The 57,671-nt window shown below is 54.8% G+C and carries 38 protein-coding genes (2 of these 38 only partly in view); 27 read left to right on the top strand and 11 right to left on the bottom strand.

Annotated features, from left to right (window positions below):
* On the bottom strand, nucleotides 1-1,479 hold the 5' portion of the coding sequence (locus BLR08_RS18215; RefSeq protein WP_072335154.1) for a sensor histidine kinase. It extends 327 nt beyond the left edge of the window; only the first 1,479 of its 1,806 coding nucleotides appear in the window; it begins with the start codon at nucleotides 1,477-1,479; its stop codon lies beyond the left edge, outside the window.
* Nucleotides 1,480-1,675: 196 nt separating this feature from the next.
* Here BLR08_RS18215 and BLR08_RS18210 point away from each other — a divergent pair, with 196 nt between their 5' ends.
* Nucleotides 1,676-4,813 (top strand): polysaccharide lyase family 8 super-sandwich domain-containing protein, encoded by a 3,138-nt coding sequence (locus BLR08_RS18210; protein WP_072335157.1) that lies wholly within the window; start codon nucleotides 1,676-1,678, stop codon nucleotides 4,811-4,813.
* Between the two features lie 164 nt (nucleotides 4,814-4,977).
* Here the strand turns inward: BLR08_RS18210 and BLR08_RS18205 are convergent, their stop codons facing one another.
* Both BLR08_RS18205 and BLR08_RS18200 read right to left on the bottom strand, forming a co-directional pair.
* On the bottom strand, nucleotides 4,978-6,009 hold the full coding sequence (locus BLR08_RS18205; RefSeq protein ID WP_072335161.1) for a DJ-1/PfpI family protein: 1,032 nt from the start codon (nucleotides 6,007-6,009) through the stop codon (nucleotides 4,978-4,980).
* 107 nt (nucleotides 6,010-6,116) lie between these two features.
* Nucleotides 6,117-6,746 (bottom strand): DUF2306 domain-containing protein, encoded by a 630-nt coding sequence (locus BLR08_RS18200; protein WP_256257749.1) that lies wholly within the window; start codon nucleotides 6,744-6,746, stop codon nucleotides 6,117-6,119.
* Between the two features lie 186 nt (nucleotides 6,747-6,932).
* On the opposite strand from BLR08_RS18200, the gene BLR08_RS18195 reads away from it, so the two are divergent.
* The 3 genes from BLR08_RS18195 to BLR08_RS18185 all read left to right on the top strand — a co-directional run bounded on the left by BLR08_RS18195 (nucleotide 6,933) and on the right by BLR08_RS18185 (nucleotide 9,803).
* A complete protein-coding gene (locus BLR08_RS18195; protein WP_072335165.1) occupies nucleotides 6,933-7,526 on the top strand; it encodes a TetR/AcrR family transcriptional regulator in 594 nt (197 codons plus the stop codon).
* A 182-nt stretch (nucleotides 7,527-7,708) separates the two neighbouring features.
* Complete coding sequence (locus tag BLR08_RS18190) at nucleotides 7,709-8,047, top strand: antibiotic biosynthesis monooxygenase family protein (protein ID WP_072335168.1); 339 nt, start codon at nucleotides 7,709-7,711, stop codon at nucleotides 8,045-8,047.
* 241 nt (nucleotides 8,048-8,288) lie between these two features.
* Nucleotides 8,289-9,803 (top strand): M23 family metallopeptidase, encoded by a 1,515-nt coding sequence (locus BLR08_RS18185; protein WP_072335171.1) that lies wholly within the window; start codon nucleotides 8,289-8,291, stop codon nucleotides 9,801-9,803.
* Nucleotides 9,804-9,859: 56 nt separating this feature from the next.
* On the opposite strand, the gene BLR08_RS18180 is transcribed toward BLR08_RS18185, so the two are convergent.
* Together BLR08_RS18180 and BLR08_RS31775 are read right to left on the bottom strand one after the other, a co-directional pair.
* Entirely contained in the window at nucleotides 9,860-11,758 is a 1,899-nt protein-coding gene (locus tag BLR08_RS18180) for an S-layer homology domain-containing protein (RefSeq protein ID WP_072335174.1), read from the bottom strand.
* 185 nt (nucleotides 11,759-11,943) lie between these two features.
* A complete protein-coding gene (locus BLR08_RS31775) occupies nucleotides 11,944-12,564 on the bottom strand; it encodes a GNAT family N-acetyltransferase (protein ID WP_256257750.1) in 621 nt (206 codons plus the stop codon).
* Nucleotides 12,565-12,756: 192 nt separating this feature from the next.
* Here BLR08_RS31775 and BLR08_RS18170 point away from each other — a divergent pair, with 192 nt between their 5' ends.
* The 9 genes from BLR08_RS18170 to BLR08_RS18130 all read left to right on the top strand — a co-directional run bounded on the left by BLR08_RS18170 (nucleotide 12,757) and on the right by BLR08_RS18130 (nucleotide 29,668).
* Complete coding sequence (locus BLR08_RS18170; protein ID WP_072335178.1) at nucleotides 12,757-13,707, top strand: ABC transporter permease; 951 nt, start codon at nucleotides 12,757-12,759, stop codon at nucleotides 13,705-13,707.
* Nucleotides 13,708-13,720: 13 nt separating this feature from the next.
* Nucleotides 13,721-14,602, top strand: a complete 882-nt coding sequence (locus BLR08_RS18165; protein ID WP_072335181.1) for a carbohydrate ABC transporter permease — start codon at nucleotides 13,721-13,723, stop codon at nucleotides 14,600-14,602.
* A gap of 18 nt (nucleotides 14,603-14,620) precedes the next feature.
* Entirely contained in the window at nucleotides 14,621-16,171 is a 1,551-nt protein-coding gene (locus tag BLR08_RS18160) for an extracellular solute-binding protein (RefSeq protein WP_072335184.1), read from the top strand.
* Nucleotides 16,172-16,290: 119 nt separating this feature from the next.
* On the top strand, nucleotides 16,291-18,102 hold the full coding sequence (locus BLR08_RS18155) for a sensor histidine kinase (RefSeq protein ID WP_072335187.1): 1,812 nt from the start codon (nucleotides 16,291-16,293) through the stop codon (nucleotides 18,100-18,102).
* 6 nt (nucleotides 18,103-18,108) lie between these two features.
* On the top strand, nucleotides 18,109-19,203 hold the full coding sequence (locus tag BLR08_RS18150) for a response regulator transcription factor (RefSeq protein ID WP_072335190.1): 1,095 nt from the start codon (nucleotides 18,109-18,111) through the stop codon (nucleotides 19,201-19,203).
* Nucleotides 19,204-19,683: 480 nt separating this feature from the next.
* Nucleotides 19,684-21,663 (top strand): S-layer homology domain-containing protein, encoded by a 1,980-nt coding sequence (locus BLR08_RS18145; protein WP_072335193.1) that lies wholly within the window; start codon nucleotides 19,684-19,686, stop codon nucleotides 21,661-21,663.
* Between the two features lie 19 nt (nucleotides 21,664-21,682).
* Entirely contained in the window at nucleotides 21,683-24,817 is a 3,135-nt protein-coding gene (locus BLR08_RS18140; protein ID WP_176835550.1) for a cohesin domain-containing protein, read from the top strand.
* Between the two features lie 63 nt (nucleotides 24,818-24,880).
* Nucleotides 24,881-27,595, top strand: a complete 2,715-nt coding sequence (locus BLR08_RS18135) for a dockerin type I domain-containing protein (protein WP_072335199.1) — start codon at nucleotides 24,881-24,883, stop codon at nucleotides 27,593-27,595.
* A 15-nt stretch (nucleotides 27,596-27,610) separates the two neighbouring features.
* On the top strand, nucleotides 27,611-29,668 hold the full coding sequence (locus tag BLR08_RS18130; RefSeq protein ID WP_072335202.1) for a ligand-binding sensor domain-containing protein: 2,058 nt from the start codon (nucleotides 27,611-27,613) through the stop codon (nucleotides 29,666-29,668).
* Nucleotides 29,669-29,838: 170 nt separating this feature from the next.
* Here the strand turns inward: BLR08_RS18130 and BLR08_RS18125 are convergent, their stop codons facing one another.
* Entirely contained in the window at nucleotides 29,839-32,097 is a 2,259-nt protein-coding gene (locus BLR08_RS18125; protein WP_072335205.1) for an FAD-dependent oxidoreductase, read from the bottom strand.
* 128 nt (nucleotides 32,098-32,225) lie between these two features.
* Between BLR08_RS18125 and BLR08_RS18120 the strand changes: the two genes are divergently transcribed.
* The 6 genes from BLR08_RS18120 to BLR08_RS18095 all read left to right on the top strand — a co-directional run bounded on the left by BLR08_RS18120 (nucleotide 32,226) and on the right by BLR08_RS18095 (nucleotide 41,095).
* Entirely contained in the window at nucleotides 32,226-33,017 is a 792-nt protein-coding gene (locus BLR08_RS18120; RefSeq protein WP_072335208.1) for an AraC family transcriptional regulator, read from the top strand.
* 242 nt (nucleotides 33,018-33,259) lie between these two features.
* Complete coding sequence (locus BLR08_RS18115; RefSeq protein ID WP_256257751.1) at nucleotides 33,260-34,270, top strand: ABC transporter substrate-binding protein; 1,011 nt, start codon at nucleotides 33,260-33,262, stop codon at nucleotides 34,268-34,270.
* Nucleotides 34,267-36,333, top strand: coding sequence for an iron ABC transporter permease (locus BLR08_RS18110; protein WP_083537420.1), 2,067 nt, complete (start codon nucleotides 34,267-34,269; stop codon nucleotides 36,331-36,333). Before BLR08_RS18115 ends, BLR08_RS18110 begins: the two co-directional genes overlap by 4 nt.
* A gap of 589 nt (nucleotides 36,334-36,922) precedes the next feature.
* Complete coding sequence (locus tag BLR08_RS18105) at nucleotides 36,923-37,921, top strand: Gfo/Idh/MocA family protein (protein ID WP_072335210.1); 999 nt, start codon at nucleotides 36,923-36,925, stop codon at nucleotides 37,919-37,921.
* Nucleotides 37,922-38,345: 424 nt separating this feature from the next.
* Nucleotides 38,346-39,785: an RtcB family protein gene (locus tag BLR08_RS18100; RefSeq protein WP_072335351.1), complete on the top strand. Its 1,440-nt coding sequence runs from the start codon at nucleotides 38,346-38,348 to the stop codon at nucleotides 39,783-39,785.
* A gap of 2 nt (nucleotides 39,786-39,787) precedes the next feature.
* On the top strand, nucleotides 39,788-41,095 hold the full coding sequence (locus BLR08_RS18095) for an AAA family ATPase (RefSeq protein WP_083537421.1): 1,308 nt from the start codon (nucleotides 39,788-39,790) through the stop codon (nucleotides 41,093-41,095).
* A 158-nt stretch (nucleotides 41,096-41,253) separates the two neighbouring features.
* Here BLR08_RS18095 and trxB read toward each other — a convergent pair whose 3' ends face one another.
* On the bottom strand, nucleotides 41,254-42,201 hold the full coding sequence (gene trxB / locus BLR08_RS18090) for a thioredoxin-disulfide reductase (protein WP_072335214.1): 948 nt from the start codon (nucleotides 42,199-42,201) through the stop codon (nucleotides 41,254-41,256).
* A 205-nt stretch (nucleotides 42,202-42,406) separates the two neighbouring features.
* On the opposite strand from trxB, the gene BLR08_RS18085 reads away from it, so the two are divergent.
* Nucleotides 42,407-42,802 (top strand): VOC family protein, encoded by a 396-nt coding sequence (locus BLR08_RS18085; protein WP_072335216.1) that lies wholly within the window; start codon nucleotides 42,407-42,409, stop codon nucleotides 42,800-42,802.
* A gap of 161 nt (nucleotides 42,803-42,963) precedes the next feature.
* Here the strand turns inward: BLR08_RS18085 and BLR08_RS18080 are convergent, their stop codons facing one another.
* Entirely contained in the window at nucleotides 42,964-43,593 is a 630-nt protein-coding gene (locus BLR08_RS18080; RefSeq protein WP_072335218.1) for a stalk domain-containing protein, read from the bottom strand.
* A 261-nt stretch (nucleotides 43,594-43,854) separates the two neighbouring features.
* On the opposite strand from BLR08_RS18080, the gene BLR08_RS18075 reads away from it, so the two are divergent.
* The 3 genes from BLR08_RS18075 (at nucleotide 43,855) to BLR08_RS18065 (ending at nucleotide 46,881) form a co-directional block, all read left to right on the top strand.
* A complete protein-coding gene (locus tag BLR08_RS18075; RefSeq protein ID WP_072335220.1) occupies nucleotides 43,855-44,715 on the top strand; it encodes a sugar phosphate isomerase/epimerase family protein in 861 nt (286 codons plus the stop codon).
* Nucleotides 44,716-44,810: 95 nt separating this feature from the next.
* On the top strand, nucleotides 44,811-45,695 hold the full coding sequence (locus tag BLR08_RS18070; protein ID WP_072335222.1) for an AraC family transcriptional regulator: 885 nt from the start codon (nucleotides 44,811-44,813) through the stop codon (nucleotides 45,693-45,695).
* Between the two features lie 103 nt (nucleotides 45,696-45,798).
* Complete coding sequence (locus tag BLR08_RS18065) at nucleotides 45,799-46,881, top strand: Gfo/Idh/MocA family protein (RefSeq protein ID WP_072335224.1); 1,083 nt, start codon at nucleotides 45,799-45,801, stop codon at nucleotides 46,879-46,881.
* A gap of 292 nt (nucleotides 46,882-47,173) precedes the next feature.
* Here the strand turns inward: BLR08_RS18065 and BLR08_RS18060 are convergent, their stop codons facing one another.
* The 3 genes from BLR08_RS18060 to BLR08_RS18050 form a co-directional block, all read right to left on the bottom strand.
* The gene (locus BLR08_RS18060) at nucleotides 47,174-47,758 is read right to left on the bottom strand and encodes a GNAT family N-acetyltransferase (protein WP_072335227.1); all 585 of its coding nucleotides are present in this window, start codon (nucleotides 47,756-47,758) and stop codon (nucleotides 47,174-47,176) included.
* Nucleotides 47,759-47,849: 91 nt separating this feature from the next.
* Nucleotides 47,850-49,235, bottom strand: a complete 1,386-nt coding sequence (locus tag BLR08_RS18055) for a hypothetical protein (protein ID WP_256257752.1) — start codon at nucleotides 49,233-49,235, stop codon at nucleotides 47,850-47,852.
* Between the two features lie 500 nt (nucleotides 49,236-49,735).
* Nucleotides 49,736-50,566 (bottom strand): undecaprenyl-diphosphate phosphatase, encoded by an 831-nt coding sequence (locus BLR08_RS18050; protein ID WP_072335233.1) that lies wholly within the window; start codon nucleotides 50,564-50,566, stop codon nucleotides 49,736-49,738.
* A gap of 296 nt (nucleotides 50,567-50,862) precedes the next feature.
* Between BLR08_RS18050 and BLR08_RS18045 the strand changes: the two genes are divergently transcribed.
* The 4 genes from BLR08_RS18045 to BLR08_RS18030 form a co-directional block, all read left to right on the top strand.
* Complete coding sequence (locus BLR08_RS18045; protein ID WP_072335235.1) at nucleotides 50,863-51,390, top strand: hypothetical protein; 528 nt, start codon at nucleotides 50,863-50,865, stop codon at nucleotides 51,388-51,390.
* A 152-nt stretch (nucleotides 51,391-51,542) separates the two neighbouring features.
* Nucleotides 51,543-54,539, top strand: a complete 2,997-nt coding sequence (locus tag BLR08_RS18040; RefSeq protein WP_176835549.1) for a non-contractile tail sheath protein — start codon at nucleotides 51,543-51,545, stop codon at nucleotides 54,537-54,539.
* A gap of 94 nt (nucleotides 54,540-54,633) precedes the next feature.
* A complete protein-coding gene (locus tag BLR08_RS18035; RefSeq protein WP_072335241.1) occupies nucleotides 54,634-55,098 on the top strand; it encodes a hypothetical protein in 465 nt (154 codons plus the stop codon).
* A 103-nt stretch (nucleotides 55,099-55,201) separates the two neighbouring features.
* Nucleotides 55,202-57,671, top strand: partial view of an RHS repeat-associated core domain-containing protein gene (locus BLR08_RS18030; protein ID WP_176835548.1) — the 5' portion only. It continues 2,306 nt past the right edge of the window; only the first 2,470 of its 4,776 coding nucleotides appear in the window; its start codon is at nucleotides 55,202-55,204; its stop codon lies beyond the right edge, outside the window.

Below are 57,671 nucleotides of genomic sequence, written 5' to 3'. Positions count from 1 at the left end.
TTCGATCAGGGGCTGCAGCGAGAACTTGAGCACATACAGCTCCTGCAGACCGGGCGGCACATGGACGTCGATGCGGATTTGATCCGGATAGCGGATTTTCTGCAGGGACATGTACAGCTCCAGGTATTCGACCTCCTGACCGAGCGTCACGAAGCGCTGATTCATCTTCATCGAAAATTCCAGCAGCTTGCCGAGCACCGTAATCATATCGCTGACGTTGCGGTTGGTTTGGGACAGCATCGCCATCAGCTTGATGGAATTCAGCGTGTTAAACAGAAAGTGCGGGTTGATCTGCGCCTGCAGCGCCTGGAAATGAGCTTCCTCCTTCTGCTTCTGCTCGGTCTCCAGCCGGTGCAGCAGCTCGCGCAGCCGGACTACCATGCGGTTGAAATTATTGCCGAGCAGCGCAATCTCGTCATTGCCCTTGACCGGCACGGATGCCTGGAAATCGCCCGTCCCGACCTGCTTCATCGAGCGGAGCATCGAATAGATCGGCTTGGTAAAGCGGATCAGCAGCAGGACAAAGACGAGGATGCTGAACAGAAACACGGCGAGAATGGACAAGATCGACTCATTTTGCTTTGTATTCAGCTGCGTCAGGAAGTCCTCCTGCGGAATCAGGCTCACCACGGCGACGCCGATCTCCGTAACGGACGATACGTTGGCCATATAGGTCCGGCCGTCGTAGCTCAGCTGCTTGACGGCTTCGACTCCCTGACGCAGCTCGGCGACCTCGGGCTCGGTCAATGTCCGGACCGGCTCTCCTTGCAGGTCAGTCAGAGCGTGCTGCTGATCCCAGAGCAGCAGGGGATAGGCATCCTTGCCCGGGTTGTTCACATTCGCGAACACGGATTGGACGGGAACGCCGATAAGGGCCGCGCCGAAGTCCGATTTGTCGCGAAGCGAGCGGGACATGGCGAAGTACCCGCCTTCGCTGCCCACGCCGGTGCTGCCGATGCGCGGGTCGAGATGAAACGGGAGGATCCATTGCGGGAAGCCGCCGCTTTGCTTGCCCCGGGCATACCAATCCTCCCCAATCAGCAGCGGGTAGTTTTGTTTCATATCGAAGGAGTAGAGGGTAGAGACGGCAAGCCCCTGATAGTCCGCATAAATCAAAAAAGCGCTGCTGTCGAGCAGCAGATCCCGGATCGTCGTCATTCGCCGCTGCAGCAGATGCACCTTGGCGTAGTCGGCGTAGTCCTCTGTCCAGTCCGACAGGCCGCTTCCGTAGTATTCCTGAAAATCGGTTTCCAGCAGGAACAGCGCCTTGCTCATCCGCATCGCTACATCGTTGACCGATTTGGCGGAGCGGTCGGCAAGCTCCTGATTCGCCTGATTCACTTCCCGCACGATCACTTCCTTGGAGGTATAGGCGAAATTCCAGAAAATCAGCAGGGTGGGGATAATGACAAACAACAGTAGCGAAATTACCAGCTTGCCGCGAATCGAATGAAGAGGGTTCGATAACCGCCTCAACATGATCTCCCCTCCCTTGTGCGTTCGTAACGAGTATAGTGCCCCGTTCGGGAGAAAATCAAGCCAGGATGCCAACAGCACAGAACTTCACGGTTTTTGCTGAGATAATCCCCTTTCGGAGGCGGCCGCTTTTTCCTTATAATCGCAACAGACAAGCAGCAGGATCTCCAGCAAATCAAGCCAAGGGAGTGATCATGAATTGTCGATCAAAAAAATTGTAAGCGCTGCACTGATGCTGACCATGCTGCTGATGCTGTTCGGGACGGTGTCGCCCAAGCCGGCTTATGCCGCGGATGAATTCGACAGCCTGCGGGAGAAATGGAAGGCGCTGCTGACCGGCGGAAGCGGCTACAACGCGTCCGATCCGGATATTGCCGCCCAGCTAACGGCGATCGCGGACAAAGCGCAAGCCAATTGGGACGCGATGGATAAAACGCCGGGCAGCTACTTGTGGAGCGATCTTGCCAGCGCGACGAGCTCCGCCCAGATTACGAGCGGGTACACCCGGCTGAGAGAGATGGCGCTTGGCTATGCCTCCAAGGGCTCGGCGCTTTATCAGAACAACGCTCTGAAAAACGATATCCTGATCGGGCTGGACTGGATGTACGCCAACCGGTATAACGAGAACAAAACGACCTACGGCAACTGGTGGGATTGGGAGATCGGCGCGCCGATGGCGCTGAACGACACGGCTGTCCTGATGTATGATCAGCTGACGCCGGCCCGCATCGCGAATTATATGAACGCGGTCGGACATTTTCAGCCCACGGTGACCATGACCGGAGCCAACAGGGTATGGGAGTGTACCGTTATCGCGCTGCGCGGCATTCTCATCAAAAACAGCGCCGAGATTACTAAGGCCCGCAACGGAATTGGCCCCGTGTTTAACTATGCGACTTCCGGGGACGGCTTTTATCGCGACGGCTCGTTTATCCAGCATAACTTCTACTCGTATAACGGCGGATACGGGAGAGCGCTGCTGTCGGATTTGTCCAAGGTGATGTACGTGCTTGAAGGCTCGGAGTGGGCGGTTACCGATCCGGACAAGAAGAACATGTACAGCTGGGTGTACGATTCGTTCGAGCCGCTGATCTATAAGGGCGCCATGATGGATATGACCAGAGGGAGAGAAATTTCGAGGCATTACCAGGAAAGTCATCAGGCGGGCCATGGCGTCATCCAGGCCATCCTGAGAATCGCTCAATTTGCTCCGGCCGAGGAAGCGGACAGAATGAAGCGGATGGTGAAGAGCTGGGTGCAGCAGGATACGTTCAGAAACTTTTTTGCCGCCGCCCCGATTCATTCGATTGTGCTGGGCAAAAGCGTCCTGAACGATGCCTCTGTCATCCCGCGCGAAGAGCTGACCGGATACCGGTTGTTTCCCGCCATGGATCGCGCCGTGCAGCTTCGCCCGGGGTTCGGCTTCGCCATCAGCGCGCATTCAAGCCGGATCGCCAATTACGAGTCGTTCAGCAACGAAAATCTGAAGGGATGGTATACGGGAGAAGGGATGACATACCTGTACAACGGGGATTTGGGACAGTTCAGCGACGGATTTTGGCCCACTGTCAATGCGTACCGCCTCCCCGGCACAACCGTTCAGCAAAACACAACCGTAGGCCCGGCCTTCAAAAGCACGAAAAACTGGGTGGGCGGCACGGAAATTGCGGGAACATTCGGCAGCATGGGGATGGAATTGGTAAGGTCAAGCTCGCTTTCGATGAAAAAATCGTGGTTTATGTTTGATGATGAGATTGTGGCGCTGGGAGCGGGAATCTCGGGCACGAACGGGAAAACGATCGAGACGATCGTCGACAACCGCAAGCTGCAGAGCAGCGGCGGCAATACGCTGACGGTCAACGGCAGCGCCAAGCCGGCGACGCTCGGCTGGACGGAGAATATGACCGGCGTCCAATGGGCCCATCTGACGGGGAACGTATCCGGAAGCGATATCGGCTACTACTTCCCGGGCGCCGCGAATGTCAGAGGGCTGCGCGAGGCCAGAACGGGGGCGTGGAGCGACATCGACGCCAGGGCCACCACGCCGACAACGCCGATGACGCGCAACTATATGACGTTATGGTTCAACCACGGGGTCAACCCGGCCAATGCCGCTTATTCCTACGTCTTGTTGCCAGGCAAGACGGCGGCGCAAGTGGGCGCGTATGCGGGCAATCCGGACATCACGGTGCTGGAGAATACACCCGATGCGCAGGCGGTTCGGGAAAACACGCAGCAAGTCACAGGCATCCACTATTGGAATGATACGGTTAAGACGGCGGCGGGCGTGACCAGCAATAAAAAAGCCGCCGTCATGCTCAAGGAGACGTCGGGAGGGCTGGAGGTTGCCGTATCCGATCCGACACAGGCGAACACGGGAAGCATTCAGCTTGAGCTGAACCGCAGCATGGGCGCCGTCGTCCGCGCGGATTCGGGTATCACGGTGACGCAGCTGTCCCCAACGATCAAGCTCAGCGTGAACGTGAACGGGGCCAAAGGAAAAACGTTCAAGGTTGAATTTAGCTCTGATGATCCCGGGGAATTTATCGTTGACAATACGGCGGCGGAATTAACGGGAACATGGGTTTCGTCGACGGGGCTGCCTAACTACTATGGCTCGGATTACTTGTACAAGCATACGGGTACGGGAGCAGGAAAGGCGATCTGGCGGCCAACCTTGTCCTCCGCGGGCAACTATGCGGTCTACTACCGGCTGCCGGACGGCAACTCGGGGCGAGCGACGAACGCGCCGTTCCGTATTCAGTACAACGGCGGCTCGAAGCTATATACGGTGAATCAGCAAACGGTTCCGGGCGGATCCTGGATCTTGCTGGGCACACATCCGTTCTCTGCGGGGACGTCAGGCTATGTGGAGCTTACGGACAATGCCAACGGCACCTATGTCATTGCCGACGCCGTCAAGTTTGTGAAGCAGCCGGAGATCGTGATCGACAATACGGAGGCGGAATTAACGGGAACATGGGTTTCATCGACAGGGCTGCCTAATTACTATGGCTCGGATTACTTGTACAAGCATACGGGTACGGGAGCAGGAAAGGCGATCTGGCGGCCGTCCTTGTCGTCTGCAGGCAGCTACTCGGTGTATTACCGGCTGCCGGACGGCAACTCGGGCCGAGCGACGAACGCGCCGTTCCGCATCCACTATAACGGCGGCTCGCAGCTCTACACGGTGAACCAGCAGACGATTCCGGGCGGCTCGTGGATCTTGCTGGGCACGCATCCGTTCTCTGCGGGGACGACGGGCTATGTAGAGCTTACGGACAATGCCAACGGCACCTACGTCAATGCCGATGCCGTCAAGTTTGTGAGAAATTAGCGGCAAATTATCGCCTCATCGCCTCATGGGGCGATAGAATAGCCATCCGGCCACAATGCGATTAATCCACGCGTTGTGGCTTTTTTTCTGCCCCTTTCACCATCCGCCGCGATGAACGCGGCTGAAGCCGGCATTTAAGCCAAGCCTGCTTGCTTCCCTGTCGGCTACTCCTTCCTGCGCGTTCCCTGCACCCTGGAAGAAGGCAGCATGCCCGCCTTGGCCGTTCCGGTTAACTGCTCTTCTTGAACGGTGGCGGTAAATTTCAAGTTCAGGCGCATTGGTTTTCTGATGCTTAATGACCAGGCCATTCGACCGTTTTCGATGCGCGGGTCGATCAGGTCGGCGATCTCGTCCCCTTGACGGCATGTGCCGCGAATTTTGCCGTTTGCCGCTGTGGCGACGGTCATCTCGACGGAAAGTTGGCCGAGAGGCGTAGCGATGGCGAGGTCCCATATACCGTCGAAGGCATGAGGGGAGGAGGCTTGGGGGAGAGGAAACGATGCATCGGATAAGGCTTCGTCAGGAGCGGCTTGCGCTTGTTGAGCGGCAATCGGCGCCATTCCGGACGCATGCCAGACTGTGCCTCTTCGCTCATATTCGAACAGCTTCTCGACAGCGTGCGAGATTTGCGGCCCAAGCTCGCGTTCCACTAAATACAAGGCGACGTCGAGTCCCGAGGTCACACCGCCTCCGGTTACAAGCCGGCCGTCCACGACGACCCTGGCGGGGACGGGCCTGGCTCCGGTTGCCTCCAGCGCCTCCATCCCCAGGTAATGGGTCACCGCATACCGATTCTCCAGCAGTCCGTCCATGGCCAGCAGCATGGTGCCTCCGCAAACGGTCGCGACGGTCACGTCATTCCGAGTCATGGCTTCCCTGAGAAAGGGCATCAATGCGGTGTCTGTCGCTTGCCGCAGTCGGGTAATGACGGCATCCGGACCGGAATCGCCGAGGCCAACCGTGCCCATCGCGCCGGGAACTACCAGAAATCCCCCTTTGCCGAGCGTGATTTTTCCGTCGGCGAGAAGACCTGGGCCGTTCATTCCGCTGGGCACTGTTCTTGAGCCTTCAGCGCTTACGAAGCTTACGTTCATCCCGGCGCCGCTCAGCATCCCGGCTGCTTTAAATACTTCATATGGACCGATGACATCCATATAATCGAACCCGTCGAATAATACGATTTGAACGTTAAGCATGCTCGCTCTCTCCTTTGGATAATTAGGACCGGACCGTCCGGTTCGATTTGGAGTAAAAAATGAGTCCGAACCTCTCGTGGAATTGCCTCTAAGTCAACCACTGGCCTTTAGATCAACCACTTCTTGCGTATCGCTATTTCTGCCAATCCTCCGTTAAGCAGCATGCTTCCCCAGACGGCAAGCGCATAGGCACTGACATAGGATAGCCCGAGAGCGTGCTGGCCGATCGGCAGCAAGAGATGGATGGTCAAATTGGCGAAGGTCAGAAAGAAGCTCCGCAAAATCCATTGCGAATGCCTGACGACATCCTTGCGGCGAATGTACACATACCCGAGCCAGGTCGTCCCGAGCCAGAGGATGTTCAGCACGAGGAACCCTGCGACCGTCAAGCCTCCCGCTGCGAACCAGGAAACGTAAAGTCCGGGGATGAAGTTCAGCAGGATGGAGACGATGTAAATCCGTCCGTTCCATCGGTGCAAAGCAGGGGACTGTTGGCGAATTTTGCGGATAGCGCCGATCGGGCCTGTAACAAGCGAGACGATAGCCAGCAAAATATGCGCCCGCAGCATGAAGAGCCACAAGGAACGGTCGGCCGTGAAGGACTCCTTGAGAGCGATCAGCTTGGCGAAAGCAGGATCGGATACAAAGTTTTTGGTCAGCGTATGCGTGATCCACATCAACGCGATGACGGACAGCCAGATAACGGCTGTATGTTTCTTCTCCGTTCGATTTTTCAAATTGGTACACTCTCCTTATGCTGTTGATGTATAATAGAAAGAAAACGGACCGGACCGTTCGGTCTGAATAATTCCATTATAGGATGAGGTCTGCTAAATTTAAATAGACAATGCGAAGTGATTCTTGACAATATTAAGAATAAGCGGAACGCGAGCAGACGAAAGCCGGGCAGGAGGATGAATTTCATGAGGAAGCCGGATATGATCCGAGATCACATTATAAATCACGCGGTGCATTTATTTAATACGAGGGGCTTCGCGCAAACGTCGGTTCAGGATATTATGCAGGCGACCGGGCTGCCGAAGGGAGCCATTTACCGCAGGTTTGAAACAAAAGAAGGGATTGTGCTGGCCGCCTTTGAAAGATCAGGACAGATTCTGCAGCAGTTCTTTATCCAGGCACAAGCGGAAGGGACGAGCGCGCTCGATAAGCTGATGAAAATCTCGGCGATTTACCAGGATGCCGTTGATAACCCGCCGATTCCGGGCGGTTGTCCGCTGCTGAATACGGCGGTGGAAAGCGACGGCACTTTCCCCGAATTGCGGGAGAAGGCTGCGGAAGCGTATGGCGGCATGGTGATGTTTGTTCGGTCGATCATTGAACAAGGCATCGCTAATAAGGAGTTCAGCGCCGAGCTCGACGCTGCCGAGATGGCTTCTTTTCTGATCGATTCGATGGAGGGGGCTATTATGGCAAGCCGGCTTACGGGCAGCAACGCCCCTGTCGAACGCAATATGAAGTACACGGAAAAGCTGCTCAGGAGCTATATGATTATGTAACCGACTATTTTCGTAATATCGTACCGGGCAGCAGGCTTCATCCCCTGCCGGATTGCTCCACATTTAATCGCTCAAGGGACTTTCGAGTCCATTATCATGGAACCCTGACAAGGAATGGAATGCCGAGAGCCCCGCATGGTATAGTAAACGGATAGCATGAAAACGAAGGGAGAAGGATGAGGATGTTCATTGAGACAAAGCGGTTCATCGTCAAGGAAGGCACCTCGGATCTGGTCGTGCAGCGGTTTAGCGGCCCGGGACATATCGAGCAGTCTGAAGGCTTTATCGACTTGAGCGTTCTGGTGAAGCGGGTGCGCCGGGGCGACGAAGAGGTCACCGTGATGATTCGCTGGGAGTCGGAAGCCGCTTGGAAGAAGTGGGAAACGAGCGAAGTGCATATCCAGGGACACCGGGACAGCAGGGGCAAGCCGAAGCCGGAGCATATCATCTCGGTGGAGCATGCGCTGTATGATGTAAAGTCATCCAAAGGGGCTGCGCCAGCCGTCCCTGTGAGCGAGTAAACGGAAACAGCGGGGCAGAAGCAAAGTGAAAGCCGCCTCCTGCGGTCGCCGGTCTGGTGCAGGCCGGCACAAGCTTCGCGAAACGCGGCAAGAGGCTAAGGCGGCTCTAATCTGGAAAAACAACCGTATCCGGCGTTACAGATACGGTTGTTTGCTGTGGCCAATCGTTGTACGATGGTAGTAAGAGAAGACCGGATATTCGGCAGAGCCTGGATGGCCCGGCATAGGAGGAGAGGGTAGAATGAGCGGACAACGGGAGGGCGAGAGCCTCGGGGCAGACATGCCTCAGAAAGGAAGAACCGGCCGTGCCCGCAAACGGAAGAAGGCTAGACCGGCGCTACTGCTTACGGTCTTGTGCGCTGTGATAGGCGGGGCAGGTCTTGGGATTTATCTGGCTCTGGCTGGCGGCGGCACGCCCTCGGACAACGGCGGATTGACGGGGGCGGCAGCTAACCGGCAGCCAGAGCCTCCTTGCTGCCGGGAAGCGGTCGAGTTCCGGATGACGGATCTGGATAACGGATGGATTCGTTATACGGACGGCTTCAAAACGACGGCGGACGGCGGGATGACTTGGACGGAGACGGATCGGCTGCCGGAGGCGCAGGCAGGCGGTCTGCCGGCCGCAGGCAACGCTCCGGCTGCCGGAGGAGCGGCTTCGCCTGAAACCGTCGCGGCCCCGCAGCTGCCTGCCGGCTATGAGTGGCTGCGGCTGAAGGACGAAGCGGCGCAGCCTCCCGCCGCCACGCTGCGCTATCAGGGCGCGGACTACCCGATCAAGCAGCTGCAGCGCATGACGGACCGCATCGGCTGGGCGCTCGTGCAGGACTCGGGCGAGCTGGCCGGCAAGCTGATGGTCACCGCTGATGGCGGAGTCACCTGGCAGGCTGAAGCTGGCGAGGCGGTGCGGACGGCTATCCGCGAAGAAAAGGAGCTGTTGGCCAAGCGGCAGGAGGAAGCGGCCTTATATGCTTCCGCCGAGCAGGCGAAGCAGGCATTCCGCTCGGAGTGGCTGCTGCTGCCGGATACGGCCAGCCCGGGAGACGCCGTGCTCGTACGGCACAGCCGGGCAGGCGACATAGAGTGGCAAGGAAAGACGTACACTCTGCAGCCTTACGGCTCCGGCTACTTCACTTATTTGCCCATCGGGATGGGCGTGAAGCCCGGTAGCTATCCGATCGGCGACCAGAGTCTGAAGATCGTAGCGAAGCGTTTCGAGACCCAGTATTTGAAGGTAACCGAGGAAATGGAGAGCATGCGCCAAGACACGCAGCGGATCAACGCCGATCAGCAGAAGATCGACGCCGCGCGCAGCAAGTCGCAGCCGGAATTTCTGTTCCGCGAGCCGTTTGTCGTGCCGGTGGAAGGCAGGCTGACGACGCCATACGGCTATACGCGGTACGTCAACGGCAAGCTGAGCGGCTCGCATATGGCGATCGATCTGGCGGCCAAAGAAGGCACGCCGATCCGGGCGACCAATGACGGCATCGTTGCGCTGGCGGACAGCCTTTATTTGACCGGCAACTCGATCTATCTCGATCACGGCATGGGGCTGTTCTCCCAATACGCCCATCTCTCCAAGCTGAACGTCAAGACAGGGGACCGGGTGAAGCGAGGCGACATCATCGGCCTCGTCGGCACGACCGGCTTTTCGACCGGGCCGCATCTGCACTTTACGTTCTGGGTGCATAATGTGCAGGCCAACCCGAATCAATTCATGGACAGCTCGCCGTTCCAGTGGGGCCGGAAGACACCATAAAAAAGCGGAGCATCTTCGATAGGGAAGAGGCTCCGCTTTTTGTCGATCGTTGTTAGCTATTTCTGATTTCTATAAACCGTTTCTGTGACCGTTGTTACTTTGCCGTACTTATTGGTGGCCAATACTTGAATAGGATTGGCCCCATCTGCAAGCTGGAGCGTGGTGGAGCTTGTATAGCTCTGCAGCATATCGTTCACATACACCTTGGGGTAGGAATCATTTTTGTCCGTGACCGTCCATGTAATGGAAACCGTTTTATTGGCGGTCGTACTCGGGATATGGCCAAGGATTAATTTGGGGGCGGGCGGATTGAACGTGATGGTTCTCGTCAAGGCGATTTCTTTTCCTCTGGCGTTTGTCGCCTTAAAGATCAGCGTATTTTCCCCCGGCTCGAGCACAATTGACGCGCTCGTTGTATAGGACTGGAGCTGGTCGTTGATATAAACCTTGGGAGAAGAGTCGTTTGTATCCGTTACGCTCCATGAGACATTCACCCGCTCTGATTCGGTGGTGCTTGGGATTGGCCCTACTTTCAAATTGGGCGCGCCGGTGCCGAGCGAGATCGTTTTAGTAACGGTGATGGACTTGCCTAGTTTATTTGTTGCTTTAAAGACGATGGTGTTGACGCCTTCCTCCAGGCTTATCGTCTTACTTGTCGTGTAACCGGATTGAACCTCGTCATTGACATAAACCTTGGGCGATGAATCGTTTTTATCGGACACACTCCACGATACCGTCACCGTCTGCTTGTCCGTTGTCTCCGGAATATCGGACACCTTCAGAACGGGGCCGTCGGTGTTGAACGTGATCTGTTTGGTAACCGTTGTTGTTTTTCCCAAGGAATTGACGGCTTTCACCGTGATCGTATTGGCGCCTTCCTGCAGCTCGACGGTTTTGCCGGAGCTCCAACTGCTTTGAGCTTCGTCGTTAACATAAACAACGGGATCATGATCGCCGCTGACACTCCAGGAAATCGTAACGCTTTGTTTATTCGTTTGCTGCGGGATGTCCTTCACAGTCAGTGTAGGCGCGCCTTTTTCATAACGAATTTCCTTGGTCACCGTTTTGGACTTGCCCCCGGGGATTTTGGAGACGACCACGATCCGGTATACGCCTTCTCCTTCATCGATTCTTACGCCTTCTTTAAATTGTCCTTGATAGACTTCAACTTCTCTTCCGTTGATGGTCACCGTTGCGCCTTTGGTGGTTTCGCCCGAAACATAAAAGGAATTGCTGGTGGTCGTCTCCGGCACGATAACATCAAGCTGTATGCCTGTACGGCTGTCCGTTGACGCATTTTTAATGACCCGGTGCAGCAGCGAGGCCACCTCTGCGCGGGTTACCTGCTTGTCGCCTCTGAACGTGCCGTTGGGATAGCCGTCGAAAAGCTGCTTTTCTACAGCAAGGGCTACATAAGTCCGCAAGTTGGGAGAAATGCTTCCAAGGTCGTAGAATCTTCTTTCCAAAATTTTATTGTCCTGCAATTCATCCGGCTGATAACCCAATGTCTTCACCAGCGCGACCGCGACATCCTCTCTTGTTGCGTCGGTTGTCGGATTAAAGATGGCTTTGCCTGAAGGAGGATAATAGCCGGTCAGAAAATCCTTGGAGGCTTCTATGTAGGGAAACGACCATCGATCGGGAGAAACATCATAGTAGGTCTGCGCGGAATCGGTGCCGGGCAGGTCAAGATAGAACGTTTTCGCGATCAGGGCGGCGAACTCTTCCCGGGTCACGTGTTTTTCCGGTTTGAAGGAGCCGTCTTCATAGCCCGAAATGATCTGGCTCTTGGCCAAATCTGTGATTGCGCTATTGGCCCAATGCGATTCATTCATATCCACAAAGGTAATTTGCGTCACATACCTATCGCCGGAAGCATGTACCGCCGGAGCGGCAATAGCAATAAACAGAAATGCCGAAAGCATGACTTTCAAAAAGCGGAACCTCGTTGACATCCGTCTCTCATCTCCTAGTGCCATATATGATATACAGAATCTAACATACTACAATTTGCCTATATAAACCATTACTATTTAGTCGGAAAGAACTATTACTGAGTGGAGGGGGCAAATCAAAGACCGCCCGGCGATCTGCAGGGCGGTCTCTCTCAGGTAGCGGGGCTCTTTCGTTCAAGCAGCCTCTAAGACTGCTTCCACACATCCGCATACTCATCGTGTCGCTTGAACTGAACAGCGGCGTAGGAGCAGGTGGGGATGATTTTTTTGTGCTCCTTCCGGGCTTCCTCCGCCACGCGCCGCAGCAGGCGCTGAGCGATATCGCGGCCGCGGTATTCCGGCGTCACATACGTATGATTCAGCACCCAGGTGAACGAGTCGACAGGCGCATACGTAATTTCTCCGATCATGCCCTGTGCTCCGCGGATAATGAAGCCGTTCCCCGATTTCTCCACGTTCAGCTCTTCGGGCGATTCGAATGCCGCCGGCTGGTCCAGCTCTGGAGATGCTCCGCCGACCGCCGCGAGGGCGTTGGGCGCCATGGCCGAACCGCTGCTCCCCGCCGCTTCCACTTTTTCTGCGGCCGCCTCGCCCGTGCTCTTCAGATCCTCCTTGGCTTGCGCGACCGAAGCCTTCATTTCCTCGACGGAGTCCTTGACCTTGGCGATCTTCTCCTTCATATCTGCAGCGGTATCCTTTGCGACCTCTACCGTGATCTGGGCTTGTCCTTTAATCTGATCGATGGATTGCTTGATGCGGCTGATATTTTCCTTGATGCCCGTTACGTTTTCTTTTATAGTCGCCATAACTGTCTCCTCCTTAGGGTCATTCTTGTTGTTTATTACCCCGAACCGTGGCAATAGATTCAACAGGCGTAGACGGGCCTGCTCGAGTAGCAGCCAAAACCTTAACATTTCACAGTAATTCCAAACATCGTCTCATTGTGGCTGCCGCATCGGGCTTATAAAATAAAAGCAGTACGAACGAAGGTGGTGCCCATGAAATCACAGACTCTAGCGGAAGCGGACCGAAAGCCGCGCACAGCGGCCGATACACGGAAGTGGATGTTCAGGCATCGCGCTTTGTACATCATGCTCATCCCCGGCATGCTGTATTTGGTTGTCTTCAAGTATTTCCCCTTGTTGGGCAGCGTTATCGCGTTTCAGGACTATAATATTTTCAAGGGTTTTATGAACAGCCCCTGGGTGGGGGGAAAGTGGTTCGAGCAATTTATGACATACCCGAACTTGAAGCGGCTGCTTGTCAACACGCTGATGATCAGCCTGTATCAAATTGTGTTTACGTTTCCGGCGCCGATCATTCTCGCGGTGCTGCTGAACGAAGTGAAAAGCATCGTGTTCAAACGGGTCGTGCAAACGGTCGTTTATTTGCCCCACTTTCTGTCCTGGACGATCGTGTTCGGATTTGCGTACATGCTGCTGTCCGTGCAGACGGGCTTCGTGAATCAGGCTATCGTTGCGCTCGGCGGAGAACCGGTACAGTTCCTCCAGAAAGCCGAATATTTCCGGACGATCATTATTGCGAGCGGCATCTGGAAGGAGATGGGCTGGAGCGCCATTATTTTTCTGGCCGCTATAGCGGGAATCAATCCTTCGCTTTATGAAGCTGCGAAGATCGACGGAGCCGGCCGGTTCCAGCAGTTCCGCTACGTGACACTGCCGGGGATGCTGCCCGCCATCATGATATTGCTGCTGCTCAAGATCGGACATATTCTGGATCTTGGCTTTGAACAAATCTACTTATTCCTGAATCCGTTAGTACTCAGTACCGGCGATGTGCTGGATACGTATGCTTACCGGGTCGGCATTCTGGGCGGCAAATACAGCTTGACGACTGCAATCGGCTTATTCAAATCGGTTGTTGGCTTTGCGCTGCTGATGATCGCGAACCGGGCGAGCAAAGCGACTACTGGCGAAGGGCTGTATTAAGGAGGCAAGACGAATGAAAATCAAACGTTCCTTTGCCGGGACCGGCTTTGACAACCTGAACGCCCTACTGCTTGTCTTCGCCTGCCTGCTCGTGCTGGCCCCGCTCGCCCATGTGGTGGCTGGATCGCTGAGCACGACGAATGCACTGATTCACTCCCAGGTCAGCTTATGGCCTGTCGGCTTCAATCTGGATAATTACAGGCTTGTATTCCAGAACGAGACGTTTTGGCGGTCCTTTGGCGTCACGCTGTATGTGGTGTGCATCGGAACGTTCGTGAACATGGTGCTGACGGTGTTTACGGCTTACCCTCTGTCCAAAGGGTATTTAAAGGGACGCAAGCTGCTGATGCTGTTCGTCATTTTCACCATGATCTTTCAGGCGCCGATGATCCCCTCCTACTTGCTGGTGAAATATTTGGGGATGATCGACAGCTTGTGGTCCTTGATCGTCCCGGGAGCATTGAGTGTATTCAATATGATTTTGTGCATTACGTTTTTCCGGTCGCTTCCGGAGGAAATGTTCGAAGCGGCGCGAGTGGACGGGTTATCGGAATACCGCGCGGTGTGGCAGATCGCTCTGCCCCTGTCGATGCCGATCATCGTAACCTTAATCCTGTTTTACGCCGTGGCCCATTGGAACAACTATTACTCGGCCTTGCTGTACATTACGGACCCCAAGCTGCGCCCGCTGCAATTATATTTATACATGCTGCTCACCCAATACAATACGAACGACGCCCAGTCCTTTATGAGCAGTATCGTGAATACGGACGTTTCCCCGCAAGGGCTGCAGATGGCTACCATCGTGGTGGCGACGCTGCCTGTGCTGTTGATTTATCCTTTTGTGCAAAAACATTTTATTAAAGGCTCTCTGCTGGGATCGTTGAAAGAATAAAAAAAGGGGGATACAAGGATGTTCAAAGGGAAAAGGTGGATGCTTACGACAGCAACCGCAGCGCTGGTGCTGGCAGCGGGATGTACGAACGGCCAAGCGGGGACTGGCGGCGCAGACGGCACGGCACAACTGCAGGAATCGGCTGGGTCCGGGGAGCAGAAGACGCCGACGATCAAAATTTTTGCCCCGGATTTATCGAAAGCGGTGCCGGCCGGAAACCTGGCGCAGGACCCCACGGTGAAATATATGATGGACAAATCTGGCATGAACCTGAATATCAGCTTCCTGCCCAACGCGAATTATGTGGATCAGCTGAAGTTAAAGTTTGCCGCCAATGATTTTCCCGATGTGTATATGGGCTTCGGACTGACGCAAGGAGACGGCGCCCTGGACAATGGGCTGATCCTGCCGCTTAATGAGCTGATCGAGCAGCATGGGCCGAATCTCAAAAAATATATCCCGCAATACGCCTGGGATGCCGTGACGATCAACGGGAAAATCATGGGCATTCCCGAACCGAGCAATACGCCGTCTTCCCGTCTGTTTTATGTCCGTAAGGATTGGATGGATAAGCTCGGGATAACGAAAATGCCGGCCACCTCGGACGAACTGCTGGAGATGCTCCGCAAATTCCGCGACAGCGATGCGAACGGCAACGGGAAAAAGGATGAAATCGCCTTTACGATGCGCGAGAAATTTTCATGGACCGGGGACATGATCTGGGGCATGTGGGGAATTTCGCCTTATGAAGGCATTGAATACAACGGTGAGATCGTACCCGGGTTCGTGCATCCGAATTTCAAGAAAGGGCTGGCCTTCATGCAGACGATGCACAAGGAGGGTCTGCTGGATTCCGAATTCCTTGTCAATTCCTCGTCCATCTGGAAGCAGAAGATTGCTTCGGGGCTGGCCGGCTCCTGGGGTTTCACGCCGCAGGGCGCTTACGAATACCAGAAGGTGGTGCAGGACGGCTTGCCGGGCCAGAAGGTGGATGTCGTCACGATCCCGACGCCGCGCGGAACCGGCTATGACGGTCCGATCGGTTCGGTGAATTTTCCCGTCAACAAGACGTATCTGATTATGAAAAGCTCCAAGGACCCGGCGGCCGTGGTGAAGCTGTTCGATTGGCTGTTTAGCGAAGAAGGGCAGATCTTCTCCGAGCTGGGCGTGAAAGGCATCAACTACGGGGAAGAGAACGGCATCTACTTCTACAAAGAGGCGTCCGAGCAAGAGCAGAAGACGGAGTGGAGAGCCTTGTTCAAGATGCATGCCCATAATGAGGCGGCCTTTAACGCCAGATATACGGGAATTCAACGCGACAAGATGCAGCAGGCGATCAACATTTCCAATAAGGAAGGGTTAACCAGCCTGACGATGGGCATGCCGGCGGTCGGTCAAAATTTGTTTAATCTTTACTCCGAATTTCATGAGCCTGCGGCGAGAATTATTGCGGAAGGCGCGCCAGTCGAAGCGACATGGGAGCAGTTCGTCAAGGATTGGCGTGCGATGGGCGGCCAGGAGCTGATCGATGAGATGACGAAGTGGGTGAAGGAAAACAAACGAAAATAAGCGAGATAACTAGGGAGGAGCCGTTCCTTCCTAGTTATCGTTCTTGTCGTCCATTTAAGGTCCAAGGATAAAGTGGTAAAATGGGGAGAACAGCAGCGGCACTGTAGGAGCGAACGCTATTGTACATACTGAGCCAGATACGGAACAAGATGAAATGGAAGCTGATCGCCGTATTGTCGGCGCTAATCGTCGGGGTGGTCAGCTCCATAGGGATCGTCAGTTATTTGAAGATTTCGGCGATGGTTAAATATGACGTGCAGCGCTTAAGCAATCAGGTGCTCAAGCAGGCCAGCTTGAATCTCGAGAGGTACTTCTACAGCTATTCGCAAGGCTTTTTGCTTATTTCCGTAGCTCCGGATTTGGAGAAATGGCTGCAGCTCGACAAGGGGCGGGATCTGGATTCATATTTGCTGTTCCAGGACATCTTGAAGGCGTATGGGCAGCCGTTCTTTTTTCAGCATCCGGAAATTTTATCGATCACGCTCTATAACGAAAACGGAAATGAAATCAACCGCACGGTCCGCTATGGATTCAACAAGGATTATAAGTTTTATGTGTCGGATTTGGAGAGATATACGCAGACGGATAATTTCACGTTCGAGGTCGGGGTCAGCAGCAACTATGTGGACGAGGCGGGCAAGCCGATGGCGATCCCGGTCATTACGATGGTGAAGAAGCTGCGCTACGGCAAGCATACCGGATTTCTCAAAATTGACATTGACCTGGAGCCTGCGCTGAAAATCGTCAATGAACTAGAGCTGGGCGACAACGGGTACGGGTTCATCAGCGATGTGGGAGGCCATATTCTCGTGCATCCGGATCAGATGAAGATCGGTGACCGGCTTCCGGCCGATATGGCGGCGCAGATGCAGGATAAGCCGAACGGCGCTTTTTTCCGGGAAAACAACCGTGAATTCGTGCTGTTCGACTCGGTGCAGCCAACGAATTGGAGAGCCGTCGTCGTCGTTCCGTACCGGGAATTCGCCCGCAGCATTATCCTGATCAAGGAGATCACGCTGGTCATCGCCGTGGCGGCTTTATTCGTATCCATCGTGCTCGCCGTCGGCATCTCCTCCTCCTTCACGAAGCGGATAGCGAAGCTGAGGAAGACGATTAAATCGACCGTCCGGGGGCGATTTGACACGCGGGTGGACATTGAGGGAAGCGACGAAATTGCCGAGCTGGGCGTCGCGTACAATGCCATGCTGGAGGATCTGCAAAGCACGGTGAACGCGCTTGCGGAGTCGAAGGTGCAGCAGCAGCGGGCGATGCTGTCGGCGCTGCAATCGCAGATCGATTCGCATTTTCTGTACAATACGCTGGAATCAATTAATTCCTTGGCGAACTTGGCCGGGCATACCCAGATTGAAGACACGACGATCGCCTTATCCAAGATGCTTCGCTATACATCCGAATACAGCAGCACGGTCGTTCCGCTCAGCGACGAAGTGCGGCATCTGCAAAATTATTTGCATATTATGAAGATCCGGTTCGGCGATGAGCTGGATTACACCATTGCCGTTGATCCCGGATGTGACTCCGCCTATGGGTTAAAGGCGATGATGCAGCCGATTGCGGAGAACAGCATGAAGCACGGAGCGGTCCAGGACGTCCCTCTGCTGCTGACGGTTGCCGTGGAATGGGTCAGTATTCAGGGAGATCCGTACGTGAGCGTCGTGATGATGGATAACGGAAAAGGATTCCCAGAAGAGAAGTTGCAGGAGATCAGCGGCGAGATTAACCGGATCAATCTGTCTCCGCTGCAGCACGGCAATGCTCATATTGGGCTATTGAACACGCATTTCAGGTTGAAAATGTATTATCAGAACGATCCGCATGCCGGAATTTCGTTAAGCAATCGAACCGACTGTACAGGCGCCGTAGTGACGATCGTATTTCCCTTCCAGGGGGACATGCCAAGGACGAGGTGATCTTCGATGTATTATAGTTCGATTATTGTGGATGACGAACATTTAATCCGTTCCAGCTTGGCCAACAAGCTGGGGAGCTGCGACAGCGTTATTGCAGCGGGAAGCTCGTCCAACGGGGTGAAATGCTTGGAGTGGCTGGAGCAGCATTTTGCCGACATATGCATTACGGATGTCCGCATGCCGCATATGGACGGTCTGGAGCTTATTCAGCATATCAATGAGAAGTATCCTTGGATGAGCTGTATCGTCGTATCCAGTCACGATGATTTCACCTATGTCAGGAAAAGCATGCAGCTGCATGTCGTGGACTATGTGATGAAGCCTGTCGAGCTCAGTGTGCTGCAGCAGGCCGTCACCGTCACCGTCGACAGGCTGAAGCGAAGCAGGAAAGATAAGGCTGCCGCTATTTTTATGAGAAAAATATCGCACCAGTCCGGCATGCTGGAGCGCTGGGTGACGAATTTGCAGACGCTGCAGGAAGATAACATGTATATGCTGATCGTGGAAACGCTGGAAATGCTCGAGGGTTGGGCGGACGGTCAATATTACTTGCTCAACGAGCTGTCGATGGTTTGGCTGGAGTTCGTGCTGGAGGAAATCCGCAAATACCGCGTGGACGTGCAGTTGGACGAATACATAGGCGAAAGTCTGGAGCCATATGCGATTCCCCGCGAGCGCGCCCGGTTCGTCTTCCGGCTCGCCGCCGTCGGGCGAATGGAGGAAGCGGCCCGGCAAATGCTGAAGGCGATGAGGCAAGCAAAAGGCCGCTCCTCCAGCCGGACGATCGATCAGGTGAAAGCTTACTTGCAGCAGCATTATGCCGAAAAAATCAATTTGCAGGACGTTGCCGACGAGGTGGCGATAAGCCGCACGTATTTGGCCAATCTATTCAAGCAGGAGACAGGGAACACCATCTGGGGCTACCTGGTTGCCATCCGCATGCAGCGGGCCAGGGAGCTTTTGCTCACCAGCACGCTTAAAAGCTATGAGGTTGCCCTGCAGGTTGGGTATGAGAACAGTATTCATTTCTCCAAGCTGTTCAAGGACCACTATGGCTTAACCCCTATGGAGTTCAAAAAGAGAATGCACAGCACCTCGTAGAACGGCCGGCGATCATGCCGGTTTTTTTGTTGCTTGGGCATGTTGGGAGGGGGACGGTAGTAGCGGATGTTCCAGATGAAACGTCCATGTTTGCCCAATAGTGTGATGCGTTTATGCGATATTTCGCACAAACCCGACCCCAAGTGTAATGCGTTTAGACGATTTTCCGGTAACCGCTCAAATGTTCCTTTCATAGAGGGAATCCCCGCCAAGTACCTGATCCGAACTCGAAATAAATTCCCACTTTGTGGGGCTATTTTGTTTGTGATTGTATCGGTATGTCGAAACAATGCGGGTTTTGGCATGTTTTCTGATGCCTGAGGAAAGTCCGTAATATTGCATGGTAAATCGCACAATCGCCTCATTGTTGTCCATACGTTTGTCCACTAAACTTCACAGTGAAGAGCTGTAATACGTGAAGGGAGAGTGATTTGGAATGGCTCGCGCACGTTGTTCGAACACGGGGAAGGAGGTGTCTGATTGCTGAAAAAAGCGTTGTTCTCCTTATGCCTGATCGTCTTAAGTATAACCTTCTTAACCTCTCGCACTCATGCAGAGCCAGATACAGCAGCGGCAGCGGCAAAGCTAACCGGCTCCGCTGCTTCGCTGAAGGCGGGGGACAGCCTGACCGTCAGCGTGTCGCTTCAGCATGTTGCCGATGCTTATGGCGTCCAGTTTGAGCTGGTATACGATACAGCCAAGCTGAAGCTCTTGTCGAGGTCGGTTGCTGCCGGCTACAGCGACGCACGGGAGCTGGAGGCTGCCGGCACGGCCGCAGCTTTACCTTCCATGTATCCTTTATTGAGAAATAATATCGGGGATACAGGCTATAAGAGCAAGGTGGAATTGGCGTCTTTCACCATTCAGGCGCTTGAGCCGGGCAATGCTTCCGTCGGATTAACCGGGTTAAAGGTCGTTTCGACGGAAAGGTTCCTGAATGAATTCGGCAGAAACGACCTTCGCGTCATCCCGGTCCAAACGGATTCACCGCTGCAGCTGACGATCTTGGCCAAGGACTGGGGGACAGGGAGCGAACAGAGCGGAGGCTCCGGAGGCGGAGCAGGCGTACCTGCGGTAACATGGCCGGAAGCGCTGAAGGAGAACCCGAGCCGGGAGGAGCTTTCCCAAGCAGCGGATCAATGGCTGCGCTTGCTCCAGATGGCAGACACGGCTATTCCCTCTACCCGGCGAGAAGAGATGAACCTGCAGCTGGCACGCCTGATGGAACGACTGCTGGACCTCCCCCTACAAATTGCGCCTGGAACTGGAACGGGAACTGCGACTCAGACTGGGAACGCGGCAAGTCATTCGCAGGCTTACCTGACAGTAGATGCAAGCCTACTCAAGAAAGCCGTCCAAACAGCCGCAGGACTAATGGAAGCGGCGACGGCAAGAGGGCTGCAGGCAGACATGCCATCCTTTGTCCGGCTGCAAGTCCAAGGGAATGAAGCGATTCCCGTACGGATATCCGGCGAAGTCCTGCAAGCTTTATCCGATACGAATATGGCTGTCAAGCTGGAATCAGCCGGTGCTGCCCTGCTGTTCCCATGGAAATCTCTGAAGTCCGGTGATGCCTCCGCTTCCGATGTGGCGCTTACGATCCGGCCACGAACGGAAGAGGTGAGGACAGAGCGTGGCGCATCGTATCTGCCCGCTGCAGTCTACGAGTTTCAGGCCGAACGGCTAACGAACACCAGAGCGGAGCCGGTACCATCATTTGCCGACGGAGTTGAAGTGACCATCGCTTATGCCGGCGATCGTTTCGATGCGGAGAAGCTCGGCGTCTACTACTGGAATGAAACGAAAGGAGCATGGGAGTTCCTGAGAGGGGGCAAGCATGATCCGGCTCGTCATACATTTCAGCTTCGATTATCTCATTTCAGCAAGTATGGCGTGCTCGAATATGCCAAAAGCTACACGGACCTTGCCGATGTGTATGAAGAAGCGAGAAAGGCGATCGGTATATTGACCGCGAGACATGTGATCCAAGGCGTGGAAGACGACCGTTATGCCCCCTTCAAGCCGGTAACGCGCGCGGAGTTCGCCACCTTGCTGGCACGGGCGTTCGCCTGGGAAGAAGCTCCTTACAGCGGCGCATTTGCCGATGTGCAGGAGGGCGATTGGTTCGCTGGCGCTGTGGAAGCAGGGTATAAAGCCGGGGCCATACAGGGGGATGGAACAAGCTTTCATCCGCATGAACGCCTGACCCGGGAAGAAATGATTGTACTGCTGATGCGCGCCTATGCGAAGGTTCATTCGCTGCCCGAGCCTTCCACGGAGCTATTCCACGACGATGCGCTGATCAGTGGCTGGGCAAAGCCGGCCGTTTATCAGGCGCGTGCCCTCGGGTTTGTAAGCGGCGTCGGCTCCGGTCTCGCAGCTCCCGGACAGGAAACGAACCGGGCGGACACGGCGGTAGTCCTGTACAACATACTGAAAGCTATGGAGCTATCACGTTAACATGGAAGGGAGTCAAACCATGATTCGAGTAAAGTCTATGAATTGGATGGCCCTTGCTCTTTCCTTATCTGTGCTTTTGTCCTTGCTATTCGTTCCTAGAGCAGAGGCGGCCATCGGAACGACATTCGGCGCTCCCGTCGATCTGGGACCTAAGATCAAGTCGGCGACCTCGATCGCCATCTACGACAGTGTGGTCGGAGTGGAAGACGGGGTGAATATGCTGTACACGGTGCTGGCCGGCGAGCCCGCCCAATTCAATGTGATCAATCTGGATACCTACGCAGTCGTTCGCACGATACCGCTGCCTTCCGCCAAAGATTCCTGGTCGATGGTTGTAGCGCCCAACGGGTATGTGTATATTGCGGCGACCGGCGGGTATTTGTACCGGTATTCCCAGTCGACCAAGCTCTTGGAAGAGCTGGGCGTCATCAAGGCCGGAGAATCGGCGATATACGGATTGTCTTCCGACGAGGCAGGAAATATTTACGGAGGAACATATCCGAATGCGATCGTATGGAAGTTCGATCCGGCTGCTAGGCGCTTCAGCGATTATGGGCGCATGTCGGATACGAACAGCTATGTACGCTCGTTGGCTTATCATAACGGCTCGCTCTATGCGGGCATCGGCACGAGCGGCGCTCTGGTTAAGCTGAATCCGGACACCGGCCAAAAAACGCCGATTGAGCTGCCGGCGGTAACGGGAGCCACCTACGGGAACTATCCGTTTGTCTATCAGCTGGATGCCGTTGACAAGTATCTGTTCGCTCATTTGAGCGGAGGCGGGATTAGTACGCTGATTGTTTACGATATGGAGCTTGAGCGGTGGAGGCCCGAGCAGTTCCCGAATTTCCACGGCAATCGCGTATCGCAGGCGATGAACGGCAAGGCGTATTTCAAATTAAACGCGACCGGCGGCAATAAGCTTGTTGAACTGGATTTGGCCACTTTCGCGACAAGAGAAACATCCATGGTGCAGGGGTTCTCGATGAAAGGCGGCGGCTGGGTGAACTTTGCCGATCAGGCGGCGTTCCCGGGACCAACGCTCGTAAATACCTTATTTAACGGCGAAATCGGTTTGTTTAATATCCAGACGGAAACGTATACGGCAAAGCCAGCCATCCTCGAAGGGCAGCCGATTCCGATTCATGCCCTGGAGAAAGGCCCGAACGGCAAGCTGTATATGAGCGGGTATCCTGGCGGCTCAGCGGCTGTCTACGATCCGGCGACCGGGGTCAATCAAGTGTTTACGATGGGGCAGGCCGAAAGCATCGGATTTATCGGCAGCAACACGCTGTTTAATACGTATCCGCATGCCGAAATTTACCAGCTGGACAACACGCGCGACATCGGCAGCGGCAATCCGGTCAAACTGTTTACGATCGGGGAAGAACAGGATCGTCCTTATGTGAATATAACAGTGGGCAGCAAGATGTATATGGGCACGATCCCCGATTATGGCAAGCTGGGCGGGGCGCTGGTCGAATATGACTCGGCAGCGGTCGGCTCCGTCAAGCATAAGGTATACCGCAATGTCGTCCAAGATCAAAGCATCGTCGGTTTGGCCCATAAGGACGGTAAAATTTACGGCTCCACGACGATCCTCGGAGGTCTAGACAGCGAGCCGACGGCGACCGCAGCCAAGATGTTTATTTGGGATGCGGCCACGGGACAAAAAATCAAAGAATTTGCTCCCGTGCTGCCGGGAGCGGCGAAGGCGCCCAGGATGATCAGCGGGCTAACGTTCGGGTCCGACGGATTGCTGTGGGCGGCGGCTGACGGCACCATTTTTGCCATCAATCCCGACACGCAAGCTGTTGTCAAGAGCAAGGAGATTTACCCAGGCGTGACGGGCTACGGCATGTGGCGTCCGATTCATCTGCGCTGGGGAACAGATGGGTTGCTGTACACAGATCTGTACGGCAAGCTGACGATCGTCAATCCGCTTACGATGGAGCACCGCTCCTTAGGCATTAACACGCCATTGTTCACGCTGGGCGATGACGGGAATATGTACTATGCCGATTCTACCCACCTTATGATGATCCCGGTCACGCCGGGCAATAATGGAGGGCCGGTTGTTCCTGAGACGAATGTGTACAACGGAAGCTTCGAGATGGAGCTTGTAAACGGGCAAGCCCCGGGCTGGAGCCTGCTTTCGCAGCCGTCCGCGAATACTTCGTATTCGTACAGCAGCGAGCAAGCTTCCGGCGGAACGAGGAGCTTGAAGATCACGGATACTTCCACGACGGAGTCCATCCTGGTCGGAAGCGATCCGATCGCCATACTGCCCGGCGAGTCCTATAATGCAAGCGCCAAGTTATATATCGATACCGGGCGCACAAGTTTCTTGTTCCGGTTCTATGACGCCGACGGCAAACAAACGGGTTCGGATTTGGTCACCCACATCTCGACCGGCTTGAAAACATGGCAGGACGTGCAGCTTACGGGCAAGGCTCCGGCCAATGCGAAAACGGCTCGGGTATTTGCATCCGTTTCCCTGCTCTATACGACTACTTCCTATTATGACGACTTCCAGCTTACCGGCAAATTCCCGGATACGGCGGCGAAGGCAGGGACGCTGAAACTGGATATCCCGGGCGCAACAACGGAGAAAAACAGTCTGCTTCCGGTCAAGGTTAAGGTGGAGAACGCCAACCAGCTGTATGCCGTCACAGCGAGTGTTTATTATGACCCCGCAAAGTTCACGGTGGATCAGGTCAGTGTAGCCGACGCGTTCAAAAATGGGAATGAAGTGTTTTTCCAATATAACACGGCAACTCCCGGGCAAGTAAAGCTGGTGGCGTCTCAGCTTGGCGATCATGTGATTAGCGGAAATGCGGATATTGCCGTCATCACCTTGAAGGCGGTCCAGGCAGGTACAACGGAGGTGACGCTGTCCAAGTTCTCCAAGCTGGCGAAAGCGGACGCGGATCAAACCGGCAAGGCCGATTCGCCGGAGCAGGATATTAAGGTATCCGTGCAGATCGTCCAAGATTTGTCCGATGTGAATGAAGACGGAACTGTCAATATGATCGATCTTGTCATCGTCGCCAAATCGGTCGGAGGAGCGTACAACGCCAAGCATGACTTGAATAATGACCATAAAGTCGATGTTCAGGACCTTGCCGTATTGTCGCTGCGTTTACTGCAATAACGCATTTGTCACAGGGCCGCCGTCAGGCGGCCTCTATTTTCCGGCCATGAAGGAGGAGTAGATTTGGAACGTTATTTGGAACGGCATTTGGAAAGCGGGAAACGAACGGTTGGATTAGCGGTCATTTTGTGCGTCTTGCTGGCTGCAGCGCTGCTTGCTTCCGCGCCTGTATCGCAAGCTGCCGCACAGTCCTGGCATGGCAAAAGCTTCGGCAGCCCGGTCGATTTGGGAGTTCCCACCTATTCGATTTCGATCAATGATGCAGTGTTCGGCAAGGAGGACGGCAGGGAGGTCTATTACAGTACGGTATCCTCGAATAATGCCGTATTTAATGTGGTGGATGTCCGGGACAACAAGCTGCTGCGCTCGTTCGAGCTGACCGGGGTAGCGCAATCCTGGCGGCATGCCATCGCTCCGGACGGTACGGTATATATCGCTGGCATAACAAGCAGCAATCGTGGCGAGTTATGGAGCTATTCGCCTTCGACCAAAACGGTGCAGAAGCTCGGAGAACCGATTCCGGGAGAAAAATCGCTCTGGTCGATGACGGTCGATGAGGAAGGCAACATATATGGCGGCACGTTCCAGAGCGGCAAGGTATTCCGGTACGATCCGGTGGCGCGTACGTTCCGAGATTACGGGACGATGGTTCCCGGGCAGGAATATGTCAGGTCCATGGCCTACTACAAAGGCTTCCTTTACGCGGGAATAGGCTCCGTAGGCCAAGTGGTCAAGCTGAATGTGATGACAGGCGAGAAAACCGTCATCTCTCAAGACGTGCCCGGTATACTGGGCGTGACTCCCGACAAAGTTCCATTTGCTTACGATATGGCAGTTGTGGATGGAACATTGCTGGTGCGCTTTTCCTACGATACGACAAACGAGCTGCTCTTCTACGATCTGGAAAAGCAGCAATGGGTGAACAAAAAAGTTGGCAGCGTCATCAGCGGTGAAACCGGAATCGGCGTATTCGGCTTTAATCAGCTGACATCTCTGGACGGAAAATTGTACATCGTAGGCAACCGTAAGCTCGTGAAACTGGACATGAATACCTTCGAGGCCCAATCGACGTCGATCAGCTTCGGCTCATCCCTGCGCGGGGCGGAATGGATTGAATTTACAGACGACCCTGCGTATCCGGGCAAATCGCTCGTTACGTCCACAAGCAACGGGAAGCTGGTCATTATCAATGTCAAAGACGGGCGCCGCAAAGACCTGCCGGCTGTCGTGAAGGGAGCGCCGAATCCGCTTCACAACCTGGAGCAGGGGCCGGACGGCAAGCTGTATATGAGCGGATATCCCGGCGGCATAGGAGCGCAGTATGATCCGAAAACGGGAACGAAGGTCAATTTCACCTTGGGGCAATCCGAAGGCATGGTTGGTCTGGGCGATTATATGTATTACGGCGTGTATCCTGGAGCCATTATTTATAGAAGCAAACTATCCGATCCGGTTCCTGCGGTCGAGCAGGTATTTCAAATCGGCTCGGACCAGGACCGTCCGTATGTCATGATCGCGGCGGACAATAAGCTGTTTATCGGTACGATTCCGGGTTACGGCAAGCTCGGCGGGGCATTGACGATCTACGATCCGGCAACCGGCGTCAAGAAAGTATATACGAATATCGTGCACAATCAAAGTATTACAGGGCTTGCCTATCGCGACGGTATTCTGTATGGTTCGACCAATGTATACGGCGGCCTCGGCATTGAAAAAACCGAAACGAAAGCAAAAATGTTCGTCTGGGATGTCGCGCAGGAAAAGAAACTGGCCGAATTCACCCTCGATCTGCCGGAGCTGGATAAGCCTCCGATGATTACGGGCTTGACGTTTGGCCCCGACGGCTTGTTATGGGGGAACGTCGATGGCATCGTGTTCAAAATGAATCCGGATACGTACCAGATCGCAGGCTACAAGGACATATATCCGAGTGTGAACAACTACGGCTTCTGGCGTCCTTATCACCCGCATTGGAGCAAAGACGGCCTGCTTTATGTGGATTTGGCTGATATCATTACGGTCGTGGACCCGGTTACGATGGACTTTGTGCAGCTCAGCCCTACCGGCAAGGAAATTGCCTTCTTCAATCTGGCGGAGGATGAGAGCGGCAACGAAAGCATTTACTATACCGATGGCGCGAATCTGATGAAAATTCCCGTTGCCCCGGACGATACCGGCTCGGGAGCGGGGGCGCCGGCTAAGCTGCAGCTGAATATGCAGCCGTCCGGAAGCTTGGAATCGCCGCTTGAAGTGCGGATTGTAACGGAGCAGACGGATCGACTTTATGGAGCCAAGGCTGTGTTGCAATACGATCCGGCCTACTTTAGCGTAAAGTCGGTTGAGTCCGGATTTGCCGCCGGCCAAGGATTTTTTACATGGAAAGATGATGGGGGCAAGCTGACCGTGCTGGCGACGCATACAGGAAGCGGGCAATTCCGGGATGGCGATCTTCTCGCTCGCGTCGTGCTGGAGCCGGCAGGAAAGAGCGGACGTACGGAGCTGACGCTTTTGAAGAACTCCGAGCTGGTAAGAAGCGATGCGGACCAGACCCGCGCTATTTTCAATCCGGAGGCTGCGATTGCCCGATTTTATGAGCTTCTGAAGTATCGGATTGAGGATGTCAATCAAGACGGCACGGTTGATGTTGTCGACATGGTCACTGTAGCGAAAATGGTCGGCAAAGCACCGACAGGAGAACTGCAAAGTCTGGACGTCAACCGGGACGGGGTTATCGATATAAGCGATTTGGCCTTGCTTGCCATGGTCATTCTTAAGTAGGCTGAGGGGGGCATTATGACATCAGGCAGGAATTTGGGAGCCATAGTCACAGCAAGATTCGGGCAGGCGGCAGTCATACGCACTTACGGGGGAGAGCCGACTGTCTTTTTTGTAAGCAACGGTTCGCCTGCGGTATTTCAAGAGTTCGAGCTGCACACGGGCAAGCTGCTTTTCCGGCATGCGATAGAGGAATCCGACTGCTGCTGGGCCATATGCGTTTCCGATGAAGGGCTGGTTTATTTTAGCGCAGCGGGAGACGGATCGTTGTTCCGGTATGATCCTGTAAGCAGGCTGGTGGAAAAGGTCGGCCATAACCCTTCCGATGATTGGGTATGGCAGTTGGGCTATCGTGAGGGGAGGGTGTACGGCGGAACGTATCCAGGCTGCAGCATGTTTGCGTACGACGAGGAAACCGGACAGTTTCGCGATTACGGTACGGTCATGCCGGGACAGCAGTATGTGCGGGGATTCGCCGTAAGCGAAGAGTGGCTGTATGCAGGTATCGGCAGCAGCAAGGGAGTTGTCCGTATTCACCGGGAGACGGGCGAACGCGAGGAGCTTGCGCTTGCAGATGTGAGCGGACGGTCGGGGTTCGTTGACCGACTATGGGTCGCAGGCGGACAGTTATTTGTTTCCTGCGATTTTGCCCAGGTTCATGTGTATCGGCTGCCGACGCTGGAGAAGCTGGGCGCTTTCGTCAGCGATGGCATGCTGTCGGAGCCTGCCGATGCTGACGGGGATTACTTGTATTTTAAAGCAGGCGGCAAGCTTCGGCGGTGGAGGCTGTCTGCTTGCAGAGTCGAAGATACAGGAATTGACTCCCTTCCTGAAGGCAGAGTGAAGACGATGACGTGGCTGCACCCAGAGGGGGCTGTCGAGCGGGCAGGTGAGCGAGTAGACGGGAGGACAGGTGAGCGGGCAGACGAGCAGGCAAGCGTATCCGACACCGCCCAAACGTCGTCGGTGGGCGCTGAACGGGGGGAAGCGGAAGGTCTGCAGCTGGCATTAGTAACGGTCTATGGGGAGGTAGCTTTAATCGGGCTGACAGGCAAACAGGTTGCCTCCTATAGGCTGCCGATCGAAGAGCAGCCCATCGAAATTCAAAGTCTGGAGACGGGGCCGGACGGTCTGCTGTATATAGGCGGCTACCACCGCGGGCTTGCCATTTATCATCCCGATGAGAATCGCGTCGTGAAGCTTATCGAAACGTTTCCGCAGACAGAAGCCATCGGCTTCTGTATGGGGCAGGTATATATGGGGACGTATACGAAGGCGAAGATGTACCGGTACGATCCAGTTCACCCGGTTGATTTTGGGATGCATAAGGGGGCGAATCCGGAGTGGATCGGCGATATCGGCCATAACCAGGATAGGCCGTTCACTTTGGCCTCGGGGGACGGCAAGCTGTTCGCCGGTACGATTCCCGATTACGGGCAGCGCGGAGGCGCGCTGGCTGAGTTTCATCCGCTTGCTCGAACCTGGAAGATTTATCCCGATGTCGTAGAGGATCACAGCATTATCGGCTTGGCTTACAAAGACGGGCTGCTGTTCGGCGGAACCTCGTTATGGGGCGGACTAGGCTCCGAGCCTGCGGACGGGCCGGCCAAGCTATTTATTTGGGATGTGGCCAAGGGCCGCAAAATAGCGGAGTTTGTGCCCGACATTCCGGAGCTGGATATGCCGCCTCGCATGATCGGGGAGTTGTCCATCGGACCGGAAGGCAACCTCTGGGGCGTTATCGACGGCACCTTGTTCGTGATGAATCCGGCTGCCTGCAAGCTGATCAAAAGCAAGGTCATCATACCCAGCGCTTACCGGTACAGCAAGTGGCGTCCTATTTTTTTGCGGTGGGGACCTGACGGTCTTCTGTATACGACGCTGGGCAGAAAATTGATCGTCGTCCATCCGGAAACATTGGTTTTCGTCGAGCTAAGCGATATGATCGTCGGCAACATGACCTTGGACCGCAAGGGCCGAATCTATGTCGCCCAAGGGGCTGAGCTGGTTGCGATAGACCCGCCGGAGGGGATATTCGGGCAGCTTGATGACAGGATAATTCGTCCTGTCAATTAGCCGGACTCAACTGGCTCTATTTCAATCACACGACAAAGCCTCCGACGCCACTTGGAGTAAGTGGACGGGCGGAGGCTTTGCTGTAGGTGGTGAGCCGGCTTATGGCACGCCCATATGGCACGCCCATATCGCATGCCGCTGCCGGGCAGCTCTGCGAGCCGGGGAAACCTCTAGGCGTATACCCGAATCTCGACCACCTCGGCGCGCGGCGCGCCGTTAGTGGATTCGACGACCAGCCGGAGCGCTCCGGAAGAGATTGGTCCGTTTAGCGTATGCACCCGCTTGCGCTTGCGGTTGCCCTGCTCGGCGACAAGCGTCTGCCACTGTCCGTCCACCTCGGCTTCGATCCGGTAATCCTTCACCAGCTCGGGGATGACTTCGAAGTCGGTGCGATGATGATGCAGGTTGATAAGGTCCTCATTCACATCATCGTTGAAAATAAGCTCCACGCTGCCGAGCTGCTGCGGTTCGCTCCATCGCAGCTCCAGCCACTCCGGCTTGCCGGCGGTCAGCTCCTCCGAGCTCCACAGATGCGGTCCGCCGTAAGGGCGGTTGTAGCCGTCGATGACGTTCTCCGGACGATAGGCCGCTGTGCCGGTTTCCGCCGGAAGCCGGAAGCAGAACGGCTGACGCGCCTTGCCCCGCATGCTCCACTTGACGACAAGCTGCTCAGGCGAGTGATCCTCCAGCGTCGAGGCGGCGGCATGGGCCTTCTGACGGTAGAGGGGCAGCACGCCGGATTGCAGGCCGTTTGCCAAATGGACAGCCGCATGCTCGTTGGCCCGGATGATGATAAAAGCGTTCTGGGCTTGCTCCGGCTGCCAGACGAGATCGAAGCGCACCCACTGCTCCTGCCCGGCGGCCACAGTTGCCGACGCGGAGGCTTGCAGCGCGTGCGGGACATAATTTTCCCCGCGTCCGGTATCCCAAGCCTCTACTGTCAGCGTCGTTTCCCGGGCGGCGTCGATCAGCAGCTCCAGTCCGTTCAGCGCCGGATCGACCGGCAGAATCAGCGCCACATCCCCCGAGGTAAGCGGATAAGTTCCCGCCGATCCGGCAACTGCCAAGGCGCTTAATGTGGTGGAAGCGGCAACGCGCGCCTGCCGGGCCAGATCGAGCGGGTCATGCGAGGCGATGCCGATGATGGAGGCGTCCTGGCGCAGCAGCGTTTGCAGCAGCTCATCCAGATGCTCGGCATGCAGCGTGCGCGGCGACACTTGCTTCTGCACGCAGAGGGCGGCGCCGGTGCCCGCCGCTTCTCCGCCTACCGCGCAGGTAGCCATAACCCGCGTCGTCCCGAAGGCGACATGAGTTGCGCTAATATTGCGGCCGGCGAACAGCAGGTTGCCGACATTGACCGAATACAGCGAGCGGAACGGGATATGGTAGATGCCGTCCGCATGGAGATGCTTCGAGCCGCTTTCCGTCGAATAAACGCCTTGGGGCGGATGCAGGTCGATCGACCAGCCGCCGAAGGCGACGCGATCCTCGAACGGGCGCTGTGCGAGAATATCGTTCTGATTCAATACATAATCGCCGAGGAAGCGGCGGTATTCCCGTTTGCCCGGCAAGGAGCCGACCCATTCCAGCGTCATATTCTGCGAGTCGAAATTGCCCGAGTTTTTGATATAATCCCAGATGCCGTAAATGACAGCCCACAGCTCGTCGCGGATACGCTCGTTGTCATGCACGATGTCGAGCTCGCCGCCCCATTCGATCCACCAGTAGGCGCAGCCGTTGTCGCCGCTCCTGATCACGCGCTTAAGCGGAATATTCGTTTTGGTGATATCGATGGCGAAGGACGGCTTGTGATACTTGACCGGACGTCCGGCATCCTTCGTATAAAACAGCAGGGTGCTGCCGAGCGTGATATCGTCCGCCACTTCAGGCGCCCAGTCCTCGTTGTACTCGCTGCGCGCTTCCCGGCCGATCCGGTATTTGGCTCCTGCGAGGAAGCCGATCAGTCCGTCCCCGGTGCAATCCAGGAAGATCTCGCTCTCCATCCGGATGCGCCGCTCCGAGCCCATCATCCAGCCGGTCACCGACAGAATGCGGCGGTCGTCCGCGTCGCCCTCCGCCTCAACTTCGTGAACGTCCGTATTGAGCAGCAGCCGGATATTGGATTCGGCGCGCACCGCCTCCAGCAGCACCAAATCCCAGAAATACGGGTTGCCGTCGATGTTGCGGTATTGGTTCTCGACGAACAACTCGCCCATGATACCGGTTTCACGAGCGTACCGGTTAGTGCCGTGCGCGGTCGCTCCGCATACCCAGACGCGAACCTCGCTGCTGGAATTGCCGCCAAGAACTGGCCGGTTATGGACGAGGGTTACGGTCTGGCCCAGCCTGGCTGCCGCGATGGCGGCATTGATGCCGGACAACCCTGCGCCGACGACGGTAATATCGGATTTTATCGTTTCCTGAAGCATGGAGAACACCTCTTCTGGATTAATGTAATATCTATAATTTCATATTAAGTGATTTGGTTTTGCAATGTAATGCATGGAATTTCAAAATCGTTTATACTTTATTTCATATGCAGAAAGGAGGCGGTCGGATGCGGCCCGTCAGGCTGGTATCGCATATGTATTGGCATCGGAAGCATCAGTTTGCTCTGGAGCATGATACGTACGAGTATTGGACGATGTTTGTTCCGGAAGAGGGCAGCTTCGCCTTCCGGATCGGCGAGCATACGGGGGAGGCGTCTGCGGGGGATGTCGTCCTCTGTCCGCCCAAAGTACCCTTCCACCGCCGGGTTGCGGAGCCGGTATCGTTTCATTTTATTCATCTGGAGCCGGAGACTGACCCGCTGTCTCCCGATATGCCGGCTATCGCCGGGCGATGGACGTTTCAGGACAAGCATAGACTGGCATCGACCTGCCAGCTGCTGCATGGAAGAGGAGTAAGCGCGCCGACAGATCGCGAGCTGTTGGCGAGCCATGCCGTAAACGATCTGTGGCTGTGGATGCTGCTGGAGAGAATGCCGGAGTCCTCCGGACAGGCCGGCGATTCGCTGCCGCGTTCCGGCGATCCGCTGATGGATCGGGCGAGAGAATTCATCGCCCGTCATGCCTGCGAGACGCTGCATCTGCGCGAGCTGGCGGGTCGGCTGAATATGACGCCAGTGCAGCTGACGAGACGGTTCCGGGCCGCATTTGCCACAACGCCGATCGACTATGTGACGCAGCTGCGTCTGGAGCGAACCTGCCGTCTGCTGGAGGAAACCTCCTTGAGTCTTGAGCAGATCGCTCCGCAATGCGGCTATGAGAACGGCTATTACCTCAGCCGCGTTTTCTCCAGAAAGAAAGGCATGACGCCTTCCGCATACCGGAAGCTTCATCGGATCTAAAAGTCCATGGAGCAAGAAGCCGGAGAGCCGATGAAGAGTTGAAGCGGCGGGTGGATACCTCGGTCGGCCGCAGGCCGCGCATTGTTCATCGGACTTCTATTCGGACTTCTATATGGAAGAAAGCGACGAGGAAGCGGCAGAAAGCTATTGACATCTTTCATGATAACGATTATCATTTTCAGTTGTGTATAGGCAATAGTTTCTTAATATTATTGTTGATCAGGATAAGGGGGATTCATGTAGTGAGAACGTTCAGCAAGCCGATTATTGTTATTTTGTCTTTGATGCTTATGCTCCTGGCAACTGCGTGCGGAGCGAAAAGCGAGCCGGCAAAAGAGGCCGAAAAGCCGGCGGCGGGCGCCGGACAAGAGGCTTCGTCCGGCGTCAAGACGATCAAGCACGCGCTTGGAACCGCAGAGATCAAGGGAACGGTGAAGCGGGTCGTCGCGTTGGAATGGTCTATGGTCGAGCATCTGCTGGCCGTCGGCGTGCAGCCTGCCGGCATTGCCGATATCAAAGGATACAATACGTGGGTCAATATCGCTCCGAAGCTGGATGCCGGGGTCGTTGACGTAGGCTCGCGAACGGAGCCGAATCTGGAGGCGATTGCCGCTTTGAAGCCCGATCTGATCGTCGCTCCGGACTTCCGGATCAAGACCAGCTACGAAGCTTTGAATAAAATTGCGCCTACCATCGCCTTCAATCCGTATCCGGCGGAGGGAGAGGGCAACCAGTATGAGGCGATGATCAATACCTTCAAGACGATAGCCGATCTGACAGGTAAACAGGCTGAGGCCGACAAGGTGATCGCGGATGTCGAGAAGTCGTTCGCAGAGTCGAAGGCCAAGCTTAAAGAGAAAGGCAAGGAAGGCGCGGAGGTTGTGGTCACGCAAGCCTACTCGCAGCAAAATGCCGCCGTGATGCGCTTGTTCACGGATAATTCGATGCTGGTGCAGATCATGAACCGCATCGGACTGAAAAATGCGTTCAAATCGTCGAAGTACGAAGCGAACGGCTTCTCGACTGCGAGCGTCGAGGCGCTGCCTGCCGTGCAGAACGCCAACTTTATTTATATCGTGCAGGATAACGACAATATTTTCGAGAAGCAGCTGAAGGACAATGAGGTTTGGAAAGGGCTCACCTTTGTCAAGGAAAACCGCACCCATAAGCTGCCGGGCAATACATGGACCTTCGGCGGTCCGCTGTCGGCCAAGTCCATCGCTGACCTGGTTACGAACGCCCTGACCCAATGATTCACGCAGCGACGGACAAGGCCCCGGATCATCCGATCCGGTCGGCCGGTTGGAGAACGGCACTTGTATTCGGGGGCGGCCTGCTGGTACTGGCCGCTCTCCTTTTCGTAAGCTTGATCTACGGGGAGGCGGACATCTCGCTCGCGCAAGTCGTCGCCGCGCTTACCGACCCGCAGAATGATGCGGCTCATCATATGATACGCGGCGTGCGGCTGCCGAGAGCGGTCATGGGGCTGCTGGCCGGTGCGGCGCTCGCTGTGTGCGGCGCCCTGCTGCAGACGATTACGCGCAATCCTCTGGCTTCGGCGTCCACGTTCGGCTTGAACGCGGGCGCGTATTTCGTTATTATGGCGGCGGCTGTTTTCTTCCCGGCTCTCAAGGCGAACGCGCCGCTTCTCCTTGGCTTCATAGGGGCGCTCGGCGCTGCGGCCATGACTTACGGCATAGCGGGCGGGAAAGCGAGCACTCCGGTGCGGATGGCCGTCTCCGGGATGATCGTCGGCCTCGTGCTCTCCGCCTTCACGAGTGCTCTGCAGCTGTTTTTCGAGCAGCAGGCTTCGCAGCTTCTCTCCTGGGGGGCCGGATCGCTCGTACAGAATGATTGGAGCGGCGTACAGTATGCCTGGCCGTGGATAGCGGCCGGCCTGGCCTTCGTGTTGGCGTATGCCCGCGGCTTCGATTTGCTGGAGCTGGGGGATGAAGCGGCCCGCTCGCTCGGACAGAGGGTCGATGCGGCCCGTTTCGCGGGGCTGGCGGTTTCCGTTCTACTGGCGGCCGTCACGGTCAGTGTCGTCGGGCCGATCGGGTTCGTCGGCCTGATCGCTCCGCATCTGATGCGCTTGATGGGCATACGCCGCCATCTGCTGCTGCTGCCGGCCAGCGCCTTGTGGGGGGCGGTCATTCTGGTCGGAGCGGACACGGTCGCCCGGATGTTCCGCAGCTCGCTCGGGGAGCTGCCGGCCGGGGCTGTCACTGCGGCGATCGGAGCCCCGTGGCTGATTTGGCTGGTTATCCGGGCCCGCAAAGGGCAAGCCTCCGCGGATAGCGGCTCCTCCATGAGCGTAGGAGCTACGGGGACGCGTGTTCCTTATCCTGTGCTTGTAGCCGGTATGCTTATTGTGCTCGTCATTCTTATGACAGCCGGCCTGATGGCAGGGACGCTAAAGCTATCCGTTGTCCAGATCGTGCAGGTCGTCAGCGGCGGCGGCGGAGAGTTTGAGCGCAGCATCATAATGGACTTGCGCCTGCCCCGGCTGCTGGTCGCCGCATTTGCCGGCGCTGCGCTGGCTGTTGCGGGTTCCATGATGCAGGGGGCGCTGCGCAATCCGATCGCCGATCCGTCCGTGCTCGGGGTGACCTCCGGAGCCGGCTTCGGGGCGCTGGCGGTTATGGTGCTGTGGCCGCAAGCCTCCGCTGCGATGCTTCCTGCAGGCGCTATCGCGGGAGCGGCAGCGGCGGCCTTGTGCGTGTACGCGTTCTCGTGGCGCAAAGGCTTGCAGCCCGTCTCGCTTATTCTCGTAGGGATCGGCGTATCGGCGATAGGCACGGCAGGCATCCAGTTTCTGGTCATCAAGTCGGGCATCGCGGCTGCGCCGGCACTGGCCTGGCTCGCCGGCAGCACCTATGCGCGCGGTTATGATGAGTGGTTTCGGCTCGCCGTCGTTATGGCCGTGCTGGGGCCAATCGCCTGGTGGCTGGGCCGCAGAATAGACCTGCTTGCCTTCGGCGACCAGACCTCGCTCGGTCTAGGGCTGAAGCTGCAGCGCACGAGGCTGCTCGCTACGGTCATCGGGGTAGCCCTGGCCGCAACGGCCGCTTCCAGCGTCGGTTCCATCGGCTTCATCGGTCTGCTCGCTCCCCATGCGGTCCGTGTGCTGGTCGGCCAGCATCACCGCAGGGCCGTCCTGCTGTCTGCGATAACGGGGGCCGTGCTGCTCGCGGCGGCCGATCTGATCGGGAAAACGGTCATGGCGCCCAAGGAGATTCCGGCAGGCATTGTCGTGGCGCTGCTCGGAACGCCCTACTTGCTGATGCTGATGTACCGCAGCGCCGTGCGGAAATGACCTGCACAGTCCTAACGCCGGATGAGCTGCCCTTGTTAAATATGCGAAAGCCGTTTGGGCCCGTGATTGCATAACGTTGCAAGGGAGTCGGGGTTCCAAGCTTGAGCTGTTTTCTTCCCACGGACCGTATCGTGAAATGATCCTAAGAGCCATGATGCTTCGGTTGCGGTTGCCGCGATCTGCGCAAGGGGCGACACCGCTTCATTTCTCTGCGAATAGGAGGCGTTCAAGCACCCTTGATGATATCAAGTTGCAGGAACGTCCCCCATACGGGCATGGCTAAAAAATCGCCTCTTATGAACCGCATCCCAATCGTTAGACATCATCTAACGATTGGAGGTGCAGCTCATTCGTGGGTGATTTTTTTGTAAATTTTTGGGCGTATTAGCTTCGCCGGACATCTAAAAGAAGCCGGCAGGCGTTTATCCTCGGTTGGTGAAAACGTGACCATATATTTTGCAATGATGGTACAATGGTTAGGGCAGGAGTCTGGTCAAGAGCAAGGGTGCAAGAGAGCAAAGAGAAGTAAAGAGCAAAGAAGAGTAAAAAAATCAAGCAACGTACGATGAAGCAAAGGGGCTGATTCAGGATGAATAAGGTGAAGGCAGACAAGATCAGATTCGGCATTATCGGCTGCGGCAATGTAACGGAGGTCAAGAGCGGCCCCGGCTTGCAGAAGGCCCAGGGCTCCGAGCTCGTCGCCGTCATGCGGCGCAACGGGGAGCTTGCGGAGGACTATGCGCGCCGCCACGGGGTGGCGAAATGGTATACGGATGCGCAGGCGCTGATCGACGATCCGGAGGTCGATATCGTCTACATAGCGACGCCGCCCGGCTCGCATCTGGATTACACGCTGGCGGCGGCGAAGGCCGGCAAGCCGGTCTATGTCGAGAAGCCGATGGCGCTGAATCAGGCGGAATGCGACCGGATGATCGAGGCTTGCCGCGATGCGGGTGTGCCGCTCTACGTAGCATATTACCGCCGGGGACTGCCGCGTTTTCTCAAGGTCAAGGAGCTGCTGGAGGCCGGAGCCATCGGCGAGGTGCGCTTTGTCACGACCGTCCAGACGCAGACTTCTCCGCGGGTTCAGAACGGCGAGGTGCCTTGGCGTCTGAAGCCCGAGCAGTCGGGCGGCGGTCTTTTCTTCGACCTGGCCAGCCACACGCTGGACGTGCTCGACTTCCTGCTCGGACCGATCGCCGACGCCAAGGGATTGGCCGCCAACCAGGAGGGGCGATTCCCCGGTATCGAGGACATCGTAACCGGCACGTACCGATTCGAGAGCGGGGTTCAGGGCAGCGGAACATGGTGCTTCTCAGCCTTTGCCCATGAGGACCGCAATGAAATCGTCGGCTCGGCGGGCAAGCTTGTATTCTCGACGTTCGGTCACGAGCCGATCCGGCTGGAGACGGCCGATGGCGTTCAGTCGTTTCCGTTCGAGGCTCCCGCTCATATCCAGCAGCCGCTTATTCAGACACTGGTGGATGAGCTGCTCGGCGCAGGAAGCTGCGCGAGCACCGGCGAATCGGCTGCCCGCACCAATCGGGTTATGGATGAGCTGACCCGGGAGCTTTATGCGCGGCCGTGACGCAATGCGGCTTGGGTTGTCCCGAGTCGGCAAGCTTGAGTAAAAATAATTTTTTCCCGGGCATTTCCCGTCAAGCCAAGTTATACTCATGATACATTCTGACATGTAAAGGAGGCCGAGCGACATGACTGGCGTTTCGTTGACTACCGTACATCCAACTTTATACGCGGGCGCGCCGCATCGGCCTTGCCGGACCACATAGAGCCAGGGCTTGTCCCTATGGACCCGTTCCCAGAGACGGTATCCGGGACACGGAGGAAGGAGGAGCCGTGCCATTTCCGTTCAGGCGCGCCCGCTCCGACTTGCATCAGCCGTTAGTTCTTCATGACCGTAGGCGATGAGCTTACGGTTTATTTGTGTTATCCGACTTACAGAGAGGAATGTTGAATAAATGATGAAACCTGCCGATCAAAAGGCTAAGCAAATGGCTGGACATACGGCCGACACGCAGCGAGCCTATTATCGCGAGCTGGAGCTTCCTGCGGGCAGACTCCATGTCTATGCGAACGAGGAGTTATTCCGCTCGCTGGACTACCAGGTATTCGCGATGGCCAATAACAATCTGCAAATTCCGAGTATCACGTATATGAGCTATACCCCCGACGTACATGTCGGCGCGGGCACCTGCATCGGCACGACGGCGGTCTGGCCTACGGACGGAGGCTTCGTTTCTCCTTCGATCGTCGGCAGCGATATCGGCTGCGGGATGAGGCTTCACCTGACCTCTATCCATCGCGACGAGCTCAAGGATATCCGGCTGCGCCGCAAGCTGGTGAAGGCGATCGACCGCTGCTTGCCTGCCGGGGAGCAGGCGAGGGGACGTTATTCGGATATCCGGCTGGAGCATATTGTGCGCAAGGGGCTGCACGGTCTCCCGCCCAAATACGTGCCCGACCATTACACGCCTAAGAAGGCGACGTCGCTCTCCCATGTGGAAGGCGCCCGGTACAGCTTCGATGAAAGCGTGCTGGACCGTATCCCCGACAGGATGTGGCATCGCGGGCATCGCCAGCTCGGGACGCTTGGAGGAGGCAACCATTTCGCCGAGCTTCAGGCGATTGAGCTCGATGAGCGCAGCCGGGAGATCGCCGAGCGCTGGGGGTTATTCGACGGCCAGGTTGTCGTGATGATCCATTCCGGCTCCCGGGCTTGGGGCGGCGCGGTCAGCCAATACGCTTCGGCTGAGCTGCTGAAGGTCATGCGCCGGCTCGGTCTCGGTACGGCCGACCCGAAGCTGGTCTACGCGCCGCTCGACGACCCGGCTGCCTGGACATATGTGCAGCTGCTCTACTCGGCGTTGAACTATGCCGTAGCGAATCGGCATCTGATCGCTTATGCGATCCGCGAAGCATGCCGGGAGGTGCTGGGAACGGCGTTCGAGATGCGGACGCTGTACGACCTGATGCATAACTATGCATGGGAGGAGCGGCACGAGGGCGTCTCGCATTTTATTCATCGCAAAGGAGCGACACGCGCGCTGCCGGCCGGGCATCCGGACAATCCCGCCCCATATCGGGCAACCGGACATCCCGCGCTCATTCCCGGCTCGATGGGGACTTCCTCATACATTATGGTCGGCCAGCCGGGAGGCCGCAGCAATTATTACTCGATCTGCCACGGTGCGGGGCGCATCCGATCCCGGACGGCAACGAAGAAGCTGGTGTCGGTCCGAGACTTCGCGGCCGCTCTGCGCGTAGGGACCGACGACGAGGTCGTAGTCAACCACCGCTCGCTGGAGACGCTGGTCGACGAGTCTCCGCAGGCGTATAAGGATGTGGATCAAATCATAGAAAGCGTCACAGGGGCGGGCTTGGCAGTTCCCGTAGCCGTATGCCGGCCGCTGGCGACGATCAAGGGGGTATAGCCATGATACCGATAAGTCAGTCCACGGGAAACGGCAGCCGCATAGCCGAAGCCTTATTTATTGCGGCCGAAGCCTATGAGGATGTTTTATACCGGATACGGTTCGAATTGTCCGGCTTGTACGGTTACGAGTTCAACGCTTACGTATGCGATGACGGGAGCGAGGATTATTGGCAGCTGTTAGAGCAGGATATCCGCAGCGGCTATGAAGGCGCGGAGTACGTAGCTCGCATCTTCGACTTTGTCGAGTCGCGGGCCTTCTCCACCGAGACGGACCCTTCCGGCGGGGAGGAAGGGGACGGGCGCTGCCGCATTTACAGCTCGCTGCGCAACAATGTATTTGCCTATCCGGCGCTCGGCGTGGCGCTGGCCCGGGTGCCGGTATTCCGCCATCACGGACTGAGCAGCGAGGATTTCGTATTTGCCCGGGACGATCAGGCCGTGCAGTCCTTCCTCGCCTTCACGGCAAACCGGCGAAGGGAGCAGGACCGTCGTCAGGTGACGGTATTCACCGATACCCGAGACGGTATGGAGCGGCAGATCAAGCCGATTACCCGGACCGTCGACCGGGACGATGTTTTGATGAGCGAAGAGCTGAAGACGGAGATTTTTCGTGCCATCGACCAATTCTTCGCCGAGGACCGGTCGTTTTACCGGATGTACGAGGTCCCATACAAACGGGGAATTTTACTGTACGGCAAGCCAGGCAATGGAAAGACGACGCTCGTCAAATCGATTGCGGGCAGCGTGCGCGCGCCTGTTGCCTACTGGCAGCTGACGGAGCATACGAGCAGCGCTTCGATTCAGGAAGTATTTGCCGCTGCGGTCGCGATGGCGCCGATGGTGCTGGTGGCCGAGGATATCGACTCGATGCCGCTGCATGCGCGCTCGTTTTTCCTGAATACGCTTGACGGGGCGACCTCAAAGGAGGGCATCTTTCTCATCGGCACGACCAATTATCCCGAGCAAATCGATCCCGCGCTGATGAACCGGGCCGGGCGCTTCGACCGCGCCTATGAAATCGTGCTGCCGGACGAGGAGCTGCGGACCGCTTATTTGCGCCGCAAGCCGTTCGCGCGGCTGATCGGGGAGGAGGCGCTGCCTGAGGCGGCGCGTCTGACCGAATCGTTTACTTTCGCCCAGCTGAACGAGCTGTACGTATCCGCCGCGCTGCAGTGGCATACCGAGGGACATGCGGATCTGCACGCTCTCATCCGTGCCATGCGGCAGGAGCTGGACAAGAGCCGGCGGCAAACCTGGCTGAGGGATAAGCCGGATGCGGCAGTAGGCTTCCTTGGCGGCGGGCGTTAGGCTGCCGCTATCCTGCTACGCCGTTTATGCCTTGATAGGCGGGCCTTAGGGCTTGAACGGTAACGGAAGTAAGCGTTAATATTGTTGCGCCAGATTAAAAAGAGCGCGGACCCGAATCAGGCCGCACTCTTTTTTTGGCTGCTATGGTATCCGGTCGGTTACAGGCTGACGCTCCAGTCATGCACCATATGGCCGTCGAGGAATTTCTCCGCTTCCAGCGCCGCCATACAGCCGCTGCCTGCCGCCGTGATCGCTTGGCGGTATTTGCTGTCCTGCACGTCGCCGCAGGCGAAGACGCCTTCGATGTTTGTTTGCGCGGTGCCCGGCTGAACGAGAATATAACCGACCGCGTCCGTCTTGATCTGGCCGTTCAGGAAGCCGGTGTTCGGCGTGTGGCCGATGGCGACGAAGATGCCGTCCGTTTCGATGATTTCTTCGGCGCCCGTCTCGTTGTTGCGCACCTTTAGTCCCGTTACGCCCCGGTCTCCGGAGAGCACCTCAAGGGGCGTCTTATTCAAATTCCACTTGATCTTCTCGTTCTCCCGCGCGCGGTCCTGCATGATTTTGGAGGCGCGCAGCTCGTTGCGCCGGTTAACGATCGTTACCTCGGACGCGAAGCGGGTCAGGAAATTCGCTTCCTCCATGGCGGAGTCGCCGCCGCCGACCACGAGAATTTTTTTGCCGCGGAAGAAAAATCCGTCACAGGTCGCGCAGGTGCTGACGCCCCGGCCGATGCTTTCCTTCTCGTTGGCGATGCCGAGCAGCTTGGCCGATGCGCCCGTGGAGATAATGATGCTCTCGGCGACCAGCTCGCCCATCCCTTCCACATTCAGCTTGAACGGACGCTGCGACAGATCGACGCTGTTCACCCAGCCTGTCTTGAATTCGGCGCCGAAACGCTCTGCCTGCTTGCGCATGTTGGCCATCAGCTCAGGACCCATGATGCCGTCCGGGAAGCCCGGGAAGTTCTCGACCTCCGTCGTGGTCGTCAGCTGTCCGCCAGGCTCCGGTCCTTCGATGACAAGGGGATTCAGGTTAGCGCGTGCCAAGTAAATAGCGGCTGTCAATCCGGCCGGGCCGGTTCCGATAATAATGGATTTGTACATAATAAATGCCTCCGCTTCGTCGAATCTTTCGTGGTTATAGTTGTATGTCACCAGTATATCAGCAACTCCCATTCGGTTCATGAGCGGTTTATGAGTATTTGATGAAGATCAGATGAAGAAGCAGGCGAAGGAAGAATAGGGAAGCTTCCGGTTGGAAAGCATGAAGAAAGTTGGAAGGAATCGAATAAGGAGAGGGCGGGAGTTGATGGGCAGGATGATTCATTTTGAAATTCATGTGGATGATGTGGAACGCGCCAAGACGTTTTATAGCGAAGTATTCGGCTGGACTTTCGAGGATTGGAGCGGCTACGCAGGAATGCCTTATTTCGGAGCCGTTACCGGAGATGCGAACGAACCTGGAATTAACGGCGCCTTGATGAAACGGCGAGGTCCTTCTCCAGAGCCGGGCCAGGCACTTAACGGCTATGCATGTACGATGGGCGTGGCGGATTACGATGCTACTGAAGCCAAGATTCTCCATCATGGAGGCAAGGTCGCATTGCCAAAGCATGCTCTGCCGGGCATGGCGTGGCAGGGATATTATCTGGATACGGAAGGGAATATTTTCGGTATTCATCAGCCGGATGAGAACGCGAAGTAGAGGCGCAGCCGGGACGTCAGCTTGCCGCGGCGGATAGGGAAGGCACTTTCAACACGAGAAAGTGCCTTTTTTCTGCAGGTGCCCTCGTCAACGCGCTATGGGAGGCCAGGGACAGGGCGAATAGGAAACAAGCTGCCCGGCGAGGCTTCTTTGTGCAAAGGCTAGTTCATCACCCATTTTTGGGCGAAGCTTTCCAGAGAGGTTTTCTTATTCAGATAATCGTCGCAGTCTTTGATCGAAGCCGTAAACGTGCTTGCCACACTATTGTTCACGATGACCAGGACGGTAGCTCCCTCGACCTGGGACTTCAGCTTGGCGGTTACTCCCAATAAGGCAGCGACGGTTTGGACCGTTTGATCCGTGGTTTGGTTGGCGCCAGGAACGTATTCGTATTTCATCTGGACCTTGCCGTTCTGATCGATGCTGAGGTACGTATCTTTCACGGTGATACCGGCCTGCGCCAGCTCTTTGCGCGCGTCTTTCAGAAAAGTACCGATTTCGCTGGGCCGGACCGTATCTTTATCTTCCTTAACCGCTCCAAGCTTGACGTCGACGCCGTAGGTTTTGGCATCCCATGCTACGGAAGCCCCTAATTGTCTTAACAAGGAGATTGGGACTAAAGTATGACCGTCTACGATCTGAGCAGGTACCTCATCGACCTGCAGTGATGAACCGTTGGACGTCACCTTCACGATGGGATTTCCCTTATAAGTGCCGTTTATGCTGGAAGCGCTGACCGCACCGGAGGCAAGCATCAGTACGGCGGACAATGCCAAAATTTTAGTTTTCATCTCATTCGACACCCTTCATCTATAACTCGGATCGGTTCCGGTATTTAACTGGTAGCTTTTGTCGAGTCTATTCTAAATTATATAACTGGGACTTTCGTCGTGTCCACACGAATTCCTGCCTCCCGTTCATATTGCGTAAAAAATGCCAAACGACTTCGAAAGATCGGTCAACATCCCGGAGGCCAAAATTGCTATAGTTAAAACAAAACGACGGTCAGGCACCGTACAGGAAGCTTACGACCGTGCAAGGAGGCCATCTTCATGAAATTCGCGGCATTCAGCGGCGTGTTTATCGATTACAGTATTCAGGAGACGCTCCGGATGACTAAGCAGCTCGGTTTGGACGGGCTGGAAATTGCGGCCCGGGAGCCGCATCTGTCCCCGACGACAAGCGTGCAGCGGGTGAAGGAAATCCGCTCGGTAGCGGACAGCTACGGACTGGAGCTTCCGGCCATCGCCGGTTATATGGGCGGATTCTCAACGGGCAGCGACAGCGAATGCGAGAAGGCTTATGAGGATTTTTGCCGGATGCTGCCGATCGCAGGCGAGCTGGGCGCTTCGATGGTGCGCGTCGGTGCAGGCGGACCTAACGCTTTCTTGGCTAAGGACTACCACTATGCGAAGGCGGCTTACTGGCTGAACCGCTGTGCGGAAGAAGCGGCCAAACATCATGTCCGCGTTATTCTGGAGATTCACAACGTCTCTCTGGTCGAAACGGTTCAGGACAGCTTGCGTCTCGCCGCTCTGGTCAATCAGCCGAACCTCGGCTTTATCCATGACGCGGGCAACATGTATATCACGGATACCGATTATGGCCGAGAATCCGTGCTGACGCTGGGCAAGCATTTGTTCCATGTGCATGTGAAGGATGAGAAAAGAGTCGAGGCGGCCGGAGCTCCCGGCACGTTCGCGAATCTGACGAAGCACGGTCAGGAGTTTTTCCTGCAGAGCCGGATGGGCGAGGGAGGGGCCGATCACCGCCCGTTATTCGACGCCTTGCGCGAAACCGGTTATGACGGCTGGGTGACGCTGGAATGCCACGCTCCGTTTCCTCCATATGAGCGGCTGGAGCATGATTTCCGCTTCGTGAAGGAGCTGCTTGTCCCCGCGCAGGCCAAATAAACAAGTAAGTATATGCAATGGAAAAAATGTCGATTGTCTCCTGCCGCCTTTTGTATTATGGTTAAAGTATAAACCTACCGGCAGGGGGCAAAGGCATGGGCGTTTTGACGTTTCGCAGCAAGGGGAATCTGATGGAAGAAATCCCGTTCAGTCTCGTCAGGCATCACTCCAATCATCTCAAACAGCAGCTGCATACGCATGAATACATCCAGATAGCCTATGTGCTTCGGGGCACGTGCAATCATCAGTTTCGCAATAAATCGCTGACCGTCGGCCGCGGCGATCTGTTTATCATTTCGCCCGGCGTGGAGCATAGCTTGAATTCGATCGAGGATAAGGAATTCGAGCTGATTTTGCTCGATTTCCTGCCTCTGCTTGTGCATGAGCAGGTCGCTGCGTTCTCCGAATCGCTCTGGCGGTACGTCCAGCATGCGGAGCCCGCGGAAGCGCTGCAGCCGTGGCTGCATATCGGTAAAAGCAAGCAGCCGCTGGTCGAGCAGCTGATCCAGGACATCCAGGATGAGCTGGATCTGCGCGAGCCGGGGTTTGATTTCTCGATCCGGATCAATCTGATCAAGCTGCTCATTCTTATTGACCGCGAATACCGGCGCACGATGCGGCGACCGTCTGCGCGGACGGCGTTTGGCGAAGCGGAAGAGAGCCCGATCCAGGATGTGGTGCGGTACATTTACGATAACTACAGCCAGGATATTCCACTGGAGCAAGGGGCGCATATCGCCCGGATGGCTCCGGCTTACTTCTGCTCGATGTTTAAAAAGGAGACCGGTCAGACATTCGTCGACTTTCTGCACGAGGTGCGGATCGAACGCGCGATGGAACTGATCCGTCAGGACACGCATACGGTGACGCAGATCTGCTTCCAGGTCGGCTTTCACCACTTAAGCCATTTCATCCGCACGTTCAAGAAGCGTACGGGCCTCACGCCGACGGAGTATAAGAAGACTTTCGGCAATACCTGAAAATATTGCAACTGACCGATAAAAATAGCGCAAGAAGCTTCATGCCGTTACAGGGTATAGTACCCGTAACGGCATTTAATTTGGAGAAAGAGGGTTGAAGAGGATGGCACAGGATCGCATCATCAAGCTGGGTATTATCGGACAAGGTAGAAGCGGCAGAAATATTCATGGACAAAGGCTGGTCAAGATGCCGGAGCATTATCGGATTGCGGCCATCGCCGACTCCATCCCGGACCGCCAGGAGCTGGCTAAGCAAGAGTACGGCTGCAACGCCTACTCCAGCTGGCAGGAGATGGTCGAACAGGAGCAGCTGGATCTGGTAGTCAATGCTTCGCCAAGCCACCTGCACTTCGAAATTACGCTGGAGCTGCTGAACCGCGGAATCAATGTATTGTGCGAGAAGCCGCTTGCCAAGACGGCGGAAGAGGTCGACGAGCTGATCGCCGCTTCGCAGCAATCGGGCGCTACGCTGGCTGTATTTCAAAATTCCCGCTTTCAGCCTGCCTTTACGCAGATCCGCAAGGTGATCGAATCGGGCGTGCTCGGCCGTATCGTGCAAATCGACTTCACGAACAACAACTTCGCGCGCCGCTGGGACTGGCAGACGCTGCAGGCGAACAACGGCGGGAATCTGATGAATACAGGTCCACATCCGGTGGACCAGGCGCTGCAATTTTTCGGAACGGATGTTATGCCGGATATTACGTGCGTGATGGATCGGGCGAATACGTTCGGCGATGCGGAAGATTACGTCAAGCTGATCCTGCGCGGTCAGGGACGGCCGACGATCGACCTGGAGATTTCGTCCTGCAGCGCGTATCCGCGGGACACGTTCATCGTACAGGGGACGCGCGGCGGCCTGCACGGCAGCATGGAGAAGCTGGAGTGGAAATATTTCAAGGAAGAGGAAGCGCCGGAGCAAAAGCTTGTCCGCGAGCCGCTCGTAACGGCCGAAGGCCTTCCAACCTATTGCTCGGAGACGCTGAACTGGCATACGGATACATGGGAGATAAATCTGCCAAGCGGACAAAATATGATGGACTACATGACCGTGCAGCTGTATCTGATGCTGCATCGCCATCTGGTGGACGGCGCTCCGCTTGAGGTAACCCCACAGCAGGTGCGCCAGCAGATGCTGGTCATGGAAGAGTGCCGCAGACAGAACCCTCAGGTGTATCAGCAGTAAGATAGGGTGAACGACGGTCCGAAGCCGATACGGCTGAGGTAGGCAAACAAACAAGCAGTCTGGCCTCGTGATGCGAGGCGCAGACTGCTTGTTTGTTATGCCGGTAGTTGTGCGCGCTTAGTCCGGCGCTTGTGCATGTACCCAACTGGCCGCCGATGTACGCCAAGCTGAAGCAAAAGCAGAAGCAAAAGCAGAAGCAAAAGCAGAGCAGAAGCAAAAGCAAAAGCAAAAGCAAAAGCAAAAGCAAAAGCAAAAGCGTCGGCTTTGCCCGCTCTTAGACAAGCATGCCGCGTTAAAACTCGGCGCCGCGCACCTTGGCAAAGATCATCGTATTGCGCAGCGTGCCGTCAATAGCAATGGAATCATACCGCAGGGTAGCCTCCAGCGTGTAGCCGGACCGCTCGGCGACCTTGGCGCTGCGCAGGTTGCGGCTGTCGCAGCGGATCTCGATCCGGTTAGCTTCCAGCTCGCGGATAGCGAACTGCTCGATAGCGTCGACAGCCTCCGTCATATACCCCATTCCCGTGCATGACGTGCGGAGCCAGTAACCGATCTCGAATCGGCGAGACACCCAATCGATCCGATGAAGCCCGCTGCAGCCGACCAGCCGGCCGGTATGCTTGTCGAGCAGCAGCAGTCTCAGATCGGACCGCTCGAGAAAACGCAGGCGCGCCCGCCGGATATCCTCTTCGGAAGCTTCCAGACTCGGAACGCTTTGCGCCCAGGGCATCCAGGGACGCAGCTCCTCCAGAGTCTCCTTCACCGCCTCGTTCACCATGGGGCCGTCGCCCCACAAGGGAGAGCGGATGAGCAGGCGGGCGCTTTCGAACTCTTCCGGGATATTTAATAAGACAGGATTAACGTCTGCAAGACTCATAAGCAAGACTCCTCCCCAGCCCAATAGTTCCCGTAAGAATATCACAGATATCCGGCCTGCTCAACCCTTCTTTTGCTTCGGAGTTCGCTGTCTACTTGGATTCGCCGAGCAAATAATTGTAGAAAGGCTCGTCCACCCAGAAACGGTAGGAATTTACCTGGAGGCCGGCCTTAAGCTTCTTCAGTCCCTCTGCTATTTCCGCCGATTGTTCCGGGAGCGAGAAAGATTGCGCATAATAATGGCCTTGGTCGATCCGGTTATTGGCGATCTCGATATAAGCCGGCAGCTTCCGCAAGGAATAGTACAAAGGCTGCCACCAGGAGCCGGCGATTAGTCCGGGCTCGTCGTCGCTGTCTTTTTTGGCGTATGCTTCAATCACGCTGTGGAACTTGTCCTTCTGCTCCACCGTATCAAACTCGAAGGCCAGATCATATTCCTTCGCATAAGCGATATAGTTGCCGTTTTCGATCTGAACGACCTTGTAATCATCCGACTGCTGAGGCTCTCCCCATTCCTTCAAGTAAAGGAAGGCCGATGTTTTGGGCTCCAGCTGTACCTTGGCCTGCAGGTTCTCGCTGCGCAGCAGGCCGATCAGCTGAATGGCATGCGTCAGATCGCTGTGGCCGTACGTCAGGGCGCGCGCTTCGTCGAAATGAGCGGTGTAGCGGTCGTCCTTCAAGTTATACCCGGTCACCAGTCCCTGCTTCAGCGCTTCATCGACTATTGCTTGCAGCTCGGGCACCTGGATCAGATTATGCGTATCGAAGGCTGCGTGCACCTTGGCGAAAATATCGTCCTCGCTCGTTGACCCGATATACCTCTTCGCTTCGCCGCGAACGGACAGCAGCCGCTCCAGCAGCTCCTCGGCAAATACGGCGGAAGCCGGGGCGCTTGGATCAAAAGCAGCTTGCGGCAGCAGCCCGGTATCCACCGCTGCGGCCAGCTCCTGGCTGGCTTGGCGAGTTAGCCCGTAGACGCTGCGGTCCGCGATACCGAGCTTGCCGAGGGCCGTCTGCGTTTTTGCGTCCGGGTAGGTGTAGGCCAGCTCCTTGAGCCCGGCGGCCTTTAGGACGATGTAAACGGCTGTGCCCTGCGTCAGCCGGGCATCGCCCTGCAGAGCGCCGCTGCTCAAGATGCCTTGGCCGTGCAGGGCGACGGCAGCTTCATACAGCGCGCTGTCGGCGGCCAGGTCGGAGAAGGGATTGGCGGCGGCAGCCGCCCCGCCGGCCGGTGCCGGAGACGGAGCAGGGGCCGATGTTTGGCTGGCGGCAAGCAGCCGGGCAACGGCGACGACCATTTCGCCTTTCGTCGGCGCTGCCGTCAGCTTGAGGCCGAAGCGGTCCTGCACGTAGGACGCGCCTTGGGTGTTGGCGGCGCCAATGGCACTGGTTGTCTGAGCCGAAGCTGATACCGCAACTTCCGCTTCAGACTCGCTGCTTTGGGCGTAGGCGGCAAATCCGGTCCCGCCGGAAGCCAACAGTAGAGCGGCAAGCGTCAGAACCTTCCAGCCGGCAGGCGGGCGGTAAGCCTCCTTTTTATTGTGGGAGCGGTTAACGGGAGATATGAGGGATAAGCGCGTTTGTAATCCTCCTATGTATATAATTCCTACTAGAACAGTTGGTTATAAGATAGAATCATAACGTGCGCCCGTGTGTCTGTCAATGATTTTGATGAATCCATAGACTTCCTCCCCTGCCGTCTGCTTCTCCAGCAGCATCCATATTTTATGGAGAGGGAGGGGAATGATCAATGGTCAATGTTCGGTTGATGCGAGGTAAGTTGGAGGCGATGGGGACGGCCGCATACATATAGCCCTCCGCCAGAACGGAGAGCCAGACGGCCGTCGACCGAAGGGGCCTAGCATGAACAAGGGCAACTGCAGGAAGGGCTACCCTGCCCTCCCAGGGTAAGCTGCTCCTCCCCAGCAGGCATGACCTTATTCCTAGGGCCAAAACTCAGCGGCGGGCTGCTCTTATCCTAAAAATACAGCCAATAAATTACCGCAGCCAAGGCAATCCGATAATAAGCAAAGGGAACCAGCTTGACCCGCTGGATCAGCTTTAAGAAAAATCGGATCGAGAGCAAGGCAAACAAAAAGGCGCTGATAAACCCGGCGACAAAGAACGGCAGCGCATCCGGCGTCATAAACGCCCAATTTTTCAGCAGAGACAAGAAGCTTGCCCCCATCATCACCGGCACCGCCATAATAAAGGTGAAATCCGCCGCCGCCTTATGGCTGAGGCCCAGCAGCACGCCCCCGGATATCGTCGAACCCGAACGGGAGAACCCCGGCCACATCGCCAGACATTGAAACAGCCCCATGCCAAGCGCCTGCTTGTACGTGATCTGATCGACCGTATTCGCGCTCACCCGCTTGGGACGGAAATGATCCGCCAGCAGCATCAGCACCGCCCCGAGCAGCAGCCCCATCACCACTGTCCGTACGGAAAACAAATACTCGTCAATAAAATCCTCGAACAACAGCCCGAGCACCCCAAACGGGAGAAGCCCCACCACTACCTGCGTCAGCTTCAGACGGTCGCCGAGCCTTTGGTCGGCCGTTATATGCCGCTTCAGCCCGAGCAGATTGAGAAAGCGGTCCTTGAAGACGACAACGACCGCCAGGATCGAGCCCAACTGGATAACGACCTTGAACGTATTGGCCACAGGTGCGGAGAATAATTGCTTGGACTGGAAGATCAGATCGTCCACGATAATCATATGCCCTGTCGACGAGATCGGAGCGAACTCGGTCATGCCTTCCACAAAGCCTAACACGATGGCGACTAATATTTCCCAGAGATTCATGCGGGGGTCCATCCTTTCATTTCGCAAGTAAATGAGGCGGCAGCGATAGCTGGAGTGCTTGTATTAGTGTATGTGAGGGGGCGGGGGGAGATGCTGAGGGATGAATGGTAAGTCTAAATGCCTAAATTGTGAAGATGAGTCAGGTATAAGGGGAACATATTATAAAAAAACATTTAGAATACGATGTTTCGATAAAATTCGACTTTATTCTTCAAAAACAGTCAATGATGTTTGTCCTATTATGTGATTATATTTAATTTGTTCTGTAAGCCAAAGTCATATAAGGAGAATGAAAGATGCATAAATCTATGAAATGGCTCCTCCCTGTTCTATCCATATCCCTGGTATGGGTGCTGGCCTATACCAAACTGACATTTGCGGAAGAAAGCCGACCTGGGGAGCCGTCCGCCTACCACCTCAGCAAAGGAATCCAACCTGGACAAGATCCCGCTGCAGCGCAAGGCAAGGAAGCCAGCATACAGGAAACGAGCCGTCAATATGCGGAGGCCATGGCCCTTTGGAAGCAGCGGAGCAGCAGCCCCATGCCATCAGTTGCCCGAGGTGCCAGGCAAACGTTCTCCATGAAATCAGCCAACGAATCGGCTGCCGAGATGAATCGTCCGAGCGTCGAACAATATGGCCAGGAGATATCCCGGTTATTGGACCAGCAGGATACGACGGCTGCTTTTGAGCTGGCAACCAAGCTGCTGGGCGACTATCCTCAGGACCGGCAGGCCAAGGAGCAATTTGCAGCGGTATACAAGCTTTATGCGGTTGACGTGGCAAAAAAGCAAAATGAATTAAAGGCCGGTGCTCAACCATGATGGCCTGTCGCGTATGGATGTGTATCGCGTTGTCCGTTTTGGCTGCGTTCTGTTTTGGAGGAGAATCGCGGGCCGTAACCGAAGAGCAAGCCTATAAATTAAAACCGAAGTATATGGTTAACAATTTTAATTATGACATGATGTCAGCGACTGTGACAGAAGACGAGCATCATTTTGCAACAATGGGTAACTTCCGGACGAGCAAAGATTTCGATGTCATGTATTGGGAGACGGAGGATATTCATAGCCACCCCGATCTTAAATACCCTTCCAACCCGGACTACACGAACGTCCTTCTGGAATACGAATACGAAATTAGCGGGGATGCCGTCCCTATGGATGGAACGCCTGCCCCAACGCTAACCGTTGTGACGATGGATAATCAGGCTTATTATATTCGTCTGTGGAATTATGTAATCGACCGGCCCCAGGAGGTATGGGAGCAGGGCATTAGCCAGGAGCTAGGGATATCTTATTCTTTTCCAGCCAACCGGACAGCCGGTACCGGTTCAGGGAGCGCGGGAAAGATACGAATCGATTTCAACAACCTGTATGCAGGCTGGGAGCCGTTTATACAAGAGGAGATTGCTGAGAACGAATTTGCTTGGATACCGAATCCGGAATGGGTCAAAATCCCTGTCAATCAGATCAAAAGGCTGGAGTGGGCCTTTGTACCGCAAGAATACGACTACAACGAAGAAGAGATTTTTTACTTTTCGGAATCCAAGCCTTTCAAGATTAAATTCAACAATTGGCATGTGTATGGACAATCCTTTTTGATGGATGAGAAGCCTATACCGCCCGTAGGAAAAGTCAGGATCAGCGATGGCTATGACGACTCCTACAATCTGACGCCCGAGCGGCTCGTAAGCGACTATAGCCGGCTGGGTTTTGGCGGAATTGTCGATTTCTATGTGGGGGCTTCCCATTATTACGACAAGCATCACAATGGCCAGAATGGCATGGAGTTGATTCAAGAGCATCCGTTTAATACGGCCTTCTCTTCCTGGTATAGCAGTTATGTGAAGCTGTTGGCACAGCGGAACATCAAGGTGGTCGCATCCATCTCGATGGAGAATGTAGATGCGCCTCCTTCTTGGTGGCAACGAGCCTGGGACGGGCAAGCTGCGGAAACATTGTGGTCGCCGACACCGAAGCTGCTGAGCTTTACCAACGCAGAGGTCCGATCATACTATCAGAAATATGTGCTCGGCTTGGCGGAAATTCATGCGGATCATCAGCAGGTGCCGATCATCCAGTTGGGAGAGCCTTGGTGGTGGTATATGGACAGCTTGCCTGGCAGTCCGCCCACGTTCTACGATCAGACGACGAAAGACCTGTACCAGCAGCAATTTGGTCAGCCTATGCATGAATTTCATTCTGCGTACGATTCGATATCAGGGCATGAGACCATGTTGAATTGGCTGAGCGCTCAGAACGGAAATTTCTCACTTATGCTAAGGGATACGTTAAAAGGCGGCTATCCTAACGGGCAGTTTACCGTGCTGCTGTTCATACCGACTGTTGTAGATCCCGAGTTGGCTCCTCCTATGATGGGCATCGTTAACTTTCCAATCACTCAGTGGCAGTATCCGAATCTGGATTTTTTCATGATCGAGGATTATGACTATCTGATTGCCAACAACATGGAGAAACATCGTCAGGCGTTGACCGTAGCGCAGCGAAAGCTGCATTACCCGGCGAACCAGATTCATTACCTGGCAGGCGCGGATTCCACGAACAACGATTCTATCTGGAAAAATATCGATCAAGCTATCAGTGACGGCATCAATATGAATTTTGCCGAGATTTACTTGTGGGCCTACCCTCAAGTCAAGCAGCGAGCCTGGACTCAGCCTAGTCTTATCCGTACCAATGTTGCGCCAGGTCTATTGGAGGAAGAGACGGAAGTAAGCCTTAGCGCTGAGCACGCGGATTCGATTCTGTATACGGTAGACGGCAGAGAGCCGTCGATGCATGCCGGGCAACTGTACAGCGGAACGCCGATCCCGATTGCCAAGGATACCCGGATACGTGCTGCAATCGTAAAAGACGGAAGCGTGGGCAAGCCGGTTTCTTTCGATTATTTGCTGAATCGTGCGCAATACAAGTATGATGCGTCCAACAGATTGCAGTGGCAAACGTTTTTCCAGGACGAACAGAAGTACCGGTTTGCCTATACGTATGATGCCAATGGCAATCAGTCCAAGCGTACGGTCAATAAAATCTATAACCTGTGGGGCGACCAAAATATTATTCCGGTCATGTCGCAGAACATTTCGCCGGATGGAACGGCGAGTGCGAGCAGTTATTTTGGCGACAACTACGCGCCGTACAAAGCATTCGATCACCTGGATCTGGAGCATGCCTGGATTACGAACGGAGTAGCGGAAGGCTGGCTCGCTTTCCAATTCCCTACGCCTAAGCAGGTCGTGTCCTATAAGATTCTGCCACGGAATGAAATTACCGCGATTCAAGCCTCTCCTAAGGCTTGGACATTTGAAGGCTTTAATGGTATCCGCTGGAATGTGCTGGCCACGGAAACCAATGTGACGGACTGGAGTCTTAGGGAGTTTAAGAGCTTCAACGTTCAGAACGTGGGCAGCTATTCGGACTACAGAATCAATATCCAGCAAAACAACGGCCACTGGTATACCAGTATCGGCGAAATCGAAATGACAGAGGGCGATGATGCGGGGACTATTGAATATAATATTATTCCCGCCATGACCGGCAACGAAAGTGCATACGGCACAGCCAGCTCCAGCAGCGAATTTGGTGAAAGCTATGCCGCTTACAAAGCCTTTGACCATGTCGATTCCGAGCAAAGCTGGATCACAAACGGAACCGTTGAAGGCTGGCTTGCTTACCATTTCCCGCTCCCCAAGCTGGTGCGTTCCTACAAGATCACTCCGAGATACGACTCGTCAACCTTAGCCTCCGCCCCCAAAACTTGGACCTTGGAAGGCTTTAACGGCACCAACTGGCGCGTCTTGTCGACGGAGACGGACATCACAGACTGGCAGGTCAGCATGCCCAAAACATTTCAGGTGCAGAATCCGGGCATCTTCAGCAAATACCGTCTGCATATTACCAATAATAATGGGCATTGGTGGACGAGTGTGGGCGAGTTGGAGATGATGCAGTGAGGTTTGTGTGGAATGTTTGAGGCGGACATGTTTGGTGGGAAGACCCAGGTTTTAAAAACTTGATTTTGACTTACTAACATTAAAGGAGAAACTTATGAAAAAATGCATAGTGTGGTTACTTATTTATATCTTTACTTTCACGTCCATATTTCCAATATCGGCTATCGCCTCCCCGGCGGATCTGCTTCAGGTTCAAATTAAGCCTCAAACAGTTGAACAAAAATCCAATGTGGAATACGTAACATTGGAGTGGTTGAACAAAAAATTTCAGATTCCACAAACTGATTTGCTGCAACAATTGAACAAAGGATACTCCTTACAGGAGCTTTATAAGGCTTTGGAGTTGCATAAGGATCGAGAGCAGCCTTTGGATGAAATTCTAAATCAACTTAATCCTAAGGTAATCGAGGAATTAAACAGTATGGACTTTGCTCCTTTGGATGAAACGGAGCAAGGGGAAAAAGAGTTACCTATCCCTGTTATAAATAAACAGTTAATACCTGATGAGAATTTAATTATATTGACTGGCGAAACCAATACCATCTCGGGCCAAAGTTGATTATAATCAACTGGAAGAGTCTGTTCTAGGAAATGTATACGGAAAAGTAGTGACGGACAGTGTGTATACAAACGTCTACTCATCTTCGAAAATGCTTCGCAATATGGCTGCAACGAGCAATTTCCCAACTACATACGATGAACTTGCTGTAAAAAGGATGAACCTCAAAGTCAATGATGCTCCATACTCTGTAGGAGGAAACGAAAACGTATCTACTATCAGTGGAGCTTTGCAAGTTGAAAATGTAGATATGACGATACCTGGGAGAAACGGACTATCCTTTTCCTTAAAGCGAAGATACAACAGTAATGATGCAACTTATTATAATAAGGATGTCTTCAAAGACAATGTCTATGAATTGAAATATTATCCTGAACTTAAAGCAAGACTTTATTACAAATTTACCGGTGAACGAGTTACTCAAATTGGCACAGCACCAGATTTCGGCTTCGAGCCTTTTTGGTACTATCGTTCTTATCTTCAATATAAAGGTACCTTTATTAGATGGGATTATCCCAACGATTTACCAACCATTCAAGATTATAATGAATTTCGAGAAAAACTTGAAAAAAACACTTGGCCCTACGTAGACCCCGATGATCCCAATAGCATTCCGCACATAACCAAGGAAGATATTTATACAAACAGCACGTATCTTATGGCTAAGGCGTTTACTACAGGAAATGTTTTTGTATTCCCGGATAGTCGTAAAACTGTGTGTTTGCATTCTACGATTTACGGTTGTGTGGAGAATCTGTATGCTTACGGCAACAAGACAGTGGATAAAGAGGAGGAGGAGAACAGATTTGCCCTAGGTAAGGGCTGGAGCTGGGACTTGCCGTATATCGAATTTAAAAATTATAAAGGTTATTTAACCTTATTTGGTGGGACTACCTACGAATTAGACGGTACAAAACTAAAGGGATATCCGTGGAACGATCTTACCCTTGATTATGATAATACAGTAACTGTAAATGGACTAAAATCTTATTACGTGCTCAAAAATTTGGATGGAAAGAAACAATTTTTTTCTTCAGGCGGTAAACTATTGCAGATATTGGATACTTACAATAATACCATTCAATTTGAATACTCTCATGTGTCTCCTTATGGATCTGTCCTTACAAAAGTTAGGGACGCAATTGGCAATGAAATTCAAATTACATATTCAACAGCGGAAGTCATCTTGACCCAGGGGGATAGAAGAGTCACCTATACCAAAACGAAAGATTCGCAACAAAACAAAGAATTACTAAGCCAGGTAACGGATGCGCAAGGGAGAACGACTTCGTATGTCTATGAAACTGCAATAATACCTTTTGATCTCGTTGGAGGTGCGAAACCTAAGGATAATTATGTTGCATTGCTGAAACAAATCTATCATCCTACTAAGGCTCGCACAGACTATAGTTACCAAAGCTTCAGTCGTTCTCTTGGCAAGAAGGCCACGGAATCCGTCTACCGGATCCAAAGCCGCGAAGATGTGATGACCTATGCCAGCGGAGCGGAAGAGAAATATAATCATATAGATTATATCTATCAAGGAGATGGAACTGAGGTCCGTGCTACTGATTTTTCCTTTAGTACAACCATAGACAATGGTAGGCAGAAAACGACTTTCACTTACTTCAAAAACTATATTGATGATGATACTCCTGAAGTCATTTACAATACGCAAATCAAGCAGGATGATGGAACGATTCAGCGTATTCAAGATATGGAATACGATAGAGGTAACCGACGCACGGCGCCCATTAAAATCACTTCATATACGAAAAAAGGGACCGAACAATCGACGAGTCAGATCGTCACGCGTGTGTATGATAACTACGCAAATGTTACATCTGAGACAAGTCCCGATCAAGTGACGACTACGTATACGTATGACGAGCAGACGCATTTGCTAAAATCTGTGCTATCCCCTTTGGCTGATGGTTTATCATCGTATACTGAAATTGAACGTTATCCGAGTTACAACAGCATTAAGAATGCTAAGGTAAGAGAAAACAATGCCAGCGGGAATCTATTGGCCGAAACGGGATATACGTATGATGCTTATGGTAACCCGGCAACGGTCGCAATTAAGGATGACTCTCGGAATGTTCAAATCGATTATGAATATGGAACCGTGTATGGAAGCGGATTTCCAACGAAACAAACGATAGAAACGACAAATGCGGACGGACAAAAGTCAACAATTATACAGGACTATCAGTTCAACAAACAGACAGGCCAGATGACCAAACTTATCGACGGAAATAGGCACACGACAGAGTATGCGTATGATAAATTAGGAAGAATGCTATCCGTTAAGAACCCAGACGGTTCCCTCCAGACCATCACCTACAATGACAGCGAGAACATGGTTACGGAAACAGATCCGACAAATGTTAAGGTAATAACGAGATGGAACCCCCTCGGGCTAAAAACGCATGTGGGGATTGAAGGGAAAAGTACGGCGATGTATGGCTATGATCCGTATGGAAGACTGGAATGGGCCGAAGATGGGGAAGGGCATCGCACGACGTATCAATACGATAAATGGGATAGAGTAATGACCACCTTGTTGCCTG

The sequence above is a fragment of the Paenibacillus sp. cl123 genome, from assembly GCF_900101595.1.
Taxonomy (GTDB): domain Bacteria; phylum Bacillota; class Bacilli; order Paenibacillales; family NBRC-103111; genus Paenibacillus_G.
The sequence above is the reverse complement of the archived record's forward strand: the minus strand, read 5'-3'. Positions and strand labels throughout refer to the sequence as shown.

Coding starts and splice junctions, on each gene's coding strand:
- BLR08_RS18205 (WP_072335161.1), bottom strand. CDS start 6,009: ATGCTTAACGTTCAAATCGTATTATTCGACGGGTTCGATTATATGGAT.
- BLR08_RS18195 (WP_072335165.1), top strand. CDS start 6,933: ATGAGGAAGCCGGATATGATCCGAGATCACATTATAAATCACGCGGTG.
- BLR08_RS18190 (WP_072335168.1), top strand. CDS start 7,709: ATGTTCATTGAGACAAAGCGGTTCATCGTCAAGGAAGGCACCTCGGAT.
- BLR08_RS18185 (WP_072335171.1), top strand. CDS start 8,289: ATGAGCGGACAACGGGAGGGCGAGAGCCTCGGGGCAGACATGCCTCAG.
- BLR08_RS18180 (WP_072335174.1), bottom strand. CDS start 11,758: ATGTCAACGAGGTTCCGCTTTTTGAAAGTCATGCTTTCGGCATTTCTG.
- BLR08_RS31775 (WP_256257750.1), bottom strand. CDS start 12,564: ATGGCGACTATAAAAGAAAACGTAACGGGCATCAAGGAAAATATCAGC.
- BLR08_RS18170 (WP_072335178.1), top strand. CDS start 12,757: ATGAAATCACAGACTCTAGCGGAAGCGGACCGAAAGCCGCGCACAGCG.
- BLR08_RS18165 (WP_072335181.1), top strand. CDS start 13,721: ATGAAAATCAAACGTTCCTTTGCCGGGACCGGCTTTGACAACCTGAAC.
- BLR08_RS18160 (WP_072335184.1), top strand. CDS start 14,621: ATGTTCAAAGGGAAAAGGTGGATGCTTACGACAGCAACCGCAGCGCTG.
- BLR08_RS18150 (WP_072335190.1), top strand. CDS start 18,109: ATGTATTATAGTTCGATTATTGTGGATGACGAACATTTAATCCGTTCC.
- BLR08_RS18140 (WP_176835550.1), top strand. CDS start 21,683: ATGATTCGAGTAAAGTCTATGAATTGGATGGCCCTTGCTCTTTCCTTA.
- BLR08_RS18130 (WP_072335202.1), top strand. CDS start 27,611: ATGACATCAGGCAGGAATTTGGGAGCCATAGTCACAGCAAGATTCGGG.
- BLR08_RS18125 (WP_072335205.1), bottom strand. CDS start 32,097: ATGCTTCAGGAAACGATAAAATCCGATATTACCGTCGTCGGCGCAGGG.
- BLR08_RS18120 (WP_072335208.1), top strand. CDS start 32,226: ATGCGGCCCGTCAGGCTGGTATCGCATATGTATTGGCATCGGAAGCAT.
- BLR08_RS18110 (WP_083537420.1), top strand. CDS start 34,267: ATGATTCACGCAGCGACGGACAAGGCCCCGGATCATCCGATCCGGTCG.
- BLR08_RS18105 (WP_072335210.1), top strand. CDS start 36,923: ATGAATAAGGTGAAGGCAGACAAGATCAGATTCGGCATTATCGGCTGC.
- BLR08_RS18100 (WP_072335351.1), top strand. CDS start 38,346: ATGGCTGGACATACGGCCGACACGCAGCGAGCCTATTATCGCGAGCTG.
- BLR08_RS18095 (WP_083537421.1), top strand. CDS start 39,788: ATGATACCGATAAGTCAGTCCACGGGAAACGGCAGCCGCATAGCCGAA.
- trxB (WP_072335214.1), bottom strand. CDS start 42,201: ATGTACAAATCCATTATTATCGGAACCGGCCCGGCCGGATTGACAGCC.
- BLR08_RS18085 (WP_072335216.1), top strand. CDS start 42,407: ATGGGCAGGATGATTCATTTTGAAATTCATGTGGATGATGTGGAACGC.
- BLR08_RS18080 (WP_072335218.1), bottom strand. CDS start 43,593: ATGAAAACTAAAATTTTGGCATTGTCCGCCGTACTGATGCTTGCCTCC.
- BLR08_RS18075 (WP_072335220.1), top strand. CDS start 43,855: ATGAAATTCGCGGCATTCAGCGGCGTGTTTATCGATTACAGTATTCAG.
- BLR08_RS18070 (WP_072335222.1), top strand. CDS start 44,811: ATGGGCGTTTTGACGTTTCGCAGCAAGGGGAATCTGATGGAAGAAATC.
- BLR08_RS18065 (WP_072335224.1), top strand. CDS start 45,799: ATGGCACAGGATCGCATCATCAAGCTGGGTATTATCGGACAAGGTAGA.
- BLR08_RS18060 (WP_072335227.1), bottom strand. CDS start 47,758: ATGAGTCTTGCAGACGTTAATCCTGTCTTATTAAATATCCCGGAAGAG.
- BLR08_RS18050 (WP_072335233.1), bottom strand. CDS start 50,566: ATGAATCTCTGGGAAATATTAGTCGCCATCGTGTTAGGCTTTGTGGAA.
- BLR08_RS18045 (WP_072335235.1), top strand. CDS start 50,863: ATGCATAAATCTATGAAATGGCTCCTCCCTGTTCTATCCATATCCCTG.
- BLR08_RS18035 (WP_072335241.1), top strand. CDS start 54,634: ATGAAAAAATGCATAGTGTGGTTACTTATTTATATCTTTACTTTCACG.